The following is a 41,614-nucleotide window of genomic DNA, read 5'->3' as shown; positions in this document are numbered from 1 at the left end:
GCTCCGCCGGCGCGCGAAACGATATCTCATCCCAAATCAGACCGAAGCCGTTCAGAACGAACAGCTCGCCACCCGCCCACAACAACAATTTAAATTAGTAACGCCTTATGGAACTTTGGGGCTGGCGTTTCATTTCATCGGCATGGAGGCCACTGTAATCCAAGGTACCGGGACGGAGCGAACGTGACGCTACTCGCTGGTTCTGCCGATGGCAGCGTCAGAGGTCTTCGGTGGGTGGTGCCGCCGAGCCTCGTTTTCGGCTGATCGAGCTTTCCCGCAATTTTTGGGCACCAGATAGCAATGACGGCCGGTATGGACGCCGCCCAGAGGATGCTGTCATCGTCATGGATGCCGAGCTCCTGGTGGCGAAGTGGAAGGAAGTTTCGAAATCGTTGAAGCGCGCAAGGAAGAAACGGACAGGGAAAATGGCATCGCGGAAAATATCGCCCTGTGCTGCAGGATCCGGGCAGATCAACTCCCGTGATGGAGGCCCGGGAGCGCCAGACCAATATCTATCCGCGGGCGGCCTCCGAATTCCCCCGCATGGACATGAAATGGCGAGGAGTTGCCGTCATGACAATACTGTTTGAGCCGCTGGACTCGGACTATCACAAGCGCAGCGTGCTTTACCACGCCACGCGGTTGTCAATGCTCCACGATCGAATGCTGATGCGTTTCGACAAGGTTGACGAAGCGGCCGACAAGGTTGAAGCCGCAGCGGCCGTGCTGGTCGACGTCACCCACGGCTCTGCCATCGACGCGTTCCAAGACGCGGTGTTCCAGAATTCGTCGGCAGATTTCCTTCAGATGGAAACGGGCCAGACCCTCGGGCTCTGAACTGCGAGGAATGACGCCAGTGTTTCGGCAGATAGGGCCGCCTGCGCCCGATTGGGCGTCTCGGAGCATCAATGTGGCTTTCTGCACTATTTGGATCGGCGAGCGGTCCAGACGGTCTTTTGCGCATTCGAGGCAGCGGCCGCGAATGCGGCATCATAGCAAATACGGATTTCGATTCTCGTCGGCCTTTGGTGGCCCGAGAGGAAACCGAAAGGGAACTGACCGCGGCGCGACCGCCTGCGTCATCGAGACGCTCGACTGGGGTCCGGCGCAGCTTCGCGGGTCCGCGTCACCCGCCCCAAATACACTTCTGCGAGACGGTGGTGCAACCGTCAACGCGGAGCGGCCGGCCTGGACCTCGGAGGTCGGAGTGACGACAAAGAATTCGCCTCCACTGCGTTTCCAACGGGCCCCGCAAAGCGGCGAGTTCGCGCCGCCTTCAGACCCCGCGCAAGGCCCGGGGTGGAGAAGTGCCCTCGAACGTCGCGAATGGCGCACGCGAATCCTTTTCGAAACCGCAGCGAACCTTTGCCGATACGAAGGATGCGGCTTCCAATTTTCCACATAAGCTCAATCCGACCTTGATCCCCGGATCAGCAGAAGCGTGCTTTTTCATGCAGCGCTCCTATCCAGCAGACGTTGCTTCGGTCGCTACGCGCCCTTGGCAGTTGAAAGACACGCAGAACCTGGGCCGACAATGGGGCTATTAAGAGGATCGGTCGGCCAACAACGCCAGCCGGACGATCTCGGACAGGCTCTTGGCCTGCATCCTCGACGTGTATGGGGCGGAGGGTCTTTACATTTGACGGCCTGCGCAAGGCCCCGCTCGACGCATGAGCGATGGTCAGCGGGAAACATCGTGAATCTGAAAAGCCCAGCATTATGTCCCGTCCGCCGATCTGCTCGCGGCCGGCTAATGAAAAGCGCCTTCTCGCGCTAATGATTCTTGCTGAGGGAGAAACATCCGTCTCTGATCTGGCGCCGCGGTTAGGGCTTAGCAACTCAGCACTCTCCCAACAGCTCGGCATAATGCCAACGGGATCTGCGACCGCGGGATCGTTGTCCTAGGCGCAGGCGTTGCCCCGGCAAAGCTGGATCACATCTACGGCACAGCGACTTAAATTAGTAATGCCTTATGGAACTTTGGGGCTGGCGTTTCATTTCATCGGCATGGAGGCCACTGTAATCCAAGGTACCGGGACCGGAGCGAACGTGTCGCTGCGCTACTCGCTGGTTCTGCCGATATACAACGAAGAACAAGTGCTGCCTCGCCTGGTCGAGCGCATCAGGTTGTTAATCGACCAGCTGGACGGTGAGACCGAGGCTATTTTCGTCGATGATGGAAGCCGCGATGGCAGTGTCAGATACCTTCGGTGCGTGGTTGCCGCCGAGCCTCGTTTTCGGCTGATCGAGCTTTCCCGCAATTTTGGGCACCAGATAGCAATAACAGCCGGTATGGACGCCGCCCAGGGGGATGCTGTCATCGTCATGGATGCCGACCTCCAAGACCCACCCGAGGTGGTCCTCGACCTGGTGGCGAAGTGGAAGGAAGGGTTCGAGATTGTTTATGCCCGGCGCGTTAAACGCGAAGGCGAATCCTGGTTCAAGCGCTTCACGGCAAGTCTCTTTTATCGCTTGCTGGAAAAGATGACGACTGTAGACATTCCGCGCGACGTTGGAGATTTTAGGTTGGTCGGCCCCAAAGCGCTGAGAACTTTCAGACAGATGCCCGAACAGGATCGCTTCGTCAGGGGCATGTTTGGCTGGATGGGATTCAAGCAGGCGGCGGTGCCGTTCGAACGTCCCGCACGAGCCCATGGCCAGACCAAATATCCATTCTGGAAGATGGTGCATCTTGCTGCTCACGCCATCGTCAGCTTCTCGGAACGGCCGCTGCGCCTGGCGCTCTGGGGTGGCTTGGCCATTTCTGCGCTGGCCGTCGCCTTTGGTGCGTTTGCAATTTATGCTTGGGCTTTTGAAGCCGGCATTGTTGCCGGCTGGACCTCAACGGTGATGATTGTGTCGCTCCTGTGCGGCATCAACCTTTTCATGACCGGCGTGGTCGGGATGTATGTCGGAAGCATCCACGCCGAAGTGAAACGGCGCCCGCTTTACGTGATCGATCGCCTCACCGGCTTCGACCGAGCGATGCCTTCCGTTCGCGTCAAGAACCGAAGATCGCCTCGAAAATCCCGGATTGGAGTGCCGGCCAATGTCCGAACTCTTCGACAGTTATAGATCCAGCTATGACGAGACTGTCCAGGGATCGATCCGATTTTCAGGGCTTAAGCACGACTTCTTTCTCAAGGCCAAGGCCGAGTTTCTGCGACGCGTCGTGGTTGAACGAGGGCTTGGCCCTGATGGCTCGGGTGTGCGGGCGCTTGATGTCGGCTGCGGCGTAGGCGTTCTCCATCCACATCTCAAAGACGCCTTCGCGTCCCTGGACGGCTGCGACATCTCGCTGGACTCGATCCTGCGTGCCAGGGAGGAAAATCCGGGCGTCGTGTACAAGGCCTGCTCCAGCCTGACCCTGCCATACGACAACGGCGTCTTCGATCTGGCCTTCGCCAGCTGCGTCGTCCATCATGTACCGCCAGCTTCCTGGCTTGAGTTCGTACGCGAGATGCGGCGCGTCGTTCGCCCGGGCGGTGTCGCCTGCATCATCGAGCACAATCCCTATAACCCGCTGACGCGTCTGGCTGTGTTCCGGTGTCCCTTCGACCGAGATGCCGTGCTGCTCAGCGCAGCCAAAACGGCGTCACTCTTGCAAATGACAGGCTTCACCGACATTCGGTCCGAGCACTTCCTGCTGCTGCCCTCAGGCGGGCTGTTTGCCCGAAAAGTCGAGCGTATGCTCGCTCGCCTGCCACTGGGAGCACAGCACGTGTCTAGTGCGCGTGCCTGAGCACCGGTCTGCCGGCGACGACACGCTCAAGCTGGCACGCTTCGGCTTGGTCGGCATAGCCGCCACAATTCTGTATGCCGCTTTGGCTGCCGCTTTTTCCAAATCGGAACGGCTCGGTTTCACGCCCATCCAGGCTTCGCTTGGGGCATATGCCGCAGCCACCTTGTTTTCGTATCTCGCGCACAAATACCTGACATTTGTGTCGGGTCGGTCGCATCGAACCGCGGCTCCACGTTTTCTCCTGCTGGCGGCAACAGGCTTTGCCATTGCCTATGGCACGCCGGCACTTATGACGGTGAAGCTGGGCTTGCCGCTCGTCATTCCCGTCCTGATTACGTGCCTGCTTGTCCCCGCCATCAATTTCTTCGTCCTTGACCGGTGGGTTTTTGCTGATCGCCGTCGGCACGGCAACCGCTCCCGCCAGCGGCGATAATGCTTAAACGGCGTCCAGTCGAAACGACACCAATTTGATAGAGCGTTCGTAAATGTTGCTGGCGGCCTTGCTGGGCAGGATCCCGTCGAGATAGTCAAAGGTCATTTCGAACGTGCTAGCGTTCGAAAAAGCTGCGCGCGGAATGAAGAACGAGACGGTCGTCGGTTGCTTGCCCGACAGCGTGACCTTATGCACGAATGCGCCATGCACTGAGATTATCACCCTCTGCGTCATCTGTGGCGGACGAATGACAGCGGTCATTTGTAGCGTTGCCTTTAGGCCGTCGCGAAGCGGCGGTATCTGCAGGCGAAGCCGCGAGGTTTCACCCAGTGAATGCGTCCCGTCGGCTGCTGGCCCCGACCAGCCACAAACTTTCATGCTGGCAGCTTGTTTGGCGCCGTCGGACCGGAAGGACACTGTCTGACCGAGTGAGTAGCTGCCAACGGTATCGCGGTTGAGGCAGGTTGTCGTACGGTCGATGTAATAGGCACGATAGTCGGGATCGACATTCGGATGAAGAGCCAGCGCAAGGATGAGGATTTCGGACACGGCCAAAGCCGCGGCGAGCGCGTAACCCCCAAGCGAGATCGCGCGTCCGTAGGCGTTGCGGACGTCAGACCAAAGCAAGGTAGCCTCCAATCCATGCCACAGTCATGAAATAGCAGGCGACCAGGAAGAGAAACAAAGCGGCTATCCAGGTCAGTTTCGACGCCGACAGCAAGACCGCCATCAACAGTATCAGAGGCGCAAGCCCAATGACGTATCTGACCATGGAGGCCAGATTCGTGATCAATGGCACGACAATGCTGATCGCGCAGAAGATACCAGCGCCATATTGTTTGCGAGCCATCAGCACGACTGATAGCGCCAGCCCGGCGATTGCCGCGAGCGCACTCCATTGGGGCGCCGTGGGCAGCCATCCAGTCTTGGGAAACACTGAGAGTCCGTCCCACAGAAACAGGATCGGGTTCCCAGCCACTCGTCCAAAGGCGCGTTGGACGTGTAGGAACGCAAAGCCGTCGCCGACAGTGACATACAAAAACAGGATGTAAGCGAACAAGCCGGCAGGCGAGATCAAGATAGCGAGGAGCAGATCCGGCCGACCGAGCACCCAACGAGGAAAGGAGAGTGGTGAGCCGCCCCGTTCCCGATGCTGTTGGAACATTTCAATGACGGTCGCAAAGACGACAAGGACCCCAACGAGCCTCGTTGCCGAGAGGAGGGCTGACGAGATGCCAGCGGCGGGATAGCTGGAGCGTTTGAGTGCCAGGAAAACGCTCGAGGTTAGGAGCACGAAAAGAGGTTCGGAAAGGAAAGTGGTGAAGTGGAAGGAGAACGGCCCACTAAGCAAAAAAGCGCAGTACAGCACATAGGCCCGCATGTTCTTCTTCAGCAGCGGCCATGCCACCAGACATGCGGCGTAGCTGCATGCAAGCGAAGCGATCGTTGCGACCACTATCGTGGGGAAAGGGAAAATTGCCCGGATCACCGCGACCAGCATCGGGTAGAACGGGAAGAAGCCCCATCGTCCGACATTGCTTTGGTTCGGGATAGGAAAGCGTTCGTAGCCGCGTTCGGAAATATCCACATACCAGTGGCAATCCCATCGGCAGAGCGCACGAGCGTAAGACTCAAAGCCTGATTCTGCCAACGTTGAAGCAACGGCGGCATAACGAATAGCAAGGCCAGTGACACCGAACAGGAGCGGGATTGTGACGACCGCTGCCGCTATCATGTGGCGTTTGTTGATCGTCGGGCCGTAGTCGGGGAAAATCTCGAACTGCTCTGCGCCCTTCGCCGACGGCGCATCGCTGGGGCTCTTCATGGCCGGGACGAGATTGTCAGTCCCGGATTTTCTCATCGCGGAGCACCGGCGCGGCGCGTGGCGTATCCGATGAGGTTCAACTTGTCCGCCGCCTTTGCCTTCTTCGGCGCGTCGCTGGCCCGACGGTCGTCGAGCAGTGCCAGATGAGTGACGCCGCCTGTCGTCACCTCGTGACCAAAGTCGATGCCACTCTGTTTCCGCGCCATGTGAGAGATTCTGGAGCGCGGCCGGCGGTCGTCAAGAGGTTGCTAATATTCGAACGGCGAAGAGCCAACAAGCCTTTGGCCCTGCTTCACATATCAGTTCATTTGAACCAGCCTTCGGGAAAAGTGTCCAGCGAGACTGCCTGGCCATCAACACGATGGAGCGCGGCTTCCGCCCCTCACCCCTTCTTGGCGAACGCCCAGACCATCAGCGGGTATTCCTCATCGTTACTGAGATCCCGCCACAGGCCGTAGGCGCGAACAGGGCCACCGATATGGGCCCTGGCGCAGGCCTTGTTGCCCCAGCCGTGGACCTTGACGTTGGCTTCGGGGAACCCACCCTCGACCATCAGCTGTTTGATGCCGGCGGGCGTCCATCTGTTGTAGTCGTGCGGTCTGGCGTGCACGCGAAACAGGAAGGGCGTCGCCACCATCGCCCAACCGCCGGGTCGGGTCATGGCGTGGATATTCTGCACCGCCGCCTGCGGACGCTGGACATGTTCCAGCACCTGGTCGGCGATGACGATCGAATACTGCTCATCGGTGCGATCCTTGCAGATGTCGAAGGCGGGGAAATCAACCGAGCGGTAGTTGGAGCACATCGTACGCCAATAGCGGTTCCAGCCGGGCGAAATCTCGATCACGTCGGAGGATTTACGGTTGCTGGCTTCGAGAAAGAGGGTGAACGCCTCGATCTGGCGGATACGCAGCCAGTTGCGGGAAGCGTAGCCAAGCAGCCGCTTTGCTGCCTGTTTGCCACGATCCTTCAGGGCGCCGGCAAGGCTCTCAGTCATAACGACCTCCAGCCCCGCCGTCCCTGCTGGTAGCCCTATGTTATGGGCAAAAGATGACAACGTAGCGCCGCCTCCGGCGGCGCGATCAGACAAATGTACGACCAGGGCTACTACGCACCGTGGAGCTTCCGTTCCCATTTCCCACTTAGGACAGTGGATGAGCAGACTACCCTCTGCTCAATAATCGCCGTTGTAGTACCTGTCGTCGCACGGTGCCGTGTAGATGCGGCCGCGGCGGTCCTGGTAGCGGCACATCTGTTCGCCGCGCCGTTGCGGCGTAGTGGCGGAGCCGACGACGGCGCCGAGCAGGGCGCCGCCGGCAGCGCCGATGAGCGTGCTTTCGGTGTTGCCGCCGACGGCTTGACCGACGAGGGCGCCGCCAGCGCCGCCGATCAGAGCGCCAGTTCCGGCCCGCTGCTGGCCTTCGGTCTGCGCGCACCCAACCAATGCTGCGGTCATCAGCACGGCGGCTATGACTTTGTGAAAGTTCATGTGAAGTCTCCCTTGAAGGCCTGATATCCCTATGGCTTGCCACGTGCGGCGGCAATGCGGCGGAACGGGGGCACGAGCCCTCACGTTAAAAGACATGGTTTCTCGGGTGTTGATAGAAGCCCTGCCTGCTATTCTCCGGGCCGCTCGTCTTATGGCAACAAGTCTCATTGGATACAAAGTGTCGAAATGCGAGCAATGACTTGTCAGCGGTTCTTGCAAAGCTACTGGCGGCTCTCCAGCGTCACACTGCGGGCTACGCGAATTGCAAGCACCTCCAATCCATTGCCTGCATATCGTCTAAAGTCGTTCATGAGCACCAGGCCGTATATCTGACAAGAAGGATAGTCAGTGGGCGCAGAGCGGATGCCGGCCCGAAGGAGACGAGGCCAGGAACCAGAACAGTGTGACGCCCGATGCGAGAAGATTGAGAGCCGGTCCGGCGACGAATTGTTCGGCCTTTAACACGATCGTCCCCAATGACCTGATCTCGCTCGGATGAAAACCGCGGGAGCGCGACCGTATCTTCTTTGAGTCATTGCCTGATGAACATGCCCGTATAGGTCTGGCCGGCGAGCGCATGGGTTCCGGCCAGCGTTCCGTCGGGCATCATCTTAAAACTGACGTCCGCGCCATTCGGGAGGCGCCCCAGCTTCAACGTAGTCCCTACAATTTTTCCTTCGCCTGCGGCCTCTCCCGGGTTGTTATCGCCCAGAATTCCCCACGCGTAAGTTACGGTCACCTTTCCGTTCGAGGAAACAGATTGAACAGCCAGTTTACCTTCATATGCGCCTTCCAATCGTCCGGCCCAATTGCCCGAAAAAGCAGCGTACTTTGTTGGAACGCCCTTTGAAGGAGGAGTGATTGTCACGGATTGATCCATGATTGCCGGGCCAGGCGGAACAACGGTAGGATCCAAGGCGGGTCGGGAGGGAATGGTAGCAGGTTCGATAGCGGCGGGTTGCGGCGGTTCAGGAGCCGATTGGCACGTGGCTAGGGAAAGTGCCGCGAAGGGCAGTATGAGGTTCCGCATCAATTTCTCCACATCGCTCTCCGACGGGACGTATCCGAAAGCCCACTGAAGGCAGTAAGTTCCACCAGGCCGGATCTTTGGAGGCGCCTGGTAGACCGAAGAGTGGCCATAATAGATAGCCGCTCGTCAACCGTGTAGCGACATTGCGCGGACGGACCTCAGGTGGCTTGTTGGTGAGGCGCACTGCGCTTGATCTACTGTTTGGTATCTGGCTCTGAAACAGCTTGGTCCGGGCGTGCTGGGGACTGGCGAACAAGCTGTCATGACTGCCTTCCTGGAAAATCTGACCGGCTTCCATAAGCGTGAAAGCTGTCCTGAATACAACGGTCCCGCAATCTCACTGCAATCAGAGAACACCCTCCGGAACCAGTTGCCCCTGATCGAGTTGCTATCCTGCCTCGCTTTGAGCGCGAATGGGAGAACACAGGATGGCAACCACTAAGAAGGCTTCACCGAAGGGCCTGAACGAACTTTTCCATGACACGTTGAAGGACATCTATTTCGCCGAAAAGAAGATTCTTGCGACGCTGCCGAAAATGGCGAAGGCCGCTCGAAGCCCGGGTTTGAAGGCGGCGTTCGAAAAGCACCGCGACGAAACGAAGGAACACGTTGCCCGCCTCGAAGAGGTTTTCGAAGTGATCGGCAAGAAGCCGCAGGGTAAGACGTGTGCAGCTATTGTGGGCATCACCGAGGAAGGTGCCGAGATCATGGAAGAATACAAGGGCGCACCTGCCCTGGACGCCGGTCTGCTGGCTGCGGCCCAGGCTGTGGAGCACTACGAAATCTCACGCTATGGCACACTGAAAACCTGGGCCTCCGAACTCCGGCTTGATGAAGCGGTTTCTCTCCTCAATTTAACGCTTGGAGAGGAGAAAGCGACTGACGAGGCGCTGACACAGCTCGCTGAATCGGCTGTCAACATGGCGGCCGAAAACGCGTAGTAGTCCGCATTAGGCGAAGTCTGGCACGTTGGTGCATGCATCTCAACGGGAAGTATCAATGGGCTATCTAAGTACGCTCGTTTCAAGAGTGCTCGGCAAGAAGTCCGGTCCAGCTAGGGGTAACGGCGATATGCGCAAAGCGACCGGCGCGGGTCCGGCAATAGCGGGGCATTCGAAAGACGCGAGGACAACGGCGCCGACCGGCCAGAACCGATCGGCAGCAAGAAAAGGCAAATGACCGAGTCGCAGGAAACGTCGTCACTGAACAGCCAACAATCCCACCTTGGATAGCCATTCCGGCCAACCTTTGACGCAGGCGGTCAGACGACTTCCAAGCTGCCCCATTAGGTCGAGATGCGTGACTTGCAACACGAGGGCCAAGTACAAGCTGCCCCTCTCGAGAGTCTACATGCTGGTCAGTTGAACTGCCCGGCAAGCGTGAATGCTCGGCTTGGGGCAGCCAGATCGCGGATGCAGCCTTGCCAGGCGGCCGGTCACAGGGATGGATGCGGGCCCATACTATCAGGCCGCATCGCTGATCGCTATGTCGCTGCCGGACGCTTCGGAACAGCCGGCGCTGGCATCGAGCCCAGTTTCCCTCGGCAAATCCATCCTACCCAGCTAAGCCGTTCATGAAGCGCGCAGCCAAGCGCTCCCGCTTTGGCGACTTGGCACGACACCGCACACGTTACTGATCGTCTCAGCAACCCGGTATGCCGCTCTCCTGAAAAGCCACGGCATCCAATTGCGCAGGTCGCAGAGGCTCGCAATTAACTCTGATAGCAACCCATTTCAGATTTCGTCGAATGCCGCGGTTGCTGTTCGGCCCGGGACGGGCGTGGCAAACACGTTGATCAACCAGAGGCATCTGAACCTCTCAGGCTGCTTAGACCAATGCCATCGGTAGGTATCGGATAATGATCTCCTCCTGCCGGAAACGGCGCTCCAACTCCGCTCGGCGCCTTCGCCAATCGGGCAGATCGACTTCTTCCGTCATCACCTCGAAGATGACGATCTCGTCCATGTCGGACTCTTTTCCCTGCCTCCACACCCCTTCCGCGGGAGTCCGAAGATACGCAGTGACACCTTCGAAGGTATCGGCGAGTTCTTGCTTCACACGGTCGAAGTCTTCCTTGGCGAACGGCTCTCCCGCGTTGTCGGAACGAGGAAGCAGGATCTGGACAAGGTGCATGCGGCCACCTCCAAGATTTTTAAACGGCCGCGACATTTCGATGTCCCATCAGCCGCCGCATTGCACCGGCCGAGGCGCAAGGCAGCCCGCGATAGGTTGCAAAACGCGTTCGGACTCGTTTGGACTGGTGGCTCGCACCTTGGCACTGTTCTCGGCGGCGGACCGGGCGGCCCCCGATCAGCGTCATCTAAAGCGACACGAACGGCGCTCCAAGACTGCCTTCCGGCCGCGGCTGCAAGTCTATCGTGTCACCATCACCGTGTACCAATCATTCGTTTTATCCGGGGTTTTTGGCGGCAGCCTCTTGCGTGCGGCTGGCCTTATCCTTGCGAGGGCCAGGCTGCGTCGCGAGATCATTTGGCGCCCAGGGATTTCCCTTCGGTTTTTCTTTCCCTGGCGAAACATGCAGGGAAAAGGTTCCCCTCACCTGCGCCCAAGCACGCGCCGGATATTCACCGATACGCGATCACGAGCCATGCCGCGGCACTTTAAACCGTTGTGGTGCGCATTTGCTCGCCACCCCAGAACCTCATGAGCAGCCTCGTGCCTTCAGAGACCGGCATACGCACGACAATTGGATCATACGGTTCCTTTTCCGATTGCCTATAGTTCATTGTGAAAAGTGCGGCCCGCTCGTCGCACACCATAATTGCGCGGACATAGCGAATCGCCCCATTCTTGACACCGGAGTAGCTCGCCCATCCGGGGGCAATGCGCCGATAGGTCAGTCGCCAACCGGCCTTTTCGTCCTCGATCATGCGATGCTCGATCTCGGCGCGAAAACTGGCTTTCCCCGGTCGCGCCCCCCAAACGACCAGAAACGCATCCCTTGGGCCACGAAAGGCCGCCCCCTGATGCGAATGCTGCGTCAGGGCGAAGCCTGGAGGGATATCGAATGTGAAGCCAAGCTGCCGGACCCCGAAGGGCTTCCAGGCTTCGGCCTGAAGCCACGTCGTCCAGATGAGGAAGGCTGTAAGGCCTAAAAGTAAGCGTCGCATTGCTTTGATTTAGCGTCGGCTGAAAAGGGGTCCAGACGGAAAGAGGGTCCGTGACATTAAATGCGGCAATATGCAGTTCGAAGCTCGAAGCGCGAACGGGGGGATAGGCGATCTTGCCGGCGACTTCGATGTTAGCGGTGTCGAGACTGAGAGCAAGCTTTCGGGGGCTATTGCTGTCGTTGATCTCGTCGGTTTTTTTGCGCATATCTCTTGATATAGCGACCGGCCCAGAGATACCCGCCCAAGAAGGCCACGCATCGCTCCAGGATTCCGCCGCGGCGCGGCTTCCGCTCGCCAAACCGAGCTTAAAAGCCAGGCACGGCAGAACTTCAACGACCAGAGGCGGCCTGGGCAGGGCCACAAAAAGCTCCTCCACCACAACAATTTAGCGCATCAATCCCGCGGCGCGCAGCGCATCTTCGATGACCTTGGAAATCCCGCTCGCCGGGCCACGCGCATTGGCTCGCTCCGGCGTGGGATCGATACGGACTGCCCGCGGTTTTTCCATTGGTGCAAAGAACTGCAACGCGGCAGCTGAAGCGACGTCGGCTTTGCCGTTGCGTCGCACGACGGGCTTCATCAATTCCCAGAAGCGGGCGATGTGGCGCGTCGAGGAAATCCCAACATCCAGCATGAAAGGCCCTGCTTTGCCGAGACCATCGCCGCCGCCAGTTTGCAGTGGCGTTCCATGCCCCATCCCGGCAATGGTGAACGTCTCGACCACGTCGCGACCTTTGCTGTCGGACCAGATCTTGCGCGTCTGGCCGTCTATCTTCTCTATGCGTGTTGGCTTTTCGCTGAGGTTGTGCACGCTTTGCCACTGCGCCAGCACCGCGTCCGCATTCGCTGGCACGACGGTCGTGTCGGCCGAGCCCTGCCACAGCGAAAGCCGCGGCCACGGGCCGTTGTGCGGCGAGGCTGCCCGCAACAGGCGCTGGAGGTCGGTTCGGGACGGACCGCCATGGCCGCGCATGCGGCTGAAGGCTTCGGGGATGGTCGAGGCAGTGCCATAGGCAAGCCCGGCAATGATGGCGCCGCCGGCAAACAGTTCGGGATAGTTTGCCAGCATCACCGCCGCCATGGCGCCCCCTGCGGACAGACCTGTGATAAAGATCCTCTTGCGATCAAGACCATGCGTAACGACTACCGCCTCGATCATCTGGCGGATGGAAAGTGCCTCGCCGCTGTCGCGGCTGATATCGCCTGGCACAAACCAGTTGAAGCAAAGATTGGCATTGTTGGCGCGCTGCTGCTCGGGGAAAAGCACGGCAAAATCATGCTTGGCGGCGAGCTCGGTCCAGCCGGAGCCATGATCATAGCTGGCCGCATTCTGGGTGCAGCCATGCAGCACAACGACCAGCGCCGCCTGCCGGGTTGGATTCTCCGGAAGATAAAACCACGCACGCAAGGCCCCAGGATTGGACCCGAACCCTGTGATTTCGGACAAGTGAGCGTCCTTCCGGCCCCCGGATCCGGCTGGCCGCGCGCTCAGGCGAGCGATCGTGTCGGATATACTTGGCAAATCAGTGTCCTTGCGCGCCGGAATGGCACAGTCGTGCACAACGCACATGCAACCAAATGGTTGCTGCAATGCACAATACGAGCCGCCTCATCCGGGAACCTTGTTGATGTATTGCCACGCTCAATGCGCGCTCTGTGCCTTCGTACCGCGAACCGAAGCAAAACGGCCAGCAGGCAGACGGGCGAAACGGCTATCGCCCTCCACCTCTGAGGCCGGCCTCGCACGAAAGTCCGCGAGCTGAACATGTAAACGGCGTGGCTATCCGGTCATTCTCGGCTGCTGGCCGGCAAACATCTCTCTGATAACCCGGACCACCTCTGCAGATTCGGCGGGCTTCATCAGTGTGACGCCGAATGAGAATGCTTCGTGGCTCTCCTCGACACCTAGGCCGGAATAGACGACGAAAGGAACAGCCCGGCCAGCCAAGGTTTTTGCCACTTCAACGCTCTCGCCGTCCTACAACCTGACGTCCAGGACCGCTGCGGCGGGTGTGTGGTTTGCGAGAAAACGCTTCGCTTCGGAACATAGGATGCCAATGCTACGGCAAAGCCTGGCTCGCGAAGGGCGGCCTCGACCTCCACGGTAATTAAAGCTTCGTTGTCTACGACAGGCACCAGGGATTTTTTTCATTTGAGGCCCGATTTGCACGTTCGTAGGTCAAACACGAGGTCGTTTTTCCGTCCGGGTCTAAGCTTGCATGTCGCAAAAGGCTGAATCAAGAGCAGCATCGTACGCAGGCCGCGAAGGACGAGCTATAGGAACAACTTGGCGACACCCCGCGTTATGGCGGGTTAAACAGAGAGGGGTTTTGGATGAATGGAGTACCGCAGGCGAATGGTATCGCCTTCAAGAACCCGGAAATGCCCGGTGAGGATAACCGGAACTTCGACTACCAGGATTTCTTCGAAAACGGCGCCGTCGCCCTCCATCTGGTCAGCGCAGATGGGGTTATTCTGCATGCCAACCAAGCCGAGCTCGATCTTCTCGGCTATTCTTCACAGGACTATATCGGCCGCCATATCGCGGATTTCTATCCCGACCGGAGGGTGATCGAGGATATTTTGGGGCGCCTTACCCGTGGCGAAAAGATCGCGAGATATCCGGCGCGATTGAGGGCTCGCAATGGCTCAATCAAGCATGTCGAAATCACGTCGAGCGGCCAGTTCCGAGCCGGCGATCTGGTCCACACAAGATGCTTCACCGTTGATGTAACCGACCTCGTGCGGACGCGGACTGAACTGCGGCGGCAGGACAGCACCTATCATCAGGTGCTCGATAGTCTCCCAGTCGCCATCTACACGACTGACCCGGATGGCGTCATCACCTACTACAACCGAGCCGCCGCCGAGCTGGCGGGCCGGGAGCCCGAAATCGGCAAGGACAAGTGGTGCGTGACGTTCAAGCTGTTCATGCCCGACGGCACGGAATTGCCGCACGACGAGTGCCCGATGGCGATCGCGCTCAAGGAAAACCGCCCGGTGCGTGGCCAGCAGGCCATAGCGCAACGCCCTGACGGATCCTTCTTCCCCTTCGAGCCGTACCCGACACCGATCCGCGATGAGAGCGGCGATCTGACCGGCGCTGTCAACATGCTGTTTGATCTCACCGACCGCCAGCGTGCCGAGGAGGCCAGGCACCATCTGTCAGCCATCGTGGAATCCTCGTTCGACGCAATCGTCAGCAAGGATCTGAACACCGTCATCAACAGCTGGAATCGCGGTGCCGAACGGCTGTTCGGCTATACCGCCGAGGAAGCGATCGGCCGGTCGGTGGCCATGCTGATCCCGGATGATCACCAGGACGAGGAACCCCGCATCCTTGAACGCATCCGCCGCGGCGAAGCGGTCGACACATACGAAACGATCCGTCGGCGCAAGGATGGCAGCCTGGTTCCCGTCTCGCTGACGGTGTCACCCGTGCGCAGCGCAACCGGGCAGATCATCGGCGCCTCCAAGATCGCCCGAGACATCACGTCGGCTAGGGAAAACGAGCATCGTATCCGCATGCTGATGCGGGAGGTCAATCATCGGGTCAAGAACCAGTATTCCGTCATTCTTTCGATGATCAGGGAAACCAACAAACGTGCCGAAAATCCCGCGGTGTTCGAACGGCAGGTGCGGGAGCGGATCATGGCGCTGTCACGCTCGCACGATCTGCTAGTCGCCGGCGACTGGAGAGGCGTCACCCTCTTTGAACTGTTGCTGTCGCAGGCCAAACCCTTCGGCAATGAGGGACGGATTTCCATGGCGGGACCATCCATTGTGCTGAGCCCCAACGCCGTCCAGTATTTCGGCATTGCCTTCCACGAACTCGCGACCAACTCAGCCAAATACGGCGTGCTTTCGGGAGACAAGGGCACGATTTCGGTCCAATGGAACGCGACCGGCTCCGGTGGCTCGAAGCTCTTCCACCTCACTTGGGCCGAAACAGATGGCCCGAAGGTCCAGAAGATCGGCCAGGGCGGTTTTGGAACCGTGGTGCTCAAGCGGGTGGCGCCTGAGGCGGTCGGAGGGAAGGCCAATCTTGAGTATGGGCCGTACGTGATCAATTGGACGTTGGAAGCGCCGTTGGTTTCCGTGGAGGCATCTGTCGCCAGCGAGGCGTAGGCGTCGAGGGGTCAGCACCTCAGCTTTGTCCGTTCAACCCCCGCGAATTCTCAGAGCCGAGTAGCAAGCCGCTGCGGCAGCTTGCAGCCCTGACGCCTCGATTGTGTCGCCCGATACCCCTGGTAGCATCACGTCCTTTGGCTTTTTCGGCTCCACTGCGACAGCCTTGACTCGTTCTCAGTCCCGCACCGTCCGATCCGTGCGCCGCGTTGACGCTTGGGACAGCGCGCTTCAGTGGCCGGACGATGGCCTTACCTGGTCGCCATACCGCACTTGGGCAAGATCGCTGACGGATGCTCGTCATTGGCGCAACATTAGCGGCGACCTTTGCCCGGCATCCTAGTCGACGCGGTACGTCGTGCCATGGCAGAAGGGAGGACAACGGCAGACAACAAGTCGAAGCGAGGCGCCGCCGACCGTCGGCAGATTGCTGGCGGTGAAGGCTCCGAGGTCAATTCCGTCGCCCGCAAGCAACGGCATCAGCAAAGATCAGGCCGAGGCTGATGAAGCGGGTCGGCTCCGTGACAACTTATGGCGGCGCGCAGAAACTAAAGAAATAGGCCGCGGGTCGGGGATGGCGGGTCGGACAATTCGTTTTGGTGAGAGACCAATTCAGTGAGCAAGTCAGCGTCGCGTCGCCTCACAATCGGAGGATCTTCAACTCAGACCGGCATGCATCCAAGCCATCTCATTCATGGCGCTACGGGCAAAGCCGCCCTATCTGGCTACTCTGCAACTGACCGAACCGATGGGGCAGCCATGTGCAATGACTACGAGCAGCATATCGCCTGGGCTGAATATTGCAGGATGATGCAATCGCTGGCGCTCGCCATTCCCTTCCGTCAAACTGAACTGGATTTGCCGCAGGCGGACGACATCCGCATCAGTGATCCCGCCCCGATCATGCGCGCCGCCGGCGAGACGATCGAACTCACGCGCATGACCTTTGCCTTTCCACCCTCCGGGCCCAAAGGCGGGCCGGTCTTCAACTTTCGCTCGGACGGACGGAGTTTCGCCAACAGCAAGCGCTGCCTTATTCCGGCATCAGCTTTCTTCGAATTCACCGGAAAGAAGTCGCCAAAGGCGAAGCATCGCTTCACCCTCAACGGCGCTCCGTTCATGGCCATCGCCGGACTGTGGCGGGACGGCGAAGGCAACAAGCCGCCCACATTCGCAATGCTGACGACTGCACCCGGGCCGGATGTGGCGCCTATCCACAATCGCCAGATTGTGGTGCTGCGCCCGGAGGATTGGGCGGCATGGATCTACCTCACGAAACCCGAGGTGGAGCTGTTGAAGGCCCTGCCTGCCGGCTCGTTGGCGGTAGAAACCATGCGACAAGGAAGCGACTAGCTCAGATGCCGGTGCGTTTTGCGGGAACCCGGAAGATTCTTGGCGGCATCGCTGCGGCTATTGTGACTCCTCGAGATCGCGGCTCTCGCCAAAGCATCAGCACCTCATTGTCACTGATTGCCGAGTGGCCACTTCAGCCATCAGCGACGCTTGGCTCGTCGGTGCGCACGAAAGGTATCGAGCGTGAAATACGTGCCCGCCTGCCATGGGCGGTGAGAAAATACATCACAGCCGAGACTGGCCGCATGACATTGCGGATGCGCCAAGACGATGCCGAAGAGTTCGAGGCCGCCTCCAACAAGCTCGCCAAGATGCTGGAAACCATCGAAGTACTCCCGGTCCTGCCAAGCGAGGCCGAGGACATCCTCGCGATCACTTCGCGAGAGCGTCACAAGTGGCTGAAAGACGGACGGCTGCAAAGCATTGGCACCCGCACCGTGAAGATGCGCGGTCGATCCAAGGCCGTCACCTTCCACGTGTTCGATCCCAAGCACATAGAGGACATCCTTGATCGTGATCTGCCAAGCCTTTGGCGCGAAGAGGACGCGCAGCAAGTTACAGAGAACAGGCGACGCGGTGCCGGCAAGGCTGCCCTCACGCGGGCGGGAAAGGGTAGCGAGAAGGTTCGCGGTGCCGGGAATAACCCCAGAGATGACGCTCTCGGGCCTAAGTTGAAGGGCTGGGACGCGTTCGACGACGAGGGCCTGCTCCGCTAGATCATCTTGAAGGAGCGGTGAACCGTTCGGCAAAGACAGTGGGTGTCGGCTTACCCGGAAGGCCGGGATCTGAGCAGGCTTTGCAAGCAAGCTGCCGGCAGTATCAATCCTGGTTTCGAGCGCTACAGCAGCACAGGATACCGGAAACGTTCAGAAGCGTCAGGATTGCCGAAACCCAGGCGTTAGTGGATGCTCCGTACCCAGAGGAGTGCCCCTATGATCGACGTCACAAAACACTACGGCAGCGACGGGATCGTTGAGCGCATACTGGCCGCGATCCCCGACCCAAAACCCGATGGCCTCAGTGCCGCGCAGCTTTATCCGTTCGACCAGCTTCACGGCCGCGAGCTCATCGCCACGCGGGATCATGGAGCTCGTCTTGCCCCCTCGCCCACCGACCGGATCCTTGACATCGGCAGCGGCATTGGCGGCCCGGCGCGCTTCCTGGCCGCCACCTATGGCTGCCAGGTCGACGGCGTCGACCTCACACCAGCCTTTGTCGAGGCATCCGGCCGACTGACCACGCTCAGCGGCCTTGGCGACAAGGTTCGCTTCCACGAAGCCGACGCGGCGAAACTGCCCTTTGCCGACAACACATTCGACGCCGCAATCTGCTTCTATGTCAGCATGAACATCGCCGACAAGGCCGCCGTCATCGGGCAGGCTTTTCGCGTTCTGAAGCCGGGCGGCAAACTGATCTGGACCGAAGCCGTGCTGGCTGGCGGCGAACCAAATTACCCCTTGCCCTGGGCGGTTGGGCCGGTAACCAGCCACCTTGTTGACCGGGATACCCTGAAGACCCTTTTCGCCGACGCGGGCTTCCATATTGACGAAGTCATCGACGAGACCGGCGAACATGTCGAACTGGCGATGCAAAGGGCCAGTTCCGACATCATTCCTTCGCCTGCGCAACAGCAGGCCAATGAAATCGTCCTCGGCACCGAATTCGTGCAGCGACGCAAGAACTATATCCGCAGCCTGAGTGAAGGCAAGCTGGCGTCGCTGGCCGTCATCGTCTCACGCAGCTAAATTGATTCCGGGAGTGCGGCCCGGCCATCTCTCCGAAAAGCAGCTCGTCCCAACCAAGCCTACCTGAAATCTCGCGTCTTCACCTTGATCTGGTCGATGTGCAGATAGGGATCGATGATGTTCCGCGGCCGCGGCCCCTTCGGCAGTCCACGCGGATCAGGCGTCGGACTGCCGTGATGAAACTCGTCACCGCGCCCATGCGGCAGCGGGAAGGCAGCATCCCGATCACCAACGCTCGCCAGATCGGCGGATAGATCGCTGAGCCGATGAGCGACGAGATGAACCACCTCGCCTTCCCGCTGAACGCGCCCATGGACGGCGATCATGCCGGCGCCGAGCACGACGCGGCGATATTTCTCGAACACCTTCACCCAAACGACCAGATTGGCGATCCCAGTCTCGTCTTCAATCGTGATGAACATCACGCCCTTGGCCGAGCCGGGGCGTTGACGGACCAATACGAGTCCAGCCGCTTCAAGCCATTGGCCATCGCGCGCCTGCATGGCCTCGCGGCACGAGACAATGCGCCGGCGACGCAGGTCGGCGCGCAGGAAGGAAACGGGATGGTCACGCAACGTGAGCCCGACATGCCCGTAATCTTCAACGACCTCCCCCCCCGCTGTCATGGCGCGTAGCATGACGCCCGGTTCCTGGATCTCCGGCACCGTTTGCTGCTCGCGGCTGGAGGCGGCCGAAAACAGCGGCAACGGGGCGTCGCGCAGCGCCTTGATCGCCCACAGGGCCTCACGCCTCGCCAACGACAATGAAGGTTGAAACGCGTCGGCCTGTGCGAGTTCAACCAGCGACGCTGCGCGAACGCCGGCCCGGCGCCATAGATCATCGATGGAGGCAAATGGCCGGTCGGCACGTGCGCCCACTATGGTTGCCGCGTCTGCGTTGGCCAGCCCGCGGACCATGCGCAGGCCAAGGCGAACGGCAAACCGATCCTCGTTCTCTTTGGGTTCGAGCGTGCAGTCCCAGCGCGAGGCGTTCACACAGACCGGACGCACCTCAACCCCGTGGTCGCGGGCATCGCGGGCGATCTGCGCCGGTGCGTAGAATCCCATCGGCTGCGCATTGAGCAGGGCCGCACAGAAGACATCGGGGTGATGACATTTCATCCAGGAGGATGCATAGGCGATCAGTGCGAAGCTGGCGGCATGGCTCTCTGGAAAGCCATAGCTGCCGAAGCCTTCCAGCTGCTTGAATGTCTTTTCGGCGAACTCGCGCTCGTAACCATTCTTGACCATGCCGCCGATCAGCTTGGCGCCGAAGCTGGAGACGCCACCGGTGTGCTTGAAGGTCGCCATGGCGCGGCGAAGCTGATCCGCCTCACCAGGCGTGAAGCCGGCGCATTCGATCGCCACCCGCATCGCCTGTTCCTGGAACAGCGGCACGCCCAGTGTTTTTCCGAGCACTTTTTCCAACTCAGGCTTGGGATAGACGACGTCTTCCTTGCCTTCGCGCCGGCGCAGATAGGGATGCACCATGTCGCCCTGGATCGGACCGGGCCGCACGATCGCCACCTCGATGACCAGGTCGTAAAAAGTTCGCGGTTTGATGCGCGGCAGCATCGACATCTGGGCGCGGGATTCGATCTGGAAGGTGCCCAGCGTATCCGCCCTGCGGATCATCGCATAGGTGCGCGGATCCTCGGCCGGGATCGTCGCGAGATCGAGAGTGATGCCCTTGTGCTGCGCCAGGAGATCGAAGCCGCGCTTCATGCAGGACAGCATGCCGAGCGCCAGCACGTCGACCTTCATGAACTTGAGCGCGTCTATGTCATCCTTGTCCCATTCAATGACCTGGCGATCCTTCATCGCGGCAGGCTCAATCGGCACCAGATCGTCGAGCCGGTCGCGGGTCAGCACGAAGCCACCGGGATGCTGCGACAGATGCCGCGGCGCGCCGATCAATTGCCTGGCGAGATCCAGCGCCAGGCGCAGGCGGCGATCGCCGAGATTGAGATTCAGCTCCTCGGCATGTTTCGGCTGGACGCCTTCATCCGACCAGCCCCACACCTGCGACGACAGCATCTTGATCAGGTCTTCAGGCAGCCCCAGAGCCTTGCCGACGTCCCGCAAGGCGCCTTTCGACCGATAACGGATGACGGTCGAGCACAGTGCTGCATGCTCACGGCCATAGGTGTCGAACACCCATTGCATGACGATTTCACGCCGCTCATGCTCGAAATCGACATCGATATCGGGCGGCTCGCGGCGTTCCTCGGAGACAAAGCGTTCGAACAGAAGATCGTTGCGGTCGGGATCGATCGAGGTGATGCCAAGGACATAGCAGACGGCGCTGTTGGCCGCCGACCCCCTGCCCTGGCAGAGGATGTCCTGGCTGCGGGCAAAGCGCACGATCGCATTGACGGTCAGAAAATACGGCGCGTATCGCAGCTTCTCGATGAGCTGCAATTCATGCCTGAGCGTGGCGACAACCTTGTCCGGCACACCTTCGGGAAACCGCTCCATCGCGCCTTCCCAGGTGAGTTTTTCCAAGGCTTGCTGCGGCGTTAGGCCCGGCAGCATGCGCTCCTCGGGATATTGATAGGCGAGCTCGTCCAGTGAAAACCGGCAGCGCTCGGCGATTTCAACCGTCCGAGCGATCGCCTCGGGATGGCGGCCGAAAAGACGAGCCATTTCTTCCGGCGGTTTCAGGTAGCGGTCGGCATGCCGCTCGCGCCGAAACCCGGCACCATCGATCGTGACATTGTGGCGGATGCAGGTGACGACGTCCTGCAAGATGCGCCGTGACGGTTCATGGAAGAGCACATCGTTGGTAACAACCGTCGGCACGCCGGCCTCTCCGGCAAGGTTGGACAGTTCGTGCAGCCGCAGCGCGTCATTTGGGCGGCGAAACAAGGTCAGGGCCATATAGGCTCGATCGCCGAATGCCTGGTGTAGCCGCCGCAGCCAGAGCGAGCATGTGTCATCAGCCTGATCCGGAATGAACACGGCAATAAGGCCTTCGCCATAGGCGACAAGGTCTGCCCAATGCAGAAGGCATTTCGCCTTGCCGCCACGCTTCTTGCCCAGCGACAGCAAACGGCAAAGCCGCGAATAGGCCGCGCGATCCGTTGGATAGACCAGGATGGAAATCTTTTCCGCCAGATCAAGCCGGCAGCCGACGATCAGCCTGACGCCGGTTGCCTTTGCAGCCTCGTGAGCCCGAACAACGCCAGCCAGGCTGTTGCGGTCACAGATGGCAAGCGCCGGCAGGGCCATGATTGCGGCCTGCGCAAACAATTCCTCGCAGGAGCTGGCGCCGCGCAGGAAGGAAAAATGCGAGGTGCACTGGAGTTCGATATAGGACGCAGTCATCCGAAGATGCCATGCAGGAACCAGCGATGCGAACCGGTCGCGGCATCCTCGCCGTCGCCGGCGCGATAGATCCAGAACCGCTCGCCGGCCTCGTCTTCGACCTGAAAATAGTCGCGCACGGCGGCAAGCTCGGCATCACGCTTCCACCATTCGCCAAAGACCCGCTCGGGGCCATCGGCGCGCTTGACCCGTCGGCGGATGCCTCTCCAGGTAAAGCTAGCCGGCGGATGATCCGGCAGCAACGCTATCGCCTCGATGGGCTCCGGCACCGCAAACAGACGAGCCGGCCGCGGCCAATGATCTGGCCATGCCTGGCCGGTTTCGGCCGATGCCGGCGCCACGCGCCGGAACGATCGCTCGGGCACGTCGCTTGCCACGGGGGTAAACCGATACAGCTTCTCCTCGCCGACACGATTGCCGAGGATGTCGATCAGGTCTGAGATGTCAGCGTCCGGTTGCTCGATGAGTGAGGAGATGGTCTGCTTGGGCGTCAACGGCTCGGCCAAGGGTGCGGACAAGCGCATCAACTCGATGCCGAAACCCGGATCGATCTTCTCGATCTTGTCGCATAACAAACGCGTCAGCCGCTTCACGTCGCGGACCGGCAAGGCAGTGCCGACGCGAATGGCTTGGATGCTGTTGTCGACCCGGTAGAACAGCAGGTCGAGCCGCCGGGCGCCAAGGCCCTTGGTCTCCAGCTCGACACATAGCGCTTGAACAAGCTTGCCGATGTAGCGGGCGATCGTCTCGGCCGCACCGATGGGTTCGCCGAAGGCTCGTTTTACCTCGACCACATCGGCTGGCCGCACGGGTTCTATCGGTTCGGCAAGGCGTCCAGCAGCCTGGTCAAGGCGACGACCCAGTTCCGGTCCGAAGCGCAGGATCAGTGGCCCGCGTGGTTGCTTCAGAAGCTCGCCTACTCTGTCGAAGCCCAAAACCCGCAGACCGCTGACGATCGCATCGGGCAACCGCAGTGCCGCGATGGGCAGAGGAAGGATCGCATCACAGGTTGCATTGACAGCGACCACGCTGACGGTCTGCCGCACGTAGCGCGCAACGGCATGAGCGGCACCCCAGCTATCGGCAATCGCTGACCGCGCCGAGAAGCCGACCTGGCCGAGACGCTCGACCATATCGGCCAGCATCAACTGTTCGCCGCCATGAAGGTGATCGGCGCCAGTGGTCTCCATGACCAATCCGTCCGGAGTATCCACAGCGGCGATGGGCGCATAGCGTCTCAACGCCCATAGCGCCAGCCGCTCCAATGCCTCCGCGTCGGCATCGGGCTCGGCGTCCATAACCGCCAGGCCCTGCACGAGGGCCTGTGCCTTCGTCGCGAGCATTCCGACGCGCAAGCCTGCTTCTATTGCCGCGCGATCCACCGCAGTCACCATGCGACGACTACCATGCCGCCCGACCAGCACCAAAGGCTTATCCGGTGGCGGCGAGACGTCGCCCAATTTCCTTCTGAGCCGGTCGGTCGACCAGTTTGGAAGGAAGAGCGAGACGACCCTTGGCATCACAAGCCTCCACTTCGATATCGAGTGTTTCCCCTCCACGAGATCTGATCAGTTCAAGTTGCCATCGCGCCCGGCCAACGCCGGGCACCGGCAGCGCTTGCGACGGCAACACGGAAACCCGCCAGCGGGTGACAGAGGCCGTCGGCTGCCCGAAATCGGCGGCTTCGGTCTGGCGGCGCCAGCGGCGGATGGCGATGCCTATCGCGCCGGAGCCTTCCGATGCCAGTTGCAACCGGCGCGAGGCAGTCATGGACAGGCGCGCCACTTCCGCGACCACAGCTCCAAGCCCGACATGCCGCAGACCTTCCTCGAAGCAGGCGAGCAAGGATTTGTCGTCACCGGCTTCGACATAGACCACCCGGTCGGGATGCAGTCCGACCTGGGCGATTGCCGGCGCAAACAGATCCTGGCGCGTCACGCACCACAGCACCTTGCCTTGGGTCCTCGCTGCAATCCCGGCTGCAAAAAGCGACGCTGCGGCGCCATCGATCGCTCCATTGCCGCCGCCGGCAACTTCATGAAGTGCGCCAAGCGCCACACCCCCGCCTGGCAGATGACTGTCGATAGAGGAGATACCGAATGGGAGCACCGCTCTTTCGCGCGCATTACCGCCTTCGAGACGCGAAATGCGATTTCGAAGATCGGATATGACAGCGTTTGGCGCCGATGCACTCATTTGTCCCCTGAACGCGAAATGCTGATGATATGTTCCTCATTTGTTCTCTTCCTAATGAAGAGTCAATGGCGTGGTGAGGTGGCGCTGCGGAAGAAATGTTTGTCGCGACCGCCCGGGGACACCGGCAGAACCGTTTGCCAACAGACGAGGCGTCGAAGGCCACCTGTCCTGTTGGATGTTCGCGCCGGCGGCCGACGGCGCCCAAAAACGGCGTATACCGCAGTCCTGCGCGCGTCCGCAATTGCGGACATTGTCGCGCGCGGGATGGTGGTCCGCGTGTAGACCATCAGGAGTCTATTGACACCTTTGTTCTTATTTTGTTCACTACAGGGAGGATTGATACAGGAGGCGAACCATGGAACTTCGCTTGAACATTGAAGGGGCAACGCCCGAGGAACTGGCACGCGGGGTCGCGGCAGCCGAAGCAGTCTTCGCACGCGCCGGCATTACGGCTTTGCAAGGCGCGGAAGGTTTATTCGCGTTGGAAGGGTGGGATATCAAAGGCTTTCCGGAAGACGACCAGCCAACCGAGAACGAGGACCAGGCTGCTTCGGCCTGGGAAGAAGCCGACGAGGCTGCGACAATTGCATGTTGTGCGGGCTGGCCGCAGGACAAAGTCCCGCACCATCAGGTCATGGAACTGATCGACGTTCCCCGCACGAGATTGCGAGCCGAGGCGCTTTCGGACACGTGGCCGGCGCGCAAGCAGCTCTATCCTGACGTCGTCAAACGGCTTGAGGTTACAGCCGGTCCGGACCGCCAGATCGATTTCGATATTGCCTTCGTTCTTGGTTGGGTGCCCGAGCGGCCGACGCAGGATCGGGTTGAGCCGCTTTCGGAAGATGGCGACCGTATCCCCTTCTTCACCAGCGACCTCGCCCAGGTTGAAGAAATGGCTCGCAAGGCGCTCAAGGGCTGGACGATCGAGATTGACCGGGATCCCTATGATGCCCACGTTTTTGATCCTGCAGCCAGCGAAGATGATGAAGAATTGCGCATGGCGGCATGGCGCGATTTCGACGGCTCCCTGCTTATGGAGAAGCCACCTGCAAATGCTGCAATTGCACTGACCCTGGCGATGATGCGCGGCCAGTCGATGCATTTCGAATAGACGGGTTACACGGCCATCGTCGATCGATCGTGCTTGGCCACTCCAGGTCGCACGCTGGATGGCCAAAAGCCCGACAAGCCCACACCGCATCCGAGGAGAGAACCATGTCAGAAAAACCACCCTATATGCCGACCGGCATTGGAATAGGCATGATGAGCGACGACTTAGCCAAGGTCGGCGTTCTGATATTCGAAACGGCGCAAGGGAACTTCGACTTCGCGGTCAATCTGCAGGCAGTCGATGTCCTCACCAAGGCAATCAATAAGATCGAGATGCATCTCCGCTCCGGCCGGACGCACTGAGTGTACGATGTGCCAGATCAGAAAAAGCCGAAGCCAGGAGCTTCGGTAGATCACGCAGGGACGAGGCGTATCGTGGCGGGCGTCGCGAATCCGTTGTCAGTCGCCGAATGGCTCGGCTGGAGGAAACGCTCGGAAGCCAGTGCTCTCGCGCACAACTCGCGGCGCCGGGTTGACGGACTGCCGCTGCGATCGATCACGACTTGCTCACGCTGCATGCCGGCGGTAGTAAAAGACGCGCCCAATGGTGGGCCCGGCGATGTAGCGCTCTCCGCTAACATCGTTCCCGGATTTGGGAGGGCCGGCTAAGTCTTGGTCGACCAATTTCGACAGGACAGCCGTCAATCTGGATTGCCAGTTTGCCGTCCAACGCGACCGAAGTTCTTCGCCCGCTGGTTCGCGCCGGATCATCCCTCCGTCTCCTTCTGCGATGATCGCGACTCGTGGCGTGCGTCACCGCTCTTGCCCTCGACCCTGCCGTTATCCTGGCCAGCGAGCCCACACCTAGCTGCCGCCGCTTAGCGATCGCTCAAACCAGGTTGTCGTGTTGCCGTCGGGGTGCGTTACCCTGATCCATTCGCCAATGTCAGGCTCTTCGGCGTACGGGATGGTTACCGGTCCCCACATCTTCGCGGCTTCCACAACATTTTCGGCCTGAATCTCGGCACGTTCCACGACTCTGCCGTCGCGTATCAGCTCGACGGTGAAACTCTGCATAGGTCGCCTCCTGCCGCCACGACGATACCCCTATCGCTACCCGAGATGAAAAATCATGGCTGTTTCCCGCCAGAAGGAATCGCTTGCCAAGGTGCTGATGCAGGAAGGCGGCAATGTGAAGAATAGGGGCGCTTCGGCATTTTAAGGTTGGCCAGCCACCCACAGATAAAGAGGGAGACGCTTAGCGAGCAATCTCGAACGCGGCCTCCTTCGACTCGGAAGAAAAGTATGCAGCATCAAAGCCTGGGATCAAACACCTAGCCTGTCGAAAGCTGGCGGCCTTTTTAGCATCAGCTTGACGAGTTAATTGCCCCAAACCAGTTTCGGTGTGTGAAAAAGCGAGGAGCAGCTATGACAAAAGTCCATGAAAAGCGGGTCCCGACGAAGCGGGGAATTCTTTCCTCAATCACGGCGCAAGTCATCGAGGTCCGGTCTTTCTGCGACCTGAGCAGGTCTTTTGACCACTGGAATCCCGCTGGCACCGGCTGGCGGGCTTTTTCGTCTTTCAGGGCGTGGATTAGGTCCTAACCGACAAAAGGTGTTACATGGGCAATGAAGAATGCCCGCCCAGCGTACGTTGTCTACGCACCACCGCTGATCGGCCTTCCGTTCCTGGCTGTGATACTGGCTCCGGATGGGACGACCGTCGCAACGCCCTTTGACACCGCAGATGAAGCGGCCGCCCACAACAAGGCGATGGCGGTTACAGGCCAATCCGGTGCGATACGGCACTGAACGTGCATGATAAACCAGGACAAATAGGAGAACCCGTCCATGAAACTGCTACGCACCGCACCGATTGTCATTCTTGCCTGTGCTTTGGCCCTTACGGCTTGCGCCAACACCGTCCGCGGCGTCGGCAGGGATGTCAAATCGACGGCCAACGCAGTCGACGACACGGTCAACAAACCCTGATGCAGAGGACCGTCACGGTTATCGAGAAGACGACAGGCCGCGTGATCGGAGCACTACCGATCGATATTGCCCAGCAGGATCACGAAGCCTCCGATGATCAGTATTTCACCAAGGCCTTCGAAACCGCTATGGACAGCGGCCTTATTAGTGATGCCGACAAGCATGCGGTTGAATTCCGGCTTGAATAACGTCGACGTTGCGACGGCTTTCTGTCGCGCATCGGGGCATTGTGGTTGCATCCTTTTGCACCTCAGCCATCCAGCAGGGGTGTACCCACCGTTTAGTCCAACTATCTCTAGGCACGGCCCGCCGCTGCTATGAATGGGGCGGCGGGTTTTTGACGCGTGAAGCAGCCGCCGCTCCTCATCGCCACTCAGCAGAGGAAGTCGGCGTTTTGGTAGGCGAACACTCTCCCGTTGCTCTCGTCGGTCACCTCAAGAAAGTCGTTTTCGGATCGGGGGAGCGTCACGCGCCTTTTCGTTGCCTGTTCGGCTGCACAATAGGACGTCGGAGCCTCTGCACGATATTCCCCGCTATCACCTGGCCCGCAGGGATATTCTCGGATTTGATACGACACGGTCAGCCCCAGGGTCCGAATCATGCATTAGCGATATCTGAGGTTTCCCTTTTGGCGAGGCGGGGTGTACTTTAGTACCGCTGGGTGATCCTAGCGACCTACACTGCCCGCTGCCGAGAGGTGGCGGGCCTTTTTGTTTATGTGTGGAACGCCGAAATCCAATGAGAGTTGGAATGCCGTCACCGTCCCTTCCGTGGAGGCGATGATGGCCATGGACGTACAGCCGTGGTCGGCCCGCTCGCTGCTTCCTCAGTGGGCGGGCCATCTCGCGGGTCGCTCACCGGAGCAGCTGGTGCACCATGCCGTCGACCTCAATACACAAATTCGAATACGATCCGGAAACCAGGGTTCTCTCAGTGTGGTTTGTAGCGAGTGGCAGGCAGTACGACTTTCTGGACGTACCGCTTGAGACCTTTACCGCGTTCAAAGCCGCCTTCGCCAAGGGCCGCTATTTCAACGACCACGTTCGCAATCGGTATCCATTCCGGCTCGTGACATAGGGCTCCAGTTCCAACGGCTCGTGTTGGGGCTGATCGTGCCAAGCGACCTGCCGGAAGTCACGCATGTCGAGCCGCTGGCCGCATACCGGGCAAATCATGAAATTCTCTCGATCGTCGGCAGGCTCGCCGCCGTGCTGCTTGCCGGGAATCGGCGGGCCAAGGTCGGATAGTTTCGTCATAGCTATCAAACATTCAATTCGTCTAAAATGTTCCGGAACCATTTTAGCGCGCGCTAATTGAATTGCACTATGCGAGTCAGCGCATGCCTCTGAAATTCATCAAGCCCATGGAACCCGAGCTGGTCGACACGCCACCGCAAGGCGACGAATGGCTTCATGAGATCAAATTCGACGGGTATCGGACCCAGATTATCAAGGATGAAAACGGGATCCGGCTGTTCACCAAGAACGGATACGATTGGACCGGCCGCTATATCGAACTTGCCGGAGAGGCGGAGGCGATCGAGGCGGAAAGTTTCATCATCGACGGCGAGGCAATCACCGTCAACGAGGCCGGTCTGTCCGACTTCCACGCCCTGCAATCAGCCGTCACCCGCCGTAAGCCGTCGCGCGACTTGTATTTGGTGGCGTTCGATCTCCTGCACCTGAACGGGCATGATTTGCGCAACATGCCGGTGGAAGACCGCCGCGAAATCCTGCAGGCACTGATTCCAGCCGTCGGCCGCATTCAGGTCAGCAAAGCCATGCCCGGCACCGGCGACGCGGTTTATCACCTGGTCGACAAGGCGGGGCTCGAGGGCATGGTCTCGAAGCGCAAGGACAGCATCTACCGTAGCGGGCCGACGATGAACTGGCGCAAGATCAAGTGCTATGCCGAAAAGGAAATGGACATCATTGGCGTGCAGCGCGAGGCCGGAAAGCCCGCAATGGTGCTCATGGCCGACAAGGGCCAATATGCCGGCGGCGCGTTCGTTGCCTTTAAAGCCGACAAGCGTCGGCAACTATGGGATCGTGTTCAAGGGAAGGTCGGGGGACCAGTTCCGATCGGTCTAAAGAAGGAAAAGGCCGAATGGCTGAAGCCTGGTCTCGTCGGCCGCGTCAGGTTCCTGAAGGGCGAGGAAAGGCTACGCCATGCGAAGCTGCTCGATTACCGAGAGGAGGAATGACTAGCGCTGGCGACGAGGGCTCCCCCTGCGGAACAGAACCGTGTGCCTGGCGTTGTGCGGAACATCGGCACGTCTAGGAGAAACGGCATGGTGGCGCCACGCGCGGTCTGGAAGGGATTTCTGAGGGTTGGTTCCGTGTCATGCGGGGTGAAGATAGTTGGTGCCACAAGCGAGGCATCCAAGATCCACTTCAAGATTTTGAACCGCAAAGACGGTTTACCCGTCAAAAGCGCCTATGTCGATGAAGAGACTGGCGACGTTGTCGAAGCCGAGGATCAGATCAAAGGGTATGAGGCGGACAAGGATGATTTCATCCACGTCGAGCCGGACGAGATCAAGAAACTGAAACTGACGTCGCAGCATACACTTGACGTCGATTCCTTTGTTCCGGTTGCGGAGATCGACACACGTTATCTGGAAAAACCATACTACTTGATCCCGGCAGATGGCGCCTCCCTGGAGGCCTTTGCCGTCCTGCGCGATGCGATGGCCAAAAAGCGCGTCGCGGCACGCTCCTGCGTCGTACTCTATCAGCGCGGGCGCGAAGTGTTGATACAGCCCCTTGGAAAAGGGATGTTGCTGACCGAGCTACGGACCCACGATGAGATGACGTCGGAAGAGACCGTCTTCGACGATGTGAAAAGCCCAAAATACGATGCGGATCTGCTCGAAATCGCGGGGCTCCTTATCGACAAGAAGGTGACGAAGTTCGATCCTTCGAAATTCGAGGACACCTACGAGGATGCGTTAATTGCCACGATTGACGCCAAACGCAAGGGCAAAAAACCCCCGAAACCGGCGCCGAAACCCAGGGAGAACGTGGTCGACTTGGCCTCAGTTCTTCGAAAGAGCCTCGCCAAGGAAGGCATCGGCCAAGATCGGCCAAAGGCCAAGAGCCGCAAATCGGCATAGTTAAAGAGAGCAATCACCAGCAAGTCCCAGTGCTTTTGCACGCTCGCGCGTTCCGTCATGGCTTCCGCCAAATTTCACCGGCTCATCGCACGGCAATTCCTCCTTCAATGAGGTCGAGACGCCCCGACCGGACAGCGCGCTTATCGGTCAGGCGATACCGAAGCCTAGGGACCGCCGGTTCAAACATACTGCTCATCAGCTTCACAACTCTGGTGCGCTCCGGTAGTCGGCCAGCCCAACAGCAGAGATCGCGACGCCGTCTGGCCTGTCAGTCAAGAGTTTGCCACAGCAACGAAGAGCGATTGTCCCTGCCGATCGATACGGAACAGTATTGGCTTTTTCTGCTGACGGGATTTCGCCCATTCCTCACGGACGTCGGACGGCTGGGTCATGTTTCGGTTGTTGGCCGACACGATAACGTCGCCTGGCCGGATGCCGCTTTCGGCTGCAAGACTGTTCGGAGCGACATCCTGGACGAACACGCCCATGGTGTCGGCTTGCAGGCCGAGTTGCTGGCGCGCTTCGTCCGGAATGGCGCTCAGCGATATGCCAAGGCGCTGGTCCTCAGTCCCCAGGCTTGGAATGGCACCGGTCTGTTCCTCCTGATCCCTGCGTTGATCGACAGTCAGCGACAATTCCTGGTTGTGCCGCCCCGGTTCGTTGTCACGGTCACTTTCGATCCCGGCTTTTGGCTTGCTGCCGCCAGCGTCAGGTCATGGACGCCTTGGATGTCCTTGCCGTTGAACCGGGTGATCACGTCGCCGGACTGGATTCCCGCTTTCTGCGCCGGGCTGCCAGCTTCGACCGAGGCAACCAGCGCTCCCTTGGCGCCCGGTATTCCGAGCGCCTCGGCAATGGAGGGCGTGACCTCCTGAAGACGCACGCCGATGAAGCCGCGCTCGATGCGGCCAGTGCTGATCAGTTGGTCGACAGTCCGAGCTGTGCGCGATGGCACCGCGAAGCCAATGCCTATGCTGCCGCCTGACGGCGACACGATTGCCGTGTTGACGCCGATGACTTCGCCGCGCGCGTTGAACAAAGGACCTCCCGAGTTACCTCTGTTGATCGAGGCGTCTGTCTGCAGGAAATCGTCGTATGGACCGGCCTGGATATCGCGAGAGCGCGCAGAAAGGACGCCGACGGTGACGGTGCCCCCGAGGCCGAAGGGACTGCCGATGGCGATGGTCCAGGCCCCTGGTTGCATCGCGTCCGAATCCCCCCAGGCCGTCGCCGTCATGTTGGGCCGAGGATCGACTTTCAATACCGCGATGTCAGTTGCCGGATCGCGGCCCACCACCCGCGCAGGCGCCGTCTCCTTGTCGGAGAACACGACATGAATCTCAGTTGCGTCGGCGACGACATGGTTATTGGTGACGATGTAGCCTTCGGGACTGATCACAAAGCCGGAGCCGAGTGCTTCCCGCACCTGGGGCTGGATACGCCGTCCCCCGTCGAAGGGATTGAGGAAGTCGTTGAGCGTCGTTTGATCCTGGATGATCTGCCTGGTCGTGATTGCGACAACCGCTGGCAGCTTCTGACGCACGATTGCGCTGAAGTCGTTCGGAATTTCCTGTGCGGTGGCCGGAGCAAGGCCGCCAGTCGAGAGCATCAGGGCTCCTGTGACCAAGCCAATGCACAAGTTCCTAGAGAGGTAAGACATGACTGGTTCTCCTGCCGGATTCGGCCTTCGAGTTCGCCAGACGTCAGAACTGAGATTCTCGCCGATTGTTTCACCGGCCCGATAAAATGGTTCTGAGGCGTTGACGACGGGAAGGTGACCCGTGCCGAGCCATTGAAACTTGCTTGAGACGTTCCAAAGTTTCGTCTGGCGGGAATCGCCAGAGCCGCCACACTCAAACACGCAGGAGATTTCGGAAGCGGAGGACCATCAATGGAAGCAGCCATTTCGACTCATTTGCATCGATTGAACCCGTGGCCCCTGATGTTTTTCTGGATCGCTTGCTGCATCCGGCACGGCATTTCAAACATCCCCACGACGTTTTGGCCGACGTTGCCTTGGACGTTCAGGAGAAGCGGGCCATCCTTTCGTCATGGGCGTCGGATGCCTGCGCAGTAGAATCCGTGCCAGCGCTTCGCATGCTGCCCGGGGCGGGTGAACCGGTCACCTTCGACGCGATCATGGATGCGTTGCAACAATTGGATCAATCGGACGAGCTTACCGGTCCTGACGGCAGTGACAGCGCGGTAGTGGCCGCGTTCGTACCATTCGTCGATCGGATTTAAGCGCGACGTAATTGTTCTTGCGCAATGGGCCCGTCGGCGAGTGACCCCGCCGGCGGGTGGCATGGGTGCGTTTGCCCAGATTGCCGCTGAAAATTTTCCTATTCTTCCTCTTGAAGGTGCAAGTCGCGATTCTAAATTGATGGTCCCGGTCGCCCAATGGGGCCGGCAAGACCAGGAGGCGGCAAGGCTCTTGGAGCCTCCTATGATCCATGTTGCTCAAGGAGGATGTGGTTATGAACGTCGATTTTACCCCCCTGTACCGGTCCAGCATCGGCTTCGACCGCATGGTCGACATGCTCGAAAGTGCGAGCCGTGTGGCCTCGTTCGACAACTGGCCGCCCTACGATATCGCCAAGGTCGGTGAGGATGAGTATCGCATCACCATGGCGGTCGCCGGTTTCTCGCAGGACCAGCTGACCATCACTCACCAGCCCAACATGCTGGTTGTGAGCGGGTCGCAATCCGGCGATGAGAACGGCCAGTATCTCTACCGCGGCATTAACGGGCGCGCTTTCGAGCGTCGGTTCGAACTGGCCGACCACGTGAAGGCGGCTGGAGCCAGCCTTGAGAACGGGCTGCTGAGCATCGATCTCAAGCGCATGGTTCCCGAGGAGATGAAACCGCGCAAGATCGAAATCTCTAGCGGGGCTCCCATGCCGAAGATTGAGGCGCCCAAGGTCGAGGCCGGCAAGCTGGCCGCCTGAGCAATCCACCATGAAGACTTCCGCTTGAGCCGGGCGTCCCGCCCGGCTCAGAGACCTACGAAAGGAGAAAGACAATGAGCGTACGTGACTTGATCCCATGGGGCCGGGGCAACGGAAACTCGGCGCCCAGTCTCTTCCCAGATGGAGATCGAGACCCCTTCGTCTCCCTCCACCGGGAGGTAAACCGGCTGTTCGATGACGCCTTCCGCAGCTTTGGCGCCAGACTGCCGGCCTTCGGTCCCTCTTTCGCCGCCAGTTGGCCGAGTGTCGAAATCTCCGACAAGGAAGTCCGTTTGACCGCGGAAATCCCTGGTCTGGACGAGAACGACATAGAAGTCCTGCTGGAAGATGGGGCGCTCAAGCTTAAAGGCGAGAAGCGTTCCGAGACCGAGGACAAAGACCGGCAGTTCTCCGAGCGCTTCTACGGTCGCTTCGAGCGCCTCATTCCGCTCGGCTACGAGGTTGAAGAAGACAAGGTCAACGCCGCCTTCAAGAACGGCGTGCTGACCGTGACCTTGCCCAAGACCGAGCGGGCGCAGGCGAAGGCCAAACGGATCGCGATCAACGGCAAGAACTAACGCATGGCAGTATGGGTGGCGGCCCTTACGGCCGCTGCCCGTACGACCCTTCAGAATCGGGAGGGACAGGCAATGGAGACAGTTCATAGCAGTGACATCAGAAACCCAACCAGAACCTCCGTCCGGCCGGACAATGACAATCGGCCTCGTCTCGACGAGCCGGCTTTGTCAATGGGGCGATCACTGTTTCCGGACGGCGCGACGGCGCGGATCTACCAGCCATGCCGCTCGGCCATGACCTCCGCAAAGCCCCGGAAGGACTGGCGATTGGTCTTCGAACCTCGCACAGCCCCGTTCATCGAGCCGCTGATGGGCTATACGGGCGGCCGGGACACCCTGACCCAGCTTGAACTGAACTTTCCGACGCTGGAAGCGGCGATCCGTTATGCCGAGCGTCAAGGCCTCAACTACGTGTTGCAGGCGGCACCTCCTGCTTCCCAGGCCAAGGTCAGGAGTCAGCATGTATTGGAGGAGAAACAGGCCTTTTCCGACGTGGTTTGGCAGCGGCTGCAATTGGCTTGGCTTCAGGCAAGCCATGGTTATGGCGCGGGTGCACAGGCAGCGCACATACAGACGGTGCTTTCCGAGCCCGACACATTCCACACCTCTCCGATGGAGGTGGTGGATGATCCGGTGCTTTCACCCGACGAGAAACGCGCTCTGCTCAAGAACTGGGCCTGGAACGAGTACCTGATCGACCTGGCCACCGCCGAAGGTATGCCGGAAAATGCACGCCCGACGCGATTGGACGAGCTCGAACTCGCTTTGCTGGCCTTGGAAGCCCGAAACCGGGGCTTCCAGACTCGGACCAGCCCGGTGCACTCCCGGATGGCCGCATGATTGGAGGACCCACTGATCGTCTTCGACGCCCCACGGACCATCCCGAACCCCTTCGTGCTGAGTGCGGCAGCAGGGCGGCCGCGCGCATTAGCGCGCGCCGGAGAGCCCGGCTTCCGGCCAGCCCGAAGAGCCGGCCGCATCTCGCATTGAGTGAGATTGCCGGCAATGCTTTCGAACTCAGGAGATCGAACCCTTCCTCCTGACTGGATCGATCTCGCCGAGGGACTGCGTCCGTAGCAAATCCGTGCAGCCTGACCATAGCCGCTGGCGGGTCCGGATTTTCCGGGCCCGCTCTTTTCTTCGCGAGACCGCAATCGATGCTGCCCCGGTTTGGCGACCTATATCCCCCACCTTGTGTGGAGTGGCCGCAATGGACATGAAATCCAACATTAGTAGTGGAAGCGCCTTTGGCTGCGCTGATGCTGCTCTTCCAGTACATCTACACTGCTACGCAGCACGTGACGCGAACTTCCCATAGCCGGTTCGAAGCCCTGCTTCGCGACGGCAAGATCGCTGACGTGCAGGTGGTGGCTCGAAGCCCTGCGGACTGACCCACACCGCGCTGCCAGCGGGATGAGGTGCCACGGCGATACGATTGCCAAGAGGCTGCTGCGCTCGGCCGGCCACTTCTCTCTTGAACTGAAAAGTGGAATTTCCAATATCCTCTCTGTGCCGAGAAGACGTCACGCAGACCGACATATTTTGCCGAGGAATCATCCTGCGTCACCCGAAGAGGCACAAGCGTCGCTTTAGGGATTGAAGGGAGGTCAAGATGGAAAGCGCTACGTTCAAACAGCCGATTTTCGTCCGAGATGACAGTTTCGTCATCAAAAAGATCGGTTGCGTCATGGATGCTATAGAATTTCTGGAAGAATGGCCGGTCGAAAGGCGCGGCCTTCTCCACGGAGCGGCCTGTGATACGTGCTACTCGGCGTATGATGGTCGCAGGTCGGTCGAGGCCGCGCACAAGACGTTTGCGACCTGGGCACGCAGGGTGGGTGTGATCGAAGACGTTCCCGTGGCGCCGCCTTGGATGACAGGGCCGAAGATTAGCGGTGCAGACGAACTTATAGAAAGTGACCGTTAAAACTCTCTGCGGCGGCAATCATACCGCCGCAGCAAATTACGCTGCATGGCTGGCGCTACGAACAGGATGCTCCCATCTGCTGCCGACCAGACATTCGGATTGGCCTGTATCGGTCGAGGGGGCGTCAATTTCGTTCCGGAGGTAGTCGCCGATGAGCGCGATATAAACCAAGGGCAGCAGTGCGAGCTGGGACAAAAGCCCGTCGCCCTATCTCCTCTGCGTTCCGGCTGCAAGCAGTACGGGTCGATGTCGGCCCCCTCACGACGTCGCCTTCAGCGCGCGGATCACTGCGGCCACCGTCTTGGTATCAGCGCCCCGGCCGACGCGCATCGCGATGCCGTCGAACTCAAGCTGGATCATGCCGGCATCTCGGGTGGCTTTCCGTTTCCGCTGCTTCGGTGAATGCTTGGCCCAGGCTCCGCCGCTGCCACAACCGCCGGCACGAAAGCAGGAGAACCTTGCTGCACCGAAGCGGCCTGTTTGCGCGCTTCGCGGCGCCAGGCGAAGACCTGCTGCGGCCTGGGGCCATACCGGACCGGCGGGCGACCTCGGAACGCCGAAGGTTGCCGCTCCGGGTCAAGCGTAAGGTCAAGTCCAGACACAAGCCGATCTCCAATCTCAATACACGATTGGCAACCTCACAGATCGCGACCACTCCCGAAAGGTGGTCCCGAAACACCGCTTGCATTCCAGCATGAAGGGTTTGTTGCTGATTTAGGTCTTGTTGCTGCCCTGGATGAAATGACGCCGCCCCGGGAGTGCGCCTATGCGTTCGAGGAGCCGTTCCTTCAATACGAAATCATGCACCAGGGCTGCCGCGGGAATAAGCCGAAGGCGGGTAACGATCGCCCTGCCGACCCAATCGTGCCAGGCAAACGCCAGGCCTGACATCTAGCTGGCCGCGCGCAGACGCCGAGAGCGAACAAAGGCCTTTAAGCCGTTGGAATCCAACGCCTGCCCAAAAGCATAACCCTGCAGTATGTCGCAGCCCAACCCCTTGAGTACGCGGGCGTGCTCCATCGTCTCGACGCCTTCCGCTATGACCTCGATACCCAAGGACTTGCCGATTTCGATGATCGACGAGACAACCTGCCTTCGTTGCGGCGATTCGACGATTGGGATGACCAGTTGCCGATCTATCTTCAGTCGGCGTGGTTGTATCTTGAGTAGGCTGACAATGGAGGCATACCCCGTACCAAAATCATCTATCTCTATATCAATGCCCAGTTGCTTGATTTGATCGACATTCCAGGTCACCAGATCATCGTTTTCGTCAAGGAAAATGGACTCAACAAGTTCGAACGAAACCCTTCCCTTCTTGATATTCAGTTCTCTCAAGCTCTTTATAAGTTCTTCATCTTGGAGGCGCCGCGCCGAAACATTGACTGATACTCGCGGTATATGAAGGTTCGCGGCAGACCAGTCTTCAAAATCTGAAAGCGCATGGTTCAGTATGGTTCGATCGATCATAGAGACGACATTTAGTTCCTCTGCAATCCTGAGGAAGACATCCGGCGCTAGAATGCCCTTGTTTGGGTGCCTCCATCGCGCAAGCGCCTCGACACCGACAATTTCGAGCGTTTTTGCGCTAAACTGGGGTTGGTAGTAAGCGATGAACTCATTGCGCTCGAGGCCACCGAGAACTTCATCGGCAATCCGCTTTGTGTCGACAATTTCGCTTTGCATCGCCTCAGTGAAGAATTCGTATCGATTGCGCCCGCGACTTTTCGCTCGGTAAAGCGCGATGTCGGCGTTCACCAGCAGGTGCTTGGCTTCGGCGTCTTTTCCGTTGTCGACCGCAATTCCCACGCTGACACCAAACCGGCATCGGTGACCGTGGTAGTAGACGGGTTCGCCCATCTGGCTGATGATGCGGTCAGCCAGCACCGCCAGTTGCTTGATATCGTCATGCACCGTGCACAGTACGACGAATTCGTCTCCTCCGATCCGAGCGACGAATCCCCCATCCTCGACCTTGGACCGGAGGACGGCAGATGCGTGTACCAACATCGCGTCACCTGCGGCATGGCCAAGCGTATCGTTGATGTGCTTGAACCGATCCAGGTCGATGTGAAGCAGTGCCGCATGGCCGCCGTCGCGCTTTGCGTTTGCTGCGTACTCCTCCAGCACCTGGTCGAGGTAACGGCGGTTGGGCAAACCAGTCAGCGAATCGTGAAACGCGATATGCTCTATATGTGCCCTGGCCGTCTCGAGTTCCGCGTTTTTCGACTCGGACAGCTGTTTTGCACGAACCAGATCGCTATTCAGCAAAACGTCGGCTGTCACATCCCATTCCGCACCAATCATTTTGAGCGTCTCGTTTGGGGCCTGGTATATGGCCGCCTTGGATCGGACATGACGGACCTCGCCATCCGGCCGAACAATCCGGTATTCCGACGAATATGTTCCGCGGCTGGCCACAGCGCGGTCGAAATCTGCGTTGGCGCTAGCTAAATCCTGGGGGTGAATTGCCCCAGCCCAATCCAAGTAGCCGCGAGGCCCCCCATCGCGGGGTTTGCCGTATATTTCGTTGACGCGATCGTCCCACGACAGGTCATTGGTCGCGAGGTCGTGTTCCCAAACGCCAATAGCCGACGCCTCCAGAGCAAGTTCGAGGCGTCTCGACAATCGACGCAGTTCCGCATAATTGCGCTGTCTCTCGCCAATCAGACGACCTGTGACCAAGAATGGGATCACAACTAGCGTCCCGGCCGCGGCCATGATCGCGCGCAAGAGCCACGCGTTGCCAGGTGTCGAAGGCCAGCCGTTTTTGGGGATGGCCGCTATTTGCCAGGAACCTGACGGGAGCAGAACTTCGGCCGTTACTGGATTGCTTCGGCGGACGCCCAGATCGCCGAAGAATTGATCTCCGCTCGGGCCGAGGGCGTCTTTACCGATGAGCGCAACGTCAATCCCGAGATCATCGTCAAACAGGCCGCTCGCCTTGTAAAGGCGCTGCACGTCAACAACGGCGGAAATGATGCCCCAGAATCTTTCAGTATTGCCCGCGCTCGGCACAAAAACTGGGAAACGGCCGATGAAGCCTTGGCCGCCCTGCTTCAGATCAACCGGGCCGGCAAGAATCAACTTGCGCTCGTCTCGCGCCCGCAGCGCGGCGTTACGCTGCCGATCGTCCTTACGGTAATCGAGGCCCACGGCTTTCTCGTTGCCTTTTAGCGGGTACATCAAGGAAACGACCAGATCGGGTGCGCCGGCAATGTTGTTCAATTGCGAGCTCTCGCCGAACAGATTACCCGCGAGCGAGGCGAAGCGTTGCTGTCCCATGTAGGGTTCAGTCACGACCGTCGCGACCAGCCCATGCACAAGTTGAAGGTTTCCGTTGATATTCCCTTCCAGCTTGGCTCGGATCAGATTGACCTTGGCTAGGACATCCGCGCGGACCGCTTGGTCCGAAACGATTTTGTTCTGGTGCTCCGCATACGCCGCGCTGATGGCAATAACCAAAACCGCCACTGCCGCCGGAATATTTGCCGACGAAAACACGGCATCCTTTATGCCGCCTAACCTAGCGCCGGAAAGAGCCAATAGGGTGAAAACCCCCTTGTGTTATTCAGGTTCTCGGATCGACCTGCCCATGGGACATTAGCTTTCATTAATTAATTTTGAACTTCACAGTCCTGAAAACTTTGCACTGTCCGACCGCTGAGGTCGTTCTGGCGCGCCGCCGGAGGGGTTGGAACCAGCCGCCGCTCAATGAGGCAACGTATCGGCTGGGGACGATTCCGGGGTTGTGGCAATCGTGCTCGGCGATGACAATGCAAAACCGAATTAATAGGAGAACTAGTGGCCCTCAATCGCTTTGGGAGCAACAAGGTATGGTATCTTGCCGACGCTTCGCTTCGTCGCGCCAATGGAATAGGCCATTGGGATCTTGGGGGAGGTGTTTGGCAAGCCGTACATATCCTTGCCTGCCCTCATTGCAAACGAAAAGTGCTGCCACGAAACCATGTCATGCTCATTCAGAAAATCGAGCGTCAGCCCCGCTGAAATCAGCGCGTTCACCACATCGCTGATCGGATGGATCCACTCATAATACCGAGGATGCTTCAAAACGCGGTCGTCGCCGGTATAGGTCCGTTCCTCGTTCCATGCGAGCGGTCGAGCTATAGGCGTTCGCCAATCGTGCTTAAACTCCAGCGCCGCGGCCTTACGATCACACTGAAACATCAACGGATGGCCCTCGGCCATATAGAGCCGGCCGCCTGGGCTCAGGAGATCGGCAACGACCCGCGCCCAGCGGAACACATCGTCCAGCCAATTTACCGAACCCCAGGTAACATAAGCAATGTCGAAGGTCCGGCCGAGCGCTTCGACTGCCTCGAATAGTGGCGCTTCCACGAAGCGCACGTCAGTGCCTGCCTTCGCCGCGAAATCGCGCGCAGCTGCGATCGCGGTCGGTGAAAAGTCGAGGCCGGTCACGCTGCCCGCGCCGAGATTCTTCAAGCTGATCGTGTCGAGCCCGATATGACATTGCAAGTGGACGATATCCTTGCCGACAATATCACCCACCTCGCCCGTTTCCAATTCATAGAGATTGGATCCGCCTGCCAGCACATTTTCAATCTGGTAGCTGCCGGTCGTATCGGTCGAATGCAGTTCAGCCCGATCATCCCAATTTAGGCGATTTGCACCAAGAAACGGTTCCAAATTCCCCCCTATTTCCAGCGGCGACTGACGCTTAGTTAACAAGTCGTTAATATACCTTTGCGCAGAAAGAGTCGCGCGTCAATGTGGGCCAACGGGCGGGTGGGCCTACGTCGCAGAGCCCACACCCCGAAGAGATGGCGCCGGTTTCTAAGGTGGAGGCGCACAGTTGGATCGAACGAAGTCCATGAGGGTCCAAGATGAAACCCTAAGACGGGTTGCCGGACGGCCCGCCTGATCTCTACTTCCGCGGCTTCGGCTGACAAACTGTCGAAATGGGGAATCTTCTGGAGAACGATACCTGGCACCAGTAATCTCTACGAATTCGACACGCACGTCATTTCAGTAGCACCGGATACGGGGCCGCTCCGTTGATGCCGGCTGATCAATGGATCGATACGACGAACATTCTGAATCCGTGGCTAATCGGGACATCTGGAAAACTAGTAATCTCCCCCGTGCTGGAACGTGTAAGAGCACGAGTGGTCACCAGAGATGTGTCCCAGCTAACGGCCCTTTCTCACCCCATGATCTGTTAAGTATTTGATATGTGACTATTCTGTCCACCTCATCCGATGAAGCCTGAACCACCAAGAACCGTGATGATCCGCGCTCCGCGCTGTTCCCATTTCCGCCTGCGCCAACATCGTTCTTCACTTTCATCCAGTCAGCTTCTCTTTGAACGAATCGCCGTGCGTAACGTTCGTCTTCACCCGGGGATTCGTGCGTTGCCGCTTGCCGAAAGCCGTGTCGCCAGCTTCGAAATGGATGGCAACATAAGCCGTTGATTTGTAAGGCATGGCAATGAGCGGAGGCTGCGAATAGCAACATGGCGACATGAAAAAGCCCCGCCGAAGCGGTAATGCAGTTCACTTAAGTTGGGCTGGATGAGGATCTGGTAAGACCTATCGAACAGGATGGAGATTCGTTTCCATCCTGTT

45 protein-coding genes are annotated in these 41,614 nt (G+C 59.4%); 25 read left to right on the top strand and 20 right to left on the bottom strand.

From position 1 onward, the window contains the following. Both NKI99_RS31195 and NKI99_RS31190 read left to right on the top strand, forming a co-directional pair. Positions 1-187 (top strand): hypothetical protein (locus NKI99_RS31195; protein ID WP_352613331.1); only part of this gene is annotated, 187 nt, incomplete at its 5' end. Positions 188-450: 263 nt separating this feature from the next. After that, positions 451-837 (top strand): hypothetical protein, encoded by a 387-nt coding sequence (locus NKI99_RS31190; protein WP_352442813.1) that lies wholly within the window; start codon positions 451-453, stop codon positions 835-837. Positions 838-1,276: 439 nt separating this feature from the next. On the opposite strand, the gene NKI99_RS31185 is transcribed toward NKI99_RS31190, so the two are convergent. Continuing rightward, entirely contained in the window at positions 1,277-1,453 is a 177-nt protein-coding gene (locus NKI99_RS31185; protein WP_164893126.1) for a hypothetical protein, read from the bottom strand. A 224-nt stretch (positions 1,454-1,677) separates the two neighbouring features. Between NKI99_RS31185 and NKI99_RS31180 the strand changes: the two genes are divergently transcribed. From NKI99_RS31180 to NKI99_RS31165, 4 genes are all read left to right on the top strand, one after another. Then, on the top strand, positions 1,678-1,905 hold the full coding sequence (locus tag NKI99_RS31180) for an ArsR family transcriptional regulator (RefSeq protein ID WP_352442811.1): 228 nt from the start codon (positions 1,678-1,680) through the stop codon (positions 1,903-1,905). Between the two features lie 102 nt (positions 1,906-2,007). Continuing rightward, positions 2,008-3,075, top strand: a complete 1,068-nt coding sequence (locus NKI99_RS31175; RefSeq protein WP_352442816.1) for a glycosyltransferase family 2 protein — start codon at positions 2,008-2,010, stop codon at positions 3,073-3,075. Then, positions 3,050-3,742, top strand: coding sequence for a class I SAM-dependent methyltransferase (locus tag NKI99_RS31170; protein WP_352613329.1), 693 nt, complete (start codon positions 3,050-3,052; stop codon positions 3,740-3,742). Before NKI99_RS31175 ends, NKI99_RS31170 begins: the two co-directional genes overlap by 26 nt. Then, complete coding sequence (locus NKI99_RS31165) at positions 3,729-4,175, top strand: GtrA family protein (protein ID WP_352442809.1); 447 nt, start codon at positions 3,729-3,731, stop codon at positions 4,173-4,175. Before NKI99_RS31170 ends, NKI99_RS31165 begins: the two co-directional genes overlap by 14 nt. A gap of 3 nt (positions 4,176-4,178) precedes the next feature. Here NKI99_RS31165 and NKI99_RS31160 read toward each other — a convergent pair whose 3' ends face one another. From NKI99_RS31160 to NKI99_RS31135, 6 genes are all read right to left on the bottom strand, one after another. Continuing rightward, positions 4,179-4,802: a hypothetical protein gene (locus NKI99_RS31160; RefSeq protein ID WP_352442808.1), complete on the bottom strand. Its 624-nt coding sequence runs from the start codon at positions 4,800-4,802 to the stop codon at positions 4,179-4,181. Next, positions 4,789-6,036, bottom strand: coding sequence for a putative hexosyltransferase (locus tag NKI99_RS31155; RefSeq protein WP_352442807.1), 1,248 nt, complete (start codon positions 6,034-6,036; stop codon positions 4,789-4,791). The genes NKI99_RS31160 and NKI99_RS31155 overlap by 14 nt, the downstream gene beginning before the upstream one ends. Next, positions 6,033-6,206 carry a hypothetical protein gene (locus NKI99_RS31150; RefSeq protein ID WP_352442806.1) on the bottom strand — a complete coding sequence of 58 codons (174 nt, stop codon included), beginning with the start codon at positions 6,204-6,206 and terminating at the stop codon, positions 6,033-6,035. Before NKI99_RS31150 ends, NKI99_RS31155 begins: the two co-directional genes overlap by 4 nt. Positions 6,207-6,382: 176 nt before the next feature. Further along, a complete protein-coding gene (locus NKI99_RS31145; protein WP_352442805.1) occupies positions 6,383-6,997 on the bottom strand; it encodes a class I SAM-dependent methyltransferase in 615 nt (204 codons plus the stop codon). A 177-nt stretch (positions 6,998-7,174) separates the two neighbouring features. Next, positions 7,175-7,489 (bottom strand): YMGG-like glycine zipper-containing protein, encoded by a 315-nt coding sequence (locus tag NKI99_RS31140; protein ID WP_352442804.1) that lies wholly within the window; start codon positions 7,487-7,489, stop codon positions 7,175-7,177. Between the two features lie 532 nt (positions 7,490-8,021). Continuing rightward, complete coding sequence (locus tag NKI99_RS31135) at positions 8,022-8,357, bottom strand: hypothetical protein (RefSeq protein ID WP_352442803.1); 336 nt, start codon at positions 8,355-8,357, stop codon at positions 8,022-8,024. 590 nt (positions 8,358-8,947) lie between these two features. Here NKI99_RS31135 and NKI99_RS31130 point away from each other — a divergent pair. Continuing rightward, positions 8,948-9,460, top strand: a complete 513-nt coding sequence (locus NKI99_RS31130) for a YciE/YciF ferroxidase family protein (RefSeq protein ID WP_352442802.1) — start codon at positions 8,948-8,950, stop codon at positions 9,458-9,460. A gap of 886 nt (positions 9,461-10,346) precedes the next feature. Here NKI99_RS31130 and NKI99_RS31125 read toward each other — a convergent pair. The 4 genes from NKI99_RS31125 to NKI99_RS31110 all read right to left on the bottom strand — a co-directional run bounded on the left by NKI99_RS31125 (position 10,347) and on the right by NKI99_RS31110 (position 13,610). Continuing rightward, positions 10,347-10,652, bottom strand: a complete 306-nt coding sequence (locus NKI99_RS31125) for a hypothetical protein (RefSeq protein ID WP_352442801.1) — start codon at positions 10,650-10,652, stop codon at positions 10,347-10,349. Positions 10,653-11,140: 488 nt separating this feature from the next. Beyond that, entirely contained in the window at positions 11,141-11,410 is a 270-nt protein-coding gene (locus NKI99_RS31120) for a hypothetical protein (RefSeq protein ID WP_352613326.1), read from the bottom strand. A gap of 625 nt (positions 11,411-12,035) precedes the next feature. After that, on the bottom strand, positions 12,036-13,172 hold the full coding sequence (locus NKI99_RS31115) for an extracellular catalytic domain type 1 short-chain-length polyhydroxyalkanoate depolymerase (RefSeq protein ID WP_502905127.1): 1,137 nt from the start codon (positions 13,170-13,172) through the stop codon (positions 12,036-12,038). Between the two features lie 258 nt (positions 13,173-13,430). Continuing rightward, a complete protein-coding gene (locus NKI99_RS31110) occupies positions 13,431-13,610 on the bottom strand; it encodes a hypothetical protein (protein WP_128305172.1) in 180 nt (59 codons plus the stop codon). Positions 13,611-13,984: 374 nt separating this feature from the next. On the opposite strand from NKI99_RS31110, the gene NKI99_RS31105 reads away from it, so the two are divergent. The 4 genes from NKI99_RS31105 to NKI99_RS31090 all read left to right on the top strand — a co-directional run bounded on the left by NKI99_RS31105 (position 13,985) and on the right by NKI99_RS31090 (position 18,876). Then, positions 13,985-15,778: a PAS domain S-box protein gene (locus NKI99_RS31105; RefSeq protein ID WP_352442799.1), complete on the top strand. Its 1,794-nt coding sequence runs from the start codon at positions 13,985-13,987 to the stop codon at positions 15,776-15,778. 759 nt (positions 15,779-16,537) lie between these two features. Beyond that, complete coding sequence (locus NKI99_RS31100) at positions 16,538-17,131, top strand: SOS response-associated peptidase (RefSeq protein ID WP_128305171.1); 594 nt, start codon at positions 16,538-16,540, stop codon at positions 17,129-17,131. 5 nt (positions 17,132-17,136) lie between these two features. Then, complete coding sequence (locus NKI99_RS31095; protein ID WP_352442798.1) at positions 17,137-17,847, top strand: hypothetical protein; 711 nt, start codon at positions 17,137-17,139, stop codon at positions 17,845-17,847. A gap of 216 nt (positions 17,848-18,063) precedes the next feature. Continuing rightward, positions 18,064-18,876 carry a class I SAM-dependent methyltransferase gene (locus NKI99_RS31090; protein ID WP_352442797.1) on the top strand — a complete coding sequence of 271 codons (813 nt, stop codon included), beginning with the start codon at positions 18,064-18,066 and terminating at the stop codon, positions 18,874-18,876. Positions 18,877-18,935: 59 nt separating this feature from the next. Here NKI99_RS31090 and NKI99_RS31085 read toward each other — a convergent pair whose 3' ends face one another. Genes NKI99_RS31085 through NKI99_RS31075 form a run of 3 tightly spaced genes read right to left on the bottom strand, consistent with a single transcriptional unit; the run spans position 18,936 to position 24,398 of the window. After that, positions 18,936-22,202 carry an error-prone DNA polymerase gene (locus NKI99_RS31085; protein ID WP_128305169.1) on the bottom strand — a complete coding sequence of 1,089 codons (3,267 nt, stop codon included), beginning with the start codon at positions 22,200-22,202 and terminating at the stop codon, positions 18,936-18,938. Continuing rightward, positions 22,199-23,722, bottom strand: coding sequence for a DUF6504 family protein (locus NKI99_RS31080; RefSeq protein WP_128305168.1), 1,524 nt, complete (start codon positions 23,720-23,722; stop codon positions 22,199-22,201). The genes NKI99_RS31085 and NKI99_RS31080 overlap by 4 nt, the downstream gene beginning before the upstream one ends. Next, on the bottom strand, positions 23,634-24,398 hold the full coding sequence (locus tag NKI99_RS31075; RefSeq protein ID WP_352442796.1) for an ImuA family protein: 765 nt from the start codon (positions 24,396-24,398) through the stop codon (positions 23,634-23,636). Before NKI99_RS31075 ends, NKI99_RS31080 begins: the two co-directional genes overlap by 89 nt. A 355-nt stretch (positions 24,399-24,753) precedes the next feature. Here NKI99_RS31075 and NKI99_RS31070 point away from each other — a divergent pair, with 355 nt between their 5' ends. After that, the gene (locus tag NKI99_RS31070; RefSeq protein ID WP_352613324.1) at positions 24,754-25,509 is read left to right on the top strand and encodes a hypothetical protein; all 756 of its coding nucleotides are present in this window, start codon (positions 24,754-24,756) and stop codon (positions 25,507-25,509) included. A gap of 104 nt (positions 25,510-25,613) precedes the next feature. Further along, a complete protein-coding gene (locus NKI99_RS31065; protein ID WP_127296072.1) occupies positions 25,614-25,811 on the top strand; it encodes a hypothetical protein in 198 nt (65 codons plus the stop codon). 501 nt (positions 25,812-26,312) lie between these two features. Here NKI99_RS31065 and NKI99_RS31060 read toward each other — a convergent pair. After that, entirely contained in the window at positions 26,313-26,525 is a 213-nt protein-coding gene (locus NKI99_RS31060; RefSeq protein WP_128305166.1) for a hypothetical protein, read from the bottom strand. Positions 26,526-27,299: 774 nt separating this feature from the next. Between NKI99_RS31060 and NKI99_RS31055 the strand changes: the two genes are divergently transcribed. From NKI99_RS31055 to ku, 6 genes are all read left to right on the top strand, one after another. Further along, the gene (locus tag NKI99_RS31055) at positions 27,300-27,440 is read left to right on the top strand and encodes an entericidin A/B family lipoprotein (protein WP_128305165.1); all 141 of its coding nucleotides are present in this window, start codon (positions 27,300-27,302) and stop codon (positions 27,438-27,440) included. Then, a complete protein-coding gene (locus NKI99_RS31050) occupies positions 27,440-27,628 on the top strand; it encodes a hypothetical protein (RefSeq protein WP_245486310.1) in 189 nt (62 codons plus the stop codon). Before NKI99_RS31055 ends, NKI99_RS31050 begins: the two co-directional genes overlap by 1 nt. Positions 27,629-28,316: 688 nt before the next feature. Continuing rightward, on the top strand, positions 28,317-28,517 hold the full coding sequence (locus NKI99_RS31045; RefSeq protein ID WP_164780261.1) for a KTSC domain-containing protein: 201 nt from the start codon (positions 28,317-28,319) through the stop codon (positions 28,515-28,517). Positions 28,518-28,552: 35 nt separating this feature from the next. Beyond that, entirely contained in the window at positions 28,553-28,687 is a 135-nt protein-coding gene (locus NKI99_RS31040; RefSeq protein WP_352442794.1) for a hypothetical protein, read from the top strand. A gap of 92 nt (positions 28,688-28,779) precedes the next feature. Then, entirely contained in the window at positions 28,780-29,643 is an 864-nt protein-coding gene (locus NKI99_RS31035) for an ATP-dependent DNA ligase (protein ID WP_352442793.1), read from the top strand. A gap of 87 nt (positions 29,644-29,730) precedes the next feature. Next, positions 29,731-30,555, top strand: coding sequence for a non-homologous end joining protein Ku (gene ku / locus NKI99_RS31030; RefSeq protein WP_352613321.1), 825 nt, complete (start codon positions 29,731-29,733; stop codon positions 30,553-30,555). A gap of 272 nt (positions 30,556-30,827) precedes the next feature. Here the strand turns inward: ku and NKI99_RS31025 are convergent, their stop codons facing one another. Together NKI99_RS31025 and NKI99_RS31020 are read right to left on the bottom strand one after the other, a co-directional pair. Further along, positions 30,828-31,190: a PDZ domain-containing protein gene (locus NKI99_RS31025; protein WP_352442791.1), complete on the bottom strand. Its 363-nt coding sequence runs from the start codon at positions 31,188-31,190 to the stop codon at positions 30,828-30,830. Continuing rightward, positions 31,181-32,416, bottom strand: coding sequence for a trypsin-like peptidase domain-containing protein (locus tag NKI99_RS31020; RefSeq protein ID WP_352461367.1), 1,236 nt, complete (start codon positions 32,414-32,416; stop codon positions 31,181-31,183). The genes NKI99_RS31025 and NKI99_RS31020 overlap by 10 nt, the downstream gene beginning before the upstream one ends. A gap of 71 nt (positions 32,417-32,487) precedes the next feature. On the opposite strand from NKI99_RS31020, the gene NKI99_RS31015 reads away from it, so the two are divergent. The 6 genes from NKI99_RS31015 (at position 32,488) to NKI99_RS30990 (ending at position 36,008) form a co-directional block, all read left to right on the top strand. Continuing rightward, positions 32,488-32,799 (top strand): hypothetical protein, encoded by a 312-nt coding sequence (locus NKI99_RS31015; protein ID WP_502905345.1) that lies wholly within the window; start codon positions 32,488-32,490, stop codon positions 32,797-32,799. 227 nt (positions 32,800-33,026) lie between these two features. After that, positions 33,027-33,503, top strand: a complete 477-nt coding sequence (locus NKI99_RS31010; RefSeq protein ID WP_352442814.1) for an Hsp20 family protein — start codon at positions 33,027-33,029, stop codon at positions 33,501-33,503. A gap of 74 nt (positions 33,504-33,577) precedes the next feature. After that, positions 33,578-34,081, top strand: a complete 504-nt coding sequence (locus NKI99_RS31005) for an Hsp20/alpha crystallin family protein (RefSeq protein WP_352442789.1) — start codon at positions 33,578-33,580, stop codon at positions 34,079-34,081. Between the two features lie 72 nt (positions 34,082-34,153). Further along, positions 34,154-34,921 carry an NADH dehydrogenase ubiquinone Fe-S protein 4 gene (locus tag NKI99_RS31000; RefSeq protein WP_352442788.1) on the top strand — a complete coding sequence of 256 codons (768 nt, stop codon included), beginning with the start codon at positions 34,154-34,156 and terminating at the stop codon, positions 34,919-34,921. Positions 34,922-35,328: 407 nt separating this feature from the next. After that, a complete protein-coding gene (locus NKI99_RS30995) occupies positions 35,329-35,472 on the top strand; it encodes a hypothetical protein (RefSeq protein ID WP_164893121.1) in 144 nt (47 codons plus the stop codon). A 221-nt stretch (positions 35,473-35,693) separates the two neighbouring features. After that, positions 35,694-36,008, top strand: coding sequence for a DUF982 domain-containing protein (locus NKI99_RS30990; protein WP_128306078.1), 315 nt, complete (start codon positions 35,694-35,696; stop codon positions 36,006-36,008). Between the two features lie 891 nt (positions 36,009-36,899). Here the strand turns inward: NKI99_RS30990 and NKI99_RS30985 are convergent. The 3 genes from NKI99_RS30985 to NKI99_RS30975 all read right to left on the bottom strand — a co-directional run. Then, positions 36,900-39,512: a bifunctional diguanylate cyclase/phosphodiesterase gene (locus NKI99_RS30985; protein ID WP_352613318.1), complete on the bottom strand. Its 2,613-nt coding sequence runs from the start codon at positions 39,510-39,512 to the stop codon at positions 36,900-36,902. 297 nt (positions 39,513-39,809) lie between these two features. Then, a complete protein-coding gene (locus NKI99_RS30980; protein ID WP_127296061.1) occupies positions 39,810-40,676 on the bottom strand; it encodes a class I SAM-dependent methyltransferase in 867 nt (288 codons plus the stop codon). A gap of 706 nt (positions 40,677-41,382) precedes the next feature. Beyond that, positions 41,383-41,614 (bottom strand): hypothetical protein (locus NKI99_RS30975; RefSeq protein ID WP_352613316.1); only part of this gene is annotated, 232 nt, incomplete at its 5' end.

It is taken from the genome of Mesorhizobium sp. M0239, from assembly GCF_040321815.1.
Classification (GTDB): domain Bacteria; phylum Pseudomonadota; class Alphaproteobacteria; order Rhizobiales; family Rhizobiaceae; genus Mesorhizobium.
The sequence above is the reverse complement of the archived record's forward strand: the minus strand, read 5'-3'. Positions and strand labels throughout refer to the sequence as shown.

Coding starts and splice junctions, on each gene's coding strand:
- NKI99_RS31105 (WP_352442799.1), top strand. CDS start 13,985: ATGAATGGAGTACCGCAGGCGAATGGTATCGCCTTCAAGAACCCGGAA.
- NKI99_RS31085 (WP_128305169.1), bottom strand. CDS start 22,202: ATGACTGCGTCCTATATCGAACTCCAGTGCACCTCGCATTTTTCCTTC.
- NKI99_RS31185 (WP_164893126.1), bottom strand. CDS start 1,453: ATGAAAAAGCACGCTTCTGCTGATCCGGGGATCAAGGTCGGATTGAGC.
- NKI99_RS31145 (WP_352442805.1), bottom strand. CDS start 6,997: ATGACTGAGAGCCTTGCCGGCGCCCTGAAGGATCGTGGCAAACAGGCA.
- NKI99_RS31055 (WP_128305165.1), top strand. CDS start 27,300: ATGAAACTGCTACGCACCGCACCGATTGTCATTCTTGCCTGTGCTTTG.
- NKI99_RS31045 (WP_164780261.1), top strand. CDS start 28,317: ATGCCGTCGACCTCAATACACAAATTCGAATACGATCCGGAAACCAGG.
- NKI99_RS31120 (WP_352613326.1), bottom strand. CDS start 11,410: ATGATCGAGGACGAAAAGGCCGGTTGGCGACTGACCTATCGGCGCATT.
- NKI99_RS31095 (WP_352442798.1), top strand. CDS start 17,137: ATGCCGGTGCGTTTTGCGGGAACCCGGAAGATTCTTGGCGGCATCGCT.
- NKI99_RS31070 (WP_352613324.1), top strand. CDS start 24,754: ATGGAACTTCGCTTGAACATTGAAGGGGCAACGCCCGAGGAACTGGCA.
- NKI99_RS31150 (WP_352442806.1), bottom strand. CDS start 6,206: ATGGCGCGGAAACAGAGTGGCATCGACTTTGGTCACGAGGTGACGACA.
- NKI99_RS31180 (WP_352442811.1), top strand. CDS start 1,678: ATGGTCAGCGGGAAACATCGTGAATCTGAAAAGCCCAGCATTATGTCC.
- NKI99_RS31005 (WP_352442789.1), top strand. CDS start 33,578: ATGAGCGTACGTGACTTGATCCCATGGGGCCGGGGCAACGGAAACTCG.
- NKI99_RS31000 (WP_352442788.1), top strand. CDS start 34,154: ATGGAGACAGTTCATAGCAGTGACATCAGAAACCCAACCAGAACCTCC.
- NKI99_RS31175 (WP_352442816.1), top strand. CDS start 2,008: ATGGAGGCCACTGTAATCCAAGGTACCGGGACCGGAGCGAACGTGTCG.
- NKI99_RS31130 (WP_352442802.1), top strand. CDS start 8,948: ATGGCAACCACTAAGAAGGCTTCACCGAAGGGCCTGAACGAACTTTTC.
- NKI99_RS31050 (WP_245486310.1), top strand. CDS start 27,440: ATGCAGAGGACCGTCACGGTTATCGAGAAGACGACAGGCCGCGTGATC.
- NKI99_RS31100 (WP_128305171.1), top strand. CDS start 16,538: ATGTGCAATGACTACGAGCAGCATATCGCCTGGGCTGAATATTGCAGG.
- NKI99_RS31090 (WP_352442797.1), top strand. CDS start 18,064: ATGATCGACGTCACAAAACACTACGGCAGCGACGGGATCGTTGAGCGC.
- NKI99_RS31065 (WP_127296072.1), top strand. CDS start 25,614: ATGTCAGAAAAACCACCCTATATGCCGACCGGCATTGGAATAGGCATG.
- NKI99_RS31075 (WP_352442796.1), bottom strand. CDS start 24,398: ATGAGTGCATCGGCGCCAAACGCTGTCATATCCGATCTTCGAAATCGC.
- NKI99_RS31140 (WP_352442804.1), bottom strand. CDS start 7,489: ATGAACTTTCACAAAGTCATAGCCGCCGTGCTGATGACCGCAGCATTG.
- NKI99_RS31060 (WP_128305166.1), bottom strand. CDS start 26,525: ATGCAGAGTTTCACCGTCGAGCTGATACGCGACGGCAGAGTCGTGGAA.
- NKI99_RS31125 (WP_352442801.1), bottom strand. CDS start 10,652: ATGCACCTTGTCCAGATCCTGCTTCCTCGTTCCGACAACGCGGGAGAG.
- NKI99_RS31035 (WP_352442793.1), top strand. CDS start 28,780: ATGCCTCTGAAATTCATCAAGCCCATGGAACCCGAGCTGGTCGACACG.
- NKI99_RS31155 (WP_352442807.1), bottom strand. CDS start 6,036: ATGAGAAAATCCGGGACTGACAATCTCGTCCCGGCCATGAAGAGCCCC.
- NKI99_RS30990 (WP_128306078.1), top strand. CDS start 35,694: ATGGAAAGCGCTACGTTCAAACAGCCGATTTTCGTCCGAGATGACAGT.
- NKI99_RS31080 (WP_128305168.1), bottom strand. CDS start 23,722: ATGCCAAGGGTCGTCTCGCTCTTCCTTCCAAACTGGTCGACCGACCGG.
- ku (WP_352613321.1), top strand. CDS start 29,731: ATGGTGGCGCCACGCGCGGTCTGGAAGGGATTTCTGAGGGTTGGTTCC.
- NKI99_RS31170 (WP_352613329.1), top strand. CDS start 3,050: ATGTCCGAACTCTTCGACAGTTATAGATCCAGCTATGACGAGACTGTC.